54 protein-coding genes and 2 tRNA genes (2 of these 56 cut by a window edge) are annotated in these 57389 nt (G+C 60.4%); 21 read left to right on the forward strand and 35 right to left on the reverse strand.

The genetic code is table 11. The annotated features are described in order from the left end of the window. The 3 genes from HDE75_RS12750 to HDE75_RS12760 form a co-directional block, all read left to right on the forward strand. Positions 1-17, forward strand: partial view of a GNAT family N-acetyltransferase gene (locus HDE75_RS12750; RefSeq protein WP_183677307.1) — the final stretch only. Its footprint begins 526 nt before the window's first position; only the last 17 of its 543 coding nucleotides appear in the window; the start codon falls outside the window, past its left edge; it ends in the stop codon at positions 15-17. 120 nt (positions 18-137) lie between these two features. Next, the gene (locus tag HDE75_RS12755; RefSeq protein ID WP_183677306.1) at positions 138-572 is read left to right on the forward strand and encodes a glycine zipper 2TM domain-containing protein; all 435 of its coding nucleotides are present in this window, start codon (positions 138-140) and stop codon (positions 570-572) included. A 149-nt stretch (positions 573-721) separates the two neighbouring features. Then, positions 722-1666, forward strand: a complete 945-nt coding sequence (locus HDE75_RS12760; protein ID WP_183677305.1) for a PP2C family protein-serine/threonine phosphatase — start codon at positions 722-724, stop codon at positions 1664-1666. Between the two features lie 18 nt (positions 1667-1684). On the opposite strand, the gene HDE75_RS12765 is transcribed toward HDE75_RS12760, so the two are convergent. Beyond that, positions 1685-2125: a DUF2177 family protein gene (locus HDE75_RS12765; RefSeq protein WP_183677304.1), complete on the reverse strand. Its 441-nt coding sequence runs from the start codon at positions 2123-2125 to the stop codon at positions 1685-1687. A gap of 330 nt (positions 2126-2455) precedes the next feature. Here HDE75_RS12765 and HDE75_RS12770 point away from each other — a divergent pair, with 330 nt between their 5' ends. After that, positions 2456-3997 carry an FHA domain-containing protein gene (locus tag HDE75_RS12770; RefSeq protein ID WP_183678070.1) on the forward strand — a complete coding sequence of 514 codons (1542 nt, stop codon included), beginning with the start codon at positions 2456-2458 and terminating at the stop codon, positions 3995-3997. Between the two features lie 282 nt (positions 3998-4279). Here the strand turns inward: HDE75_RS12770 and HDE75_RS12775 are convergent, their stop codons facing one another. Beyond that, entirely contained in the window at positions 4280-4807 is a 528-nt protein-coding gene (locus HDE75_RS12775; RefSeq protein ID WP_183677303.1) for a porin family protein, read from the reverse strand. A gap of 418 nt (positions 4808-5225) precedes the next feature. Here HDE75_RS12775 and HDE75_RS12780 point away from each other — a divergent pair, with 418 nt between their 5' ends. From HDE75_RS12780 to HDE75_RS12795, 4 genes are all read left to right on the forward strand, one after another. Continuing rightward, complete coding sequence (locus HDE75_RS12780) at positions 5226-5819, forward strand: metal-dependent hydrolase (protein ID WP_183677302.1); 594 nt, start codon at positions 5226-5228, stop codon at positions 5817-5819. Between the two features lie 128 nt (positions 5820-5947). Then, positions 5948-6454, forward strand: a complete 507-nt coding sequence (locus HDE75_RS12785; protein WP_311735108.1) for a sigma-70 family RNA polymerase sigma factor — start codon at positions 5948-5950, stop codon at positions 6452-6454. Next, the gene (locus tag HDE75_RS12790) at positions 6454-7419 is read left to right on the forward strand and encodes a FecR domain-containing protein (RefSeq protein WP_183677301.1); all 966 of its coding nucleotides are present in this window, start codon (positions 6454-6456) and stop codon (positions 7417-7419) included. Before HDE75_RS12785 ends, HDE75_RS12790 begins: the two co-directional genes overlap by 1 nt. Before the next feature lie 126 nt (positions 7420-7545). Then, positions 7546-9966 (forward strand): TonB-dependent siderophore receptor, encoded by a 2421-nt coding sequence (locus HDE75_RS12795; protein WP_183677300.1) that lies wholly within the window; start codon positions 7546-7548, stop codon positions 9964-9966. 4 nt (positions 9967-9970) lie between these two features. On the opposite strand, the gene HDE75_RS12800 is transcribed toward HDE75_RS12795, so the two are convergent. The 4 genes from HDE75_RS12800 to HDE75_RS12815 form a co-directional block, all read right to left on the reverse strand. Beyond that, complete coding sequence (locus HDE75_RS12800; protein ID WP_183677299.1) at positions 9971-10858, reverse strand: pirin family protein; 888 nt, start codon at positions 10856-10858, stop codon at positions 9971-9973. Then, positions 10855-11253, reverse strand: coding sequence for an OsmC family protein (locus tag HDE75_RS12805; RefSeq protein WP_183677298.1), 399 nt, complete (start codon positions 11251-11253; stop codon positions 10855-10857). Before HDE75_RS12805 ends, HDE75_RS12800 begins: the two co-directional genes overlap by 4 nt. Before the next feature lie 90 nt (positions 11254-11343). Continuing rightward, positions 11344-13635 (reverse strand): SUMF1/EgtB/PvdO family nonheme iron enzyme, encoded by a 2292-nt coding sequence (locus HDE75_RS12810; protein ID WP_183677297.1) that lies wholly within the window; start codon positions 13633-13635, stop codon positions 11344-11346. A 19-nt stretch (positions 13636-13654) separates the two neighbouring features. Beyond that, positions 13655-15880 carry a coiled-coil domain-containing protein gene (locus HDE75_RS12815; RefSeq protein WP_183677296.1) on the reverse strand — a complete coding sequence of 742 codons (2226 nt, stop codon included), beginning with the start codon at positions 15878-15880 and terminating at the stop codon, positions 13655-13657. Positions 15881-16203: 323 nt separating this feature from the next. Between HDE75_RS12815 and HDE75_RS12820 the strand changes: the two genes are divergently transcribed. From HDE75_RS12820 to HDE75_RS12830, 3 genes are all read left to right on the forward strand, one after another. After that, complete coding sequence (locus HDE75_RS12820; RefSeq protein WP_183677295.1) at positions 16204-16443, forward strand: hypothetical protein; 240 nt, start codon at positions 16204-16206, stop codon at positions 16441-16443. Positions 16444-16577: 134 nt separating this feature from the next. After that, positions 16578-17159, forward strand: a complete 582-nt coding sequence (locus HDE75_RS26970; protein ID WP_311735109.1) for a YXWGXW repeat-containing protein — start codon at positions 16578-16580, stop codon at positions 17157-17159. Positions 17160-17405: 246 nt separating this feature from the next. Then, positions 17406-18428, forward strand: coding sequence for a transporter (locus tag HDE75_RS12830; protein ID WP_409254915.1), 1023 nt, complete (start codon positions 17406-17408; stop codon positions 18426-18428). A 41-nt stretch (positions 18429-18469) separates the two neighbouring features. On the opposite strand, the gene rnk is transcribed toward HDE75_RS12830, so the two are convergent. After that, positions 18470-18877 carry a nucleoside diphosphate kinase regulator gene (gene rnk, locus HDE75_RS12835; RefSeq protein ID WP_183677293.1) on the reverse strand — a complete coding sequence of 136 codons (408 nt, stop codon included), beginning with the start codon at positions 18875-18877 and terminating at the stop codon, positions 18470-18472. Between the two features lie 509 nt (positions 18878-19386). On the opposite strand from rnk, the gene HDE75_RS12840 reads away from it, so the two are divergent. Further along, positions 19387-21279 (forward strand): putative bifunctional diguanylate cyclase/phosphodiesterase, encoded by a 1893-nt coding sequence (locus HDE75_RS12840; protein WP_311735110.1) that lies wholly within the window; start codon positions 19387-19389, stop codon positions 21277-21279. 56 nt (positions 21280-21335) lie between these two features. Here the strand turns inward: HDE75_RS12840 and HDE75_RS12845 are convergent, their stop codons facing one another. Then, positions 21336-23024: a peptide chain release factor 3 gene (locus HDE75_RS12845; protein ID WP_409254912.1), complete on the reverse strand. Its 1689-nt coding sequence runs from the start codon at positions 23022-23024 to the stop codon at positions 21336-21338. Positions 23025-23207: 183 nt separating this feature from the next. Between HDE75_RS12845 and HDE75_RS12850 the strand changes: the two genes are divergently transcribed. After that, positions 23208-25253, forward strand: a complete 2046-nt coding sequence (locus HDE75_RS12850; protein ID WP_183677292.1) for a methyl-accepting chemotaxis protein — start codon at positions 23208-23210, stop codon at positions 25251-25253. Positions 25254-25465: 212 nt separating this feature from the next. Beyond that, entirely contained in the window at positions 25466-26275 is an 810-nt protein-coding gene (locus tag HDE75_RS12855; protein ID WP_260174007.1) for a Crp/Fnr family transcriptional regulator, read from the forward strand. Positions 26276-26351: 76 nt separating this feature from the next. Here HDE75_RS12855 and HDE75_RS12860 read toward each other — a convergent pair whose 3' ends face one another. From HDE75_RS12860 to HDE75_RS12915, 12 genes are all read right to left on the reverse strand, one after another. Beyond that, positions 26352-27785: a sensor histidine kinase gene (locus tag HDE75_RS12860; RefSeq protein WP_183677291.1), complete on the reverse strand. Its 1434-nt coding sequence runs from the start codon at positions 27783-27785 to the stop codon at positions 26352-26354. Positions 27786-27941: 156 nt separating this feature from the next. Then, on the reverse strand, positions 27942-28574 hold the full coding sequence (locus HDE75_RS12865) for a response regulator (RefSeq protein ID WP_183677290.1): 633 nt from the start codon (positions 28572-28574) through the stop codon (positions 27942-27944). A 207-nt stretch (positions 28575-28781) separates the two neighbouring features. Further along, positions 28782-29195 carry a MerR family transcriptional regulator gene (locus HDE75_RS12870; protein ID WP_183677289.1) on the reverse strand — a complete coding sequence of 138 codons (414 nt, stop codon included), beginning with the start codon at positions 29193-29195 and terminating at the stop codon, positions 28782-28784. Positions 29196-29205: 10 nt separating this feature from the next. Beyond that, the gene (locus tag HDE75_RS12875) at positions 29206-29553 is read right to left on the reverse strand and encodes an integration host factor subunit alpha (RefSeq protein ID WP_010399205.1); all 348 of its coding nucleotides are present in this window, start codon (positions 29551-29553) and stop codon (positions 29206-29208) included. Positions 29554-29730: 177 nt separating this feature from the next. Further along, the gene (gene pheT / locus HDE75_RS12880; protein WP_183677288.1) at positions 29731-32157 is read right to left on the reverse strand and encodes a phenylalanine--tRNA ligase subunit beta; all 2427 of its coding nucleotides are present in this window, start codon (positions 32155-32157) and stop codon (positions 29731-29733) included. Between the two features lie 74 nt (positions 32158-32231). Next, positions 32232-33248 (reverse strand): phenylalanine--tRNA ligase subunit alpha, encoded by a 1017-nt coding sequence (gene pheS / locus HDE75_RS12885; protein WP_183677287.1) that lies wholly within the window; start codon positions 33246-33248, stop codon positions 32232-32234. A gap of 150 nt (positions 33249-33398) precedes the next feature. Beyond that, positions 33399-33758: a 50S ribosomal protein L20 gene (rplT, locus tag HDE75_RS12890; protein WP_010399214.1), complete on the reverse strand. Its 360-nt coding sequence runs from the start codon at positions 33756-33758 to the stop codon at positions 33399-33401. Positions 33759-33784: 26 nt separating this feature from the next. Further along, entirely contained in the window at positions 33785-33982 is a 198-nt protein-coding gene (gene rpmI / locus HDE75_RS12895; RefSeq protein ID WP_183677286.1) for a 50S ribosomal protein L35, read from the reverse strand. Positions 33983-34210: 228 nt separating this feature from the next. Beyond that, the gene (infC, locus tag HDE75_RS12900) at positions 34211-34756 is read right to left on the reverse strand and encodes a translation initiation factor IF-3 (protein WP_254926743.1); all 546 of its coding nucleotides are present in this window, start codon (positions 34754-34756) and stop codon (positions 34211-34213) included. A 27-nt stretch (positions 34757-34783) separates the two neighbouring features. After that, complete coding sequence (thrS, locus tag HDE75_RS12905) at positions 34784-36691, reverse strand: threonine--tRNA ligase (protein WP_183677285.1); 1908 nt, start codon at positions 36689-36691, stop codon at positions 34784-34786. Positions 36692-36911: 220 nt separating this feature from the next. After that, positions 36912-36988 (reverse strand) — tRNA-Val (locus HDE75_RS12910). Positions 36989-37067: 79 nt separating this feature from the next. Beyond that, positions 37068-37144: transfer RNA gene (locus HDE75_RS12915), tRNA-Val, on the reverse strand. A gap of 137 nt (positions 37145-37281) precedes the next feature. Here HDE75_RS12915 and HDE75_RS12920 point away from each other — a divergent pair. Beyond that, a complete protein-coding gene (locus HDE75_RS12920) occupies positions 37282-37764 on the forward strand; it encodes a hypothetical protein (protein WP_183677284.1) in 483 nt (160 codons plus the stop codon). On the opposite strand, the gene HDE75_RS12925 is transcribed toward HDE75_RS12920, so the two are convergent. After that, positions 37761-38873, reverse strand: coding sequence for an acyltransferase family protein (locus tag HDE75_RS12925; RefSeq protein ID WP_183677283.1), 1113 nt, complete (start codon positions 38871-38873; stop codon positions 37761-37763). The two genes, HDE75_RS12920 and HDE75_RS12925, sit on opposite strands and share 4 nt — an antisense overlap. Positions 38874-39019: 146 nt before the next feature. Between HDE75_RS12925 and HDE75_RS12930 the strand changes: the two genes are divergently transcribed. Next, positions 39020-39973 carry a M14 family metallopeptidase gene (locus HDE75_RS12930; protein WP_183677282.1) on the forward strand — a complete coding sequence of 318 codons (954 nt, stop codon included), beginning with the start codon at positions 39020-39022 and terminating at the stop codon, positions 39971-39973. Here HDE75_RS12930 and HDE75_RS12935 read toward each other — a convergent pair whose 3' ends face one another. Then, complete coding sequence (locus tag HDE75_RS12935) at positions 39974-40303, reverse strand: SMR family transporter (protein ID WP_183677281.1); 330 nt, start codon at positions 40301-40303, stop codon at positions 39974-39976. 30 nt (positions 40304-40333) lie between these two features. Further along, a complete protein-coding gene (sugE, locus tag HDE75_RS12940) occupies positions 40334-40654 on the reverse strand; it encodes a quaternary ammonium compound efflux SMR transporter SugE (RefSeq protein ID WP_183677280.1) in 321 nt (106 codons plus the stop codon). A 220-nt stretch (positions 40655-40874) separates the two neighbouring features. On the opposite strand from sugE, the gene HDE75_RS12945 reads away from it, so the two are divergent. The 3 genes from HDE75_RS12945 (at position 40875) to HDE75_RS12955 (ending at position 42804) form a co-directional block, all read left to right on the forward strand. Beyond that, positions 40875-41234, forward strand: coding sequence for a DUF1304 domain-containing protein (locus tag HDE75_RS12945; protein WP_183677279.1), 360 nt, complete (start codon positions 40875-40877; stop codon positions 41232-41234). A gap of 159 nt (positions 41235-41393) precedes the next feature. Beyond that, entirely contained in the window at positions 41394-41690 is a 297-nt protein-coding gene (locus tag HDE75_RS12950) for an ArsR/SmtB family transcription factor (RefSeq protein WP_183677278.1), read from the forward strand. Positions 41691-41748: 58 nt separating this feature from the next. Then, positions 41749-42804 carry an alkene reductase gene (locus HDE75_RS12955; protein WP_183677277.1) on the forward strand — a complete coding sequence of 352 codons (1056 nt, stop codon included), beginning with the start codon at positions 41749-41751 and terminating at the stop codon, positions 42802-42804. A gap of 101 nt (positions 42805-42905) precedes the next feature. Here the strand turns inward: HDE75_RS12955 and HDE75_RS12960 are convergent, their stop codons facing one another. After that, complete coding sequence (locus HDE75_RS12960; RefSeq protein WP_183677276.1) at positions 42906-43124, reverse strand: hypothetical protein; 219 nt, start codon at positions 43122-43124, stop codon at positions 42906-42908. Between the two features lie 331 nt (positions 43125-43455). Here HDE75_RS12960 and HDE75_RS12965 point away from each other — a divergent pair, with 331 nt between their 5' ends. Further along, the gene (locus HDE75_RS12965; RefSeq protein WP_183677275.1) at positions 43456-44064 is read left to right on the forward strand and encodes a 1-acyl-sn-glycerol-3-phosphate acyltransferase; all 609 of its coding nucleotides are present in this window, start codon (positions 43456-43458) and stop codon (positions 44062-44064) included. On the opposite strand, the gene HDE75_RS12970 is transcribed toward HDE75_RS12965, so the two are convergent. The 11 genes from HDE75_RS12970 to tssK form a co-directional block, all read right to left on the reverse strand. Further along, positions 44061-44618 carry a HupE/UreJ family protein gene (locus HDE75_RS12970; RefSeq protein WP_183677274.1) on the reverse strand — a complete coding sequence of 186 codons (558 nt, stop codon included), beginning with the start codon at positions 44616-44618 and terminating at the stop codon, positions 44061-44063. The two genes, HDE75_RS12965 and HDE75_RS12970, sit on opposite strands and share 4 nt — an antisense overlap. After that, positions 44615-45253 (reverse strand): urease accessory protein UreG, encoded by a 639-nt coding sequence (gene ureG, locus HDE75_RS12975; protein ID WP_183677273.1) that lies wholly within the window; start codon positions 45251-45253, stop codon positions 44615-44617. The genes HDE75_RS12970 and ureG overlap by 4 nt, the downstream gene beginning before the upstream one ends. A 19-nt stretch (positions 45254-45272) precedes the next feature. Beyond that, the gene (locus HDE75_RS12980; RefSeq protein ID WP_183678059.1) at positions 45273-45953 is read right to left on the reverse strand and encodes an urease accessory protein UreF; all 681 of its coding nucleotides are present in this window, start codon (positions 45951-45953) and stop codon (positions 45273-45275) included. After that, positions 45953-46462 (reverse strand): urease accessory protein UreE, encoded by a 510-nt coding sequence (gene ureE / locus HDE75_RS12985; RefSeq protein WP_183677272.1) that lies wholly within the window; start codon positions 46460-46462, stop codon positions 45953-45955. Before ureE ends, HDE75_RS12980 begins: the two co-directional genes overlap by 1 nt. A 12-nt stretch (positions 46463-46474) precedes the next feature. Then, on the reverse strand, positions 46475-48175 hold the full coding sequence (gene ureC, locus HDE75_RS12990) for an urease subunit alpha (protein ID WP_183677271.1): 1701 nt from the start codon (positions 48173-48175) through the stop codon (positions 46475-46477). 1 nt (position 48176) lies between these two features. Further along, positions 48177-48506, reverse strand: a complete 330-nt coding sequence (locus HDE75_RS12995; RefSeq protein ID WP_183677270.1) for an urease subunit beta — start codon at positions 48504-48506, stop codon at positions 48177-48179. Between the two features lie 48 nt (positions 48507-48554). Continuing rightward, positions 48555-48857, reverse strand: a complete 303-nt coding sequence (locus tag HDE75_RS13000) for an urease subunit gamma (protein ID WP_183677269.1) — start codon at positions 48855-48857, stop codon at positions 48555-48557. A 17-nt stretch (positions 48858-48874) separates the two neighbouring features. Continuing rightward, a complete protein-coding gene (locus HDE75_RS13005; protein WP_183677268.1) occupies positions 48875-49759 on the reverse strand; it encodes an urease accessory protein UreD in 885 nt (294 codons plus the stop codon). Between the two features lie 188 nt (positions 49760-49947). Further along, positions 49948-52152: an EAL domain-containing response regulator gene (locus HDE75_RS13010; RefSeq protein ID WP_183677267.1), complete on the reverse strand. Its 2205-nt coding sequence runs from the start codon at positions 52150-52152 to the stop codon at positions 49948-49950. Positions 52153-52331: 179 nt separating this feature from the next. Continuing rightward, positions 52332-54494 (reverse strand): sensor histidine kinase, encoded by a 2163-nt coding sequence (locus tag HDE75_RS13015; RefSeq protein WP_260174023.1) that lies wholly within the window; start codon positions 54492-54494, stop codon positions 52332-52334. 141 nt (positions 54495-54635) lie between these two features. After that, on the reverse strand, positions 54636-55985 hold the full coding sequence (tssK, locus tag HDE75_RS13020; protein ID WP_183677265.1) for a type VI secretion system baseplate subunit TssK: 1350 nt from the start codon (positions 55983-55985) through the stop codon (positions 54636-54638). A gap of 235 nt (positions 55986-56220) precedes the next feature. On the opposite strand from tssK, the gene tssF reads away from it, so the two are divergent. After that, a protein-coding gene (tssF, locus tag HDE75_RS13025; protein ID WP_183677264.1) for a type VI secretion system baseplate subunit TssF crosses the window boundary here: on the forward strand, positions 56221-57389 show its 5' portion. It continues 637 nt past the right edge of the window; the window shows 1169 of its 1806 coding nt (coding positions 1-1169); it begins with the start codon at positions 56221-56223; its stop codon lies off the right edge, out of view.

Below are 57389 nucleotides of genomic sequence, written 5' to 3' on the forward strand. Positions count from 1 at the left end.
CTGTGGCTCAAAGATGAGTTGTTACAGCCTTGCCTAGTATGTAATAAGTTGTATTAGACGTGGAACAAGCACGAACGTGCGGATATAGTCCACCTCATGCAGATCATTGTGATCTCGCCGAAATGGAAGGAAATGCCATGTTGAACAAAACACTCCTGGGTGCGGTAATGGTAGCGTCAGTGGCTGTCTCATCGGCCGCAGTCGCCGGCGACCGCGACTTCAATACCGTTGCAGGCGCCGTAGTCGGAGCGGCCATCGGCCACAGCACTGGCGGCCGTGACGGCGCGATCGTGGGTGGCGTGATCGGTGCCGCCGTCGGCAGCAGCATCAGCACGAATGACCGCTATTACAATGGCGGCTACCGTGGCGGTTATTACCAATCGGCGCCGCAGCCCGTGTATTACCAGCCTGCGCCGCAACCGGTGTATTACCAGCCAGCGCCACAGCCCGTGTATTACGCGCCGCCTCCACGCTACTACGGCCCGCCTGCCGTGATTTACGTGCAGCCACGCGGCTACTACCACGACCGCGGCCGCTGGGAAGGCCGTGGCGGCTACGGCTGGCGCCGTTAATCAAGCCCCACCGCTTCAGCAAAAACCTGCGCAGCCTGGCTGCCGCAGGTTTTTTTTCATCTGGATACAGTTGCTTTTACTGTATCGCCAGCAGGCAATATCGGCTAAGCTGCTCCCATGATCAATAGTGATACCCATGCATTTCATTCATGTATTTAATTAAGGATGGCCTGGATTTCGGCGCCTGGCTCGATGCCGCCGCTGGCAGCTGCATCGGTGCAGGCCCTGCGCCGCGACGGGAAAACCAGGATAACTTCCTGCTGATCGACGGTAGCGGCAACGCCGTGTACCTGTCGCAGCAAGAACCGCTGCGCTGCCGGGTAGCGAACTGGCCAGCCGGCCACGTACGCGCAGCCGTGCTCGATGGCATGGGCGGCCATGGACATGGCCGTGAAGCGGCCGAGGCTGCCGTGCAAGGCTTGCTGCAACTACCCGCCTGCAGTGACGTGGCCACGCTGGCCGCCGGCCTCGATGCCTTGCACACACGCCTGCAAACCAGTTTCGAAAAGCCGCCACAGGCCGCAGCGCGCCCGCCCGGCACCACCCTGACCCTGCTGGAAATCGCGCCGGGCCAGGCGCCGCTGCTGTACCACGTGGGCGATTCGCGGCTATATGAAATCACGGATGACACGGTCGACACCCTTACGGTAGATCATGTGCCGGCCACCGTATATGCCATGCACGGCTTGCTCAACGAGGCGCAGTGGCGCTTGCGCGTGCATGGCGAACACCATCCGCAAATCTCGCAAGCCTTTGTATTAGGCAACGCCATCGGTGACACGCAGGAGCTCGAGAAACCGCTGCAAGCCCTAGATGCAGGCAATTTGCCGCCCTTCCTCGCGCATCTGGCCGACCGCCGTGTGCTGCAAGTGCGTGACGACGCAGTCTATTTGCTGGCCAGCGACGGTTTCTGGGCCTGCGCCGACCCGCTGGCAGTTGTGGCCCGCTGGCCAGCCTTGTGCGCAGGCAAGACAGCTACCCAGGCCCTGGCCAGCATATTCGACGACTTCCTGGCTCAGCCGCCGTATGGCTTGCATAGCGATAACCTGACCATGCTGGCCCTGCGCTTTACGCCACAGTGCTCAACTGTCTGATCAAAACTGCCTGATCAATTACCTGGGTGGCGCCGTCAACCGGCTAGCCGCCAGCCAGGCGGCGGCAGCGCTGGCGCCAGACAACACGGCACCCCAGGCGATATCGATGAAAGTCAGCGCTAACGGCCATCCTTGCAAGGTGGAGTAATTGCTCAAGTCGTAGGTACCATAGGCTACCAGTCCCAACAGTGCAGCCAGCCGGACCGCCATGCGCCAGTTGCGCGCGCGCAAACCCGGTAAAATGGCAAACACCAGCAGGCCAAACGCATACAGCAGGTAAAACAGGATCGCCGGCAACCAACGGGGCTGCTCCAGCAGCAGATCCCCCAGATAGCGCGCATACAGGGGTCCCATCAGCAAGCCCAGCCACAAACCGTCGATCAGCAGCAGCACGCATAGGGCGCTGCAATAAGCCAGGGCCAGCTGGGGCAAGCGGATGGCAGGCAGGACGTTCGGCATCGGTAAGGCTCCCGGAAAAGAGAGAAATCGGTATGGAGAAGTGAAGCCAGCATACACCGGCTTGCCCGCGCATGCCGTCTTGCTGGCGTTCTGCGGCACGTCGAGCAGACAAGAACGAAGTTGTTTAAAATAGGTATCTGTAAATCCACAATATATGATTTAGGGCAATAGTTTCCGGGAGGGTGGCAAGCATGGTGGCCCAGGCTGTCGTTTTTGGCAAAAAAACCGCGCGCAGCTTGCTGTGCCGGTTGCCAAGCGCGCCCAAAAGCGCGTAAGCTCTCAGGTATAACAGAGGGCGCCATGCCCCCACCCGGTTCGATCCAGAATGTCATGAAAAAATGCAGTAATCCGGAGCACCCGCACTGTACGTTCTGGGTCTTGCCTGGTGAAAGCGTCTGCGCGGGTAATCACCCGCAAACAGCCGCTCCCGCCAGCAGCTATGACTTGTTGAACGCAGCGCGCAGCGCCCGTTCCGAGCAATCGGCAACGGCGGATATCCGCGCGCCCATGCCAGACATGACATCGGCACAAACCTCGCTTGCTCCGTCTGCCACACCAGCCAAAGTTGCTTACCAGCCCGTGCAAGCCCATTTGCATATCAGCGGTTTCGACCCGCGCGCCGCTGGCGGGCGGCAAACGCTGAAAATGGAATTGCGCGGCATGGCGGCCAACTGCGTGCCGCAACTAACCTTGCGCCTGCGCTCTGACTTGATCCCGCGTGGTCAAGTGCAGCACGATTTCGTGCGCACCACGCGCGGCGACTGGCGCCCCGTGTTCGTCGAATTCAGCTCCCGCAACAAAGAGCACGGGCAATACCAGATCGAAGTGGAAGTGCAAAGCCACCTCGATGGCGCGGTGGCGCAAAAATGGGTCTGCACCTTCGTCATCCTGGTGCCGCGCCGCGACGCCACCCTGACGGAAATCCACCAGATCTTCCTCAGCACGCATAAAAATGTGCGCGTGATGGCCGACGATGCATCGATTGCCCGCGTGCGTGGTGGCGATGGCTACAACCTCGACGTAACTGCCCGCAATGCCGGCATCGCCCACGTGGACTTGTCCGCACCGCAGGGCAAGATCGACATGGGCTTTACCACCATCGCCTGGGACGAAGAACTGATCGAAGTCGACTTGCCCGCTGACAGCCATGTGCACCCTCATCCCACCGATGCGGCCTGCCTGGTCAACGCCGCGCCGGAAGCAGGCGCACAGCGCCAGATCCGTTTGTTTGCGCTGGCGGAATGCACCCTGGGCCGTTTTGAGCTGGTCGATCCGGAAGCCGATGTGCTGCTCAGCCATTTCAGCCTTGACGGCCAGGACAACAATGGCTTGACGCGCCGCCTGTCCGGGCGCCACGCCGTCATCCGGCGCAGCCAGCAAGGCTTTGAAATCGAAGATGTCTCGCGTTATGGCTTGCTGCTCGACGGCGTCTGGCCTGGCAAGCACAAACCTGTGCCCCTGCGCCTGGGCATGCGCATCGAAATGAGCGCCAGCATCAAGGGCATCGTCGTGCTGAGCGTAACAGCCTTGCTGCACCATGGCGTGATTTTGCACCGCATCGACCAAGGTGCGCATGCCGAATGTTTTTATCTGCTGACGCCGGAAACGCCGCCTGTCTCGCAGCCACAGGCCAATGCGTCCGCACCGAGCGCAGCCGCCCTGCCCGTGCTGTTCCACCGCGATGGCGGCTTCTGGCATCTGGCCCCTGCCAGCGGCAAGGAAACGCCTTTGGCGCCCGCCACGGTGCTCGACAAGCTCAGCGGTTTTGCACGGCATAACCGTTTCGCCAGCGAACCGTATCCTGAATGCTGGATCATCCGCACCGAAGGCGCCGGCCTGTGCGACAGCACCAGCGCACTGCTGACAGCATAAAGCTGCCCTCTTACTGGAGCGCAGCTAACGCGGCGCCAGTATCAAGAAGACCAGCGACAAGCCAATAATAAATACCGCCTCCAGCGAAAAAACGATGGCGGGTATTTGCAATTCACGCGGGATTTTCATGATGCCTCCTATCCTCAGACTAGTCTTTCAGTATAGGTCGCGGCACGGAAAATACCTGGATATATCCATCAATAACACCAGCACATGAAAAAAGTACAGTCCGTGTATCGGTGCTATCGATCATGAGCTTTATTAATCCAATTCTCGCGACGATTAAAAATCGTATTGCACACCCAGCAAATAGGTATTGACTTTCGTCTTGGTAAAACGCGTGGCTTCCAGATTAATGCTCCAGGCAGGGCTCAATGCATAGCGTACACCCAGGCCCAGCGACGGATCCGTCTCGTTATAATCCTTTTTCGATTTGCGGCCAGACTTCATCTCGGTGCGACCGACGCCCAGGCGGCCATAAAGGCTGAAGTCGTTGCCCAGCGGAATAGTTCCCAGGACGGCCACGCCTACATGGGAATCCGGATAATAGCTGCTATCACCGGCAAGATCATCGAACAGGCGGAAGCTCAGGCTACGCGCAAAAATTTCAGCAGAAAAATTCTGGTTAAAACGATAGCCTACATCCACATTCAGGGATGGATCATTATCGCTATCGACGGCATGCGACGAAACCGACGAGCTACCAACACCAACACCGACATAAACGCCACTGCTATTCTGCGCATAAGCGGCATGCATGCACAACAAGGAAAATCCAATACCAGCAATCAGTTTTTTATGCAAAGTCATCGTTAACTACTTTCAATTCTTAATTATTAAAATAGTGCGGTTTGATACTGCCAGAATTTATTAAGCATGACCAGAAAATATTTATTAATAACAATATTTTCACCATTGCTACAACAACCCACTGCCATTAAAAAATCGACAACAGTTTCTTGTCCCATCATTGGCATGGTGATCCGCTGCCCTCTACCCGGCGCGATCCCCCTTGCGGGCTCCCCTCGCGCTCCCGCGGATGACGGCTCCCACATCAAAAAACGGGGCGACAGCGCACCTTCCCGTGATACAAGCAGCCCATCCGCAAGACACATAATTTAACAATTCTCTTGCATATCCTATCGCATTATGCCCGGCGATACTGTATATTCATCCAGCTTATCTTACCGACGTTTCACAATGCACCCGCGTGGCGTTTTACATTTCTATGGCTTCCAATAAAGCGCATCACGCGACTGGCTGGGCTGCCGGCGTGATTGCCGCAGCAGTGGTCGCGCACGCTGGCGCTGGCGGCCCCTATCAAGTGCTCAGTGTGCTCGCTTTTCTGATGGGCGCGCTGGGTGGCACGGCGCCAGACTGGATGGAAGTGGCCTGGTGGGCGCGCACGCATAAACTGTGGATCACGCACCGCACGTGGACGCACTGGGGCCTGGCCTGGATCGCCCTGCTCGCCTACAGTTACCTGCAATTACCGCACCATGCGTGGGCGCCACCTCTGTTCGGCTTTGCCGCAGGCGGCATCATGCATTTGCTGGCCGACTGGCCAAACCCGCTGGGCGTGCCATGGATCTTCCGCCGCCATTCGCTGCGCTGGTGGAAAAGCGGCCGCCACGACCTGATCGTCATCATCGCCGCCTGGCTGGCCGCCACCGTGGTGGCCGACCACGTCTTTTTCGACGGCGTCCACCTGCACTACGCCAGCGGCGCACTGGACAGCCTGCTGCATGGCGCCAGGGCGGCGCTGCATGAGACCTGGGCATATATGCAACAGTGGCTGCTGGACTGGCGGCAAGGCGTTTGAGGTCAATTGACGCAGCGGCCTGGTCAATGTGATAATGAGTATCATTCTCACATATTATTTTAACCAGCCCAGCCAGCCGGCACAGTGTGTTCCGTCAGCCCAGCTTATCCACTTATCTGGAGAACGCAGTGAGCACCGCCAGCCACGTCCATGCCGCGCACCTGAAGACCTTGTACAGCGAACACCATGGCTGGCTGTATGGCTGGCTGCGCGGCAAGCTGGGTAATGCGGGTGACGCGGCCGACCTGGCGCAGGATACCTTTGTACGCCTGCTGGGCAAACGCGATATGGCACCCCTGCGCGAACCACGCGGCTATCTGGCGACCATCGCGCGCGGCTTGCTGGTCGACCGCTACCGCCGCCAGGCACTGGAACAAGCTTACCTGGAAGCGCTGGCGCAACAGGCGGAGCCGCAATCGATTTCCGCCGAAACGCACGCCATCATCATCGAAACCCTGCTGGCCATCGACCGCCTGCTCGACAGCCTCGGCGAGCGCACGCGCGCCATCTTCCTGCTGGCGCAAATCGAAGAACTGAGCTACGTGGACATCAGCGCCCGCCTCGGCGTGTCGCTGCCCACCGTCAAAAAACACCTGGTGCGCGCCTACACGGAATGCCTGGTGCTGGCCGCCTGATGTTTACCCAGCGCACCAACCTTCCCCGCATCGAGCGGGCCATACTGGCCGCCGCCGCACACTGGCATGTGGAGTGCAAAAGCGGCACAGCCGACCCGGCCGCCTTGCAAAACTGGCTGGCGGCCAGCGCTGAACATGCACGCGCCTGGGCACTGCTGCAGCGCATGGATGGGCAGCTGGGAGAAATTCCCGCCACCTTGGCCCTGCCCGCATTGCAGGCGGCCCTGGTACGCCGCCGCGCCGCCGCCAAGGTGCTGGCCCTGCTGGCGGCGGCCGGTGGCAGCATCTGGCTGGGCCAGGCCGGCCTGCATTCAACGTCATGGCAAAGCTGGAATGCAGGACTACGCACGGCCCCGGGCCAGCGCCGCCATGTGCGCCTGGCCGATGGCGGCAGCCTGGAACTCAATACCGGCAGCGCCGCCGACATCGAATATACGGCAAGTATTCGCCGCATCCGCCTGCACGAAGGCGAAATCATGCTGACGACGGCGCCCGACCCGCGCCCCTTCCTGGTCGAGACACAACACGGCGTGATCCGCGCACTGGGCACGCGCTTTGGCGTGCGCTGCGATACGCAAGCGACCACCGTCAGCGTGTTCGAACATGCGGTGGAAGTACGTTGCGCCGCCGCAAGCGATGCGGTGCGCCGCGTCGAAGCAGGCCAGCAACTGCGCTTCTTCGCCAGCGGCGCAGACGCAGCCACTACCATGGCAGCCCATCAGGACAGCTGGCTGCAAGGCATGCTGGTGGCCGTCGACTGGCCCTTGCAGCGCCTTCTCGATGAACTGTCGCGCTACCGGCGCGGCCACCTGGCTTGCGATCCCCTTATCGCGCGCCAGTTCGTTACGGGCACTTACCGCCTCGACGATATCGACGTCGCTTTGGCCAGCCTGTGTGCCTCGCATAGCCTGCAAGTGCAGTATTTCACGCGCTACTGGGCCACGGTATCTACCAGACGCACATAGTTTTTTGAGTTTTTTTGCATTCGGGGTTGGTGTTTCAGTGTCCTGCTTCGGCTTACCAATTAAGAAGCCGAAATCAGGAAAGCAAAATACTTCGCCATACCATCACCGAGAACAGAAAGACCGACCATGCACCTGAATCACCCTATCCTGTCCGCCATCGCCGTGGCTTGCGCCACGTTTACCGCCGCGCCCGTGATGGCACAAAGCCAAGCCACCTACACCATCAACGCCGGCCCGCTGGCAAGCGCCCTGAACGACTTCGCCGTTGCCGCCGGCGTCAGCCTGTCCACCGATCCTGCGCAAACGCGGGGCTTGCAGTCGAACGGCTTACACGGCAGCTACAAAGTGGCACAGGGATTTGCCCTGCTGCTGGCTGGCAGCGGCCTGGAAGCGCTGCAATTGCCGAACGGCGCTTATGTGCTGCGCCAGGCCAGCGTCACCGCGCCGCAAGCCAGCGGTGAAAAAGTCATGGCGCCCGTACTGGTTACCGCCAGCATGGAGCGCGACCCTGTCAGTGAACACAGCAACTCGTATGCGGCGCGCGCCGTCACCGTTGGCAAAGGCGTGCAAACCCTGCGCGAAATTCCGCAGTCGGTCAGCGTCATCACGCGCCAGAAGATGGACGATCAAAACCTCAACACCATCGACGCGGTGCTGGCCAACACCACCGGCATCACCATGTATGACAGCCCGATGGGCGGGCGCTATGTGTATTCGCGCGGCTTCATGGTCGACACTTACCAGTTCGACGGCGTCAACCGCGCCATGTACTACCCGCAGGCGAACAGCTTTACCAGCAATACGGCGATACTGGACCGGGTGGAAGTGGTGCGCGGCGCCACCGGCCTGCTGCAAGGCACCGGTGCGCCCGGCGCCGCCGTCAACATGGTGCGCAAGCGCCCGCTGGCGGAAAAGCAGCTGCTGCTGTCCGCCAGTGCCGGACGCTGGAACGACTTGCGCGGCGAGATCGATGTCAGCGGCCCCCTGAACGAAGCGGGCAGCATTCGTGGCCGCGCCGTGGCCGCACACGAGCAGCGCGATTATTTTTATGACGTGGCCGACAGCCGCACCGACGTGCTGTATGGCGTGCTGGAATTCGACCTGGCGCCAGGCAGCAAGCTGACGGCCGGCGCCAGCCATGAGAAACTGCAGTCGACGCCCTTCTTCTCGGGCCTGCCCCTGTACAGCGACGGCAGCGATCCGCACTTGCCACGCTCGACCTTCATCGGCGCCAACTGGAACCGCTGGAACAGCCGGCAGAGCGCCGTCTTTGCCGAATTCGAACACCGCTTCGACGCCGACTGGTCGCTGAAAGCCACGGCCAACTACACACACGAGCGGCATGACGTGAAATACATGTTCAACCTGGGCGCGATCAACCCCGTTACCCTGGCCGGCATGATGCGTTATGACGGCGTGTTCGATTACGGCACCACCAACAAGGGCATCGACATTTCGCTCGATGGTAAATTCGATGCCTTCGGCCGGCGCCATGGCTTCAGCGCAGGCGTCAACACCAACCGCATGGAAAGCGACAGCGATTTCAGCCTGGCCATGCTCAGGCAGGGTATCAATCCCTGGCAGCCCGACCACGACGTGGCCGAACCGAGCGACGCCTGGCTGCGCGAACACAGCTACCGTGGCGCCCCCAGCCTCACCAGCATGCGCCAGACGGGCGCCTATGGCGTGGCCCGCTTCAGCGTCAGCGACCCGCTCACGCTGGTGGCCGGTGCACGCGTCACGAATTACAAATCAAGCAGCATCTACCGCGACACGGGCGCGCCCTACAGCGATCCATATCGCGAAAACGGCGTGATCACACCATATGGCGGCCTGATTTACGCGCTGGACCAGCAGTGGTCTGCTTACGCCAGCGTGTCCGACATCTTCCAGCCGCAAAGCCAGCGCGACGCTGCTGGCGCCCTGATCGATCCACTGAAAGGCCGCAACCTGGAAACAGGGCTCAAGGGCGAACTGTTCGACGGCAAGGTCAACGCCTCGCTGGCGCTGTTCCGCATCGAGCAAAGCAACCGCGCGGAACTCGACATGGTGAACGTCTGCTCATCTGGTTCGGAGTGTTATATCTCGACGGGCAAAGTGCGCAGCGAGGGTATCGATGCGGAAATCAGCGGTGAAGTGGCGCGCGGCTGGCAGCTGTTCGCCGGCTACACTTTGAACAATTTCAAATACCTGGACCAGACCTCGAACGCGGGCGTACAGTTTGCCAGCACCTTTTCACCGCGCCACATGCTGCGCGCGTGGAGCGATTACCGATTGCCAGGCGCCTTGCAGGCGTGGAGCGTGGGCGGCGGCGTGAACTTCCAGACCGAAAGTTCACGCGTGACGCAAGCGATCACGGTGGCGCAAAAATCATACGCGCTGTGGACGGCGCGCGCCGCCTATCAGATCGACCGCAACTGGAGCGCATCGGTGAATGTGACAAATCTGTTCGACAAGCGCTACTACCAGACGGTGGGCGCGCCATCCTGGGGTAATTTTTATGGCGAGCCGCGCAAGGCCAGCATCAATCTGCGCGCCCGCTTCTAAGTGCCTAAGCCGAAGGACGCAGCGGCGCCTTCGGCAGTGGAATAAATTCCGTCTCGCCCGGTACTTGCCCCATGCGCTGTGCGCTCCAGTCGTCGGCCGCCTGCGACAGGCGCTCCTTGCTGGACGAGACGAAATTCCAGAACAGGAAACGGTGGCCATCGAGCGGCTCGCCACCGATCACCACGAACTGCGCCGGCCCGCTGCCCGCCGACACCACCGGCACGGTGCCCGCCTCCAGCAAGGCCATGGTGTGTGGCGCCAAGGCGACGCCATCGACCAGCACGTCCCCGCTGATGGGGTAAATCGCCGCTTCGGCTGGCAAGCCGTCCAGGCGCAGGGTGCTACCGGCCTGCAACGCCACGTCGAGGTAGAGCGTTTCCATATAGGTGCGCACGGGTGAAGTCTGGCCAAACGCCGTGCCGATCAACACTTTGACTACGGCGCCGTCGAGCGATACGACGGGAATATCGGCCTGCGGCGTGTGGGTAAAACTCGGCTCGTCCTCTTCATGCGCCTTCGGCAGCGCAGCCCACAGCTGCAAGCCGTGCGTGCGGTGCGGCTGGCCCACCAGGTCGGCGGGCGTGCGTTCGGAATGCACGATGCCGCGTCCGGCCGTCATCCAGTTGATGGCGCCCGGCGCGATACGCTGATACGAACCGATGCTGTCGCGGTGGTCGATCGCGCCTTCGAACAGATAGGTGACGGTAGCCAGGCCGATATGGGGATGGGGACGCACGTCGTGGTTGGCGTCGGGCGCCACGTCGATGGGGCCGAAATGGTCAAAGAAAATGAAGGGGCCGACGGCCTGCTTGACGGCCGATGGCAGCAAGCGCCGCACGACAAAGCCGCCGCCCAAGTCTTTTTCGTGGCTTTTCAGGATGGCCGCGCTCATGCCAGCACCGTCGTCACTTCGGTCGTCACACTGGTCATCAGTTTATGTAGCGGACATTTGCCGGCCGCCGCCAGTAACTCCTGGCGCTGCGCCTCGCTCAAGTCGCCCGTCAGATGCAGAGTGGCGGCCAAACGATACACGCCCTTGCGCTCGTCGCTGGCGTCGCGCTCGGTCGACACTTCCACGTGCTCCAGCGGAATGCCCTTGCGTTTCGCGTACCACAGCACCGTCAGCGCCTTGCAGGCCGACAGGGCTGCGTCATACAGGTCATGCGGCGAGGGGCCGGAATCGCCACCGCCCTCTTCGACCGAGGCATCAGCCGACAGGATGTGATCGCGGATGTGCACGATGTGGCGCATGGGCTGCGACTGGTCGCGGATGGCAGTAATGGTCATGGCATTTCCTGAGGTATTTGAAAAGCCACAATTTACACCGTTTGCGAACAGCACGTCGACCGATAGCAAGCCGAATCCGGCAATAAGAAACTAATCAAGCTTGCGCGCCACGCGAAAGCCGACGATATCATTCGACAGCACGATGGAAAAGCCATTGCGCAAGGCCGAGCGCAGATAGCGCGGGTGGTACAGCCATGAGCCGCCGCGCAAGATGCGCCGGCTGCTGTCGCCGCCCTCTTCCCAGGCACTGCCATCGACAGGCGCGCCCTCGTAATTGTCATGCACGATGTCCTGCACCCATTCCCATACGTTGCCATGCATGTCGTACAAGCCCCAGGCATTCGGCGCAAACGTGCCCTGCGGGCTGGTGCCGCCCCGGTAGCTGCCGCGCGGGCCGCCGTTGTAGATGTACAGGCCATCGTAATTGGCTTGCTCGGTGCTGATCGTGTCGCCCACATTGAAGGCCGTGCGCGTGCCGGCGCGGCAGGCATATTCCCATTCTGCTTCGCTGGGCAAACGATATACCTTGCCGGTTTTTTCCGTCAGCCAGGCGATATACAGCTGCGCATCCTTCCAGCTGACTCCCACCACCGGGTGCAGATCGGTTTGCACAAAGCCGGGATTGTCCCAGTCCGTCTCCGCGCCGCCTTCCCAGCCGGTCGCCTTGACGAATGAGCGCCATTCGCCCACGCTGACCGGATGGCGCGCCAGCGCGAACGGCTGCGTGATGCCCACCCAGTGCTGCGGCGTTTCTCGCTCCAGCCAGGTCTTTTGCGAACCCGCCTTGATCGCCACCTGGTGCTCAGTCTCGTGCGCGCCCATCTGGAAACGGCCGCTGGGTATGCTCACCAGTTCCGGCCCCTGGCCCGAGCCATCGAGGAAAGCGTCGCGCAGCAAACCCTCGGCATTGACCAGTGGCGCATCGGCAGCAGCTGCTTCTGCTGACTGTGGCTGCGGCGGCGCCTGTTCGCTGGAAGCGCGGCTGGCTTGCTCCTTGCGGGCCCGCTCCTGCTCGGCGCGGTAGGCCGCTTCGGCTTTCGCCTGGATCGCCTTGCGCTGCAATTCCTGGTGCGCCTGCAGGGCGGTGGCGGCATCGGCTTCGCGCCGTGCGCGCAACTGGCCACGCAGCGCTTCCTTGCGCAACTTGCGCGCTTCTTCCGCTTCCATCGCCCGCTGCGCTTCCTGTTCGCGGCGCAGCTTGTCCTGGCGCTGCTTTTCCACGGCCGCCGCCTGGGCCTCGACCTTGCGGCGCTGTTCCAGTTCCTCTTCACGCCGGCGCGCTTGCTTGCGTGCCTCTTCGGCTGCCAGCGCCGCCTGCTTTTGCTGTTCGACCAGGCGTGACTGCTCCTGGCGCGCCAGTTCGGCCAGTTCTTCGGGCGACGGTCCGGCGGCACGCTCCAGCGCTTCGAGCAAGGCTTGCACCGATTGCGGACGCAATTCCGGCGTCAGCGAAAAGCCGTTCTGCAGCACTTGCCATTGCGCTGCATTGAGTGCTTGCGGCGCGGACGGCAAATGGTCCGCGCTGCGCGCATCGTCAAACGGCATGCGCCCTTCGAGCATCTGGTAAATCATCACGGCCACCGCATACACGTCCAGGCGCGGGCTGGGCTGGCGCTGGTGCGTGCCCGCTTCGGGCGCGCGATAACCGTGCGTGCCCGCGTTCGGCGTTTCCAGTCCCAGGCTGCTGCCCGCATTGCGCACGCGCGAAGCGATGCCGTAATCGAGCAGCTTAACGTCGCCCTTGGCCGTCAGGAAGACATTGCCCGGCTTGATGTCGCGGTGTACCAGCTTGTGTTTTTCCCAGGCATACGACAGGGCTTCAGCCACCGGATGCAGCAATTGCTGCACGGTCGCCAGCGGCAGCCGTCCCTCGCGCGCCAGATAATGCTCGAGGTCTTCGCCATCGAGGCATTCCATAATGATGAAATAGCTGGCCGTGGCCGGATCCTGCGCCCATTCATACACGCGCACGATGTTTTCATGTGCGAGTTTTCTCGCCTGCGTGGCTTCCTCGATCAGCAGCCGGGCGTGCGTGGCGCTCTGCGTCAGCTGCGGTGGCAAAATCTTCAGGGCCACCATTTCGCTGCTGCCCAGCTCCGCATGCGTGGCCAGGTCGGTTGCCTGCCACACCTGGCCCATGCCGCCCGTGGCGATCAGCCTTTCAAGCCGGTAGCGGCGGTTTTGCGGGCCGATTTCCTGCCCGGTCATGAAGCCCAGCTCCGTGCCCTGGCGTACCGGCGCAGACGCGGCTACGCCGCCCGGCGGCGCGTACTCGGCGTCGAGGATGGCGTTCTTGCGGTGTTCAAATTCCTGCTCGCTGAGCAGCCCATCATCATGCAGGGCGCGCAGTTCTCGCAGTTTATCTCGTGCTTTTTGCATCATCTCAGGTGAAACACTTCCTTCAAGGCTGCAGGGCTACGCCGCAGGTGGCGCAAAATTTATCTTCTGGGTGACCGGTCCGCTGCGCATGGCCGTTCTGGCAGCAAGCCGTTTTCGGCGGCGCGCTCACCTCCGGCAACTGGCGCCGCTCGCGCTCGGCCTGGCCTTCCCTATCCCGATATGCGCGCTCCTGGGCCACACTCTCTTGCGCCATGCGCATGGCGTCCAGCGGCGCGACACTGTTTTCGGCCGCCGCCAGCGCCGCCAGCGCGTGTATCTGTTCGGCGCTCATGCCGGCCTGCAGCTGTGCCTTGAGCACTTGCGCCAGCGCGCCCGCATTCGGCCCGGCCGCCATCGCCACCTTGCCCGTATCGCTCAGGCTGCCGATCTTTTCGATGCGGTCGATGTCGATGCGCGCCAGCTCGGCGGCATGCGCCTGCCGTGCCAGCAACGCTTCGTATTCACCCTTCCAGCGCGCGTAATCGCTGTCGCGCTGCTGCGCCATGCCCAGCAGTTCACGCTGCCATTGCGCTTCGTGTTCCAGCTGGCGCAGCTGCTGGCGCTGTTCCTCCACGGCCAGCGCGTCGAGCTGCGCCAGGTGCGCCTGCTGCTGCAACTGGCGCGCATGCACGCCATCCGCCTCGATGGTGCGCAGCAGTTTTTCCTGCTGCGCGATGGCGTCCTCGCGCGCGCCGCCACGGCGCAGGGCAGCGACCTTTTCGGCCACTTCGGCCGCCTGCACCTGGGCGACTTCATCCTTGTGCGCTTCGGCCCGCAGCAATTCGCGCTGGCGCGCCAGCTGCATCTGGTCTTCCCATTCCTGTACCCGCTGCGCTTCACGCTCGCGCGCGGCGTTGGCCAGCACGGCTCCTTGCCAGACGGCCTTGTGCTGCTCCGCTTCCAGCTGCGCTTCGCGCTGGGCCGCATCCGCCTCTGCCTGGCGCAAGCGCGCCAGCTGCGCGCGGCGGCCCGCCTCGTCATCGATCAGCAGCGCGCTTTCCACCTGCTGCGCGATCGACTGCAAATGCACCTGGTGCGTAAAACGCTGCTGCGCCAGTTGGATCTGTTCGCGCCCGTTCAGCTGCGACAATTCCAGTTCGCTGCGCATCTTGATGGCCGCCAGCGCACGCACATGTTCCCAGTGTGCCGCTTCGTCGGCGCGCTGCGCACCTTTCTTTGCCAAAACCTGTTCCAACTCGCCCAGCGCCTCGGCCGCTCCGTGGTCGAGCGCCTGGCGCCGCGACTTTGATTCCAGGATGCGGCCATACAGGTCGATCTGGCGTCCGCGCAATGCTTGCAGGCGTTCCGCTTCCTGGTGCGCCAGCTCGGCCGCTTCCACCGTGGCATCCTGCCGCAGTTCGGCGCGGCGGTGTGCATGGCGCGCCTTTTGTTCTTCGCTGCGGATGCGCTGCCATTCCTGTTCATCGTATAGCTGGTCGGCCCGCTGCATCTCTTCCACGCCGTGCTCCGGTGCGCCACCCAGCCACAAGGTGCCGATAGTGGTATCGCCATCGCTGCTGCCAGCTTGTTTGTCATGGCGCAGGGTCAGCGTTTCCACGCGCGCCACGGCCAGGCCCGACTGGGCCAGGCGCTGTGTCAGCGACGACGACAGGCGCTCATTCAATTGCGGGCGCAGGTCGGCATTGGCGTCCATCTCGCGCAGCGCGCGGCTGCCCGTAAATTCCAGCGCAATCTGGCGTACCGACGGCAGCAGCAAGGCGTGCAGGTGGGCGCGCGTGACGGCGCCGGGAGCGCGCATGAACTGGCGCGCGAACGCGTCGGGCTGGCCCAGCGCGATATCGATGCGCAAGGTGGCGGCAATGCCCAGCAATTCCGTGCTGGCCAGGTCGGGCAAGTCGAACTCCAGCGCCAAGGCGTCGGCGCGCGCGATCAGCACTTCGGCCGGGCGCGCCGGCAACAGGGCCGGCAAGCGCGCAAAAAAGGCCGCGCTATCGTAGTCGCCGGCAGGTAGCAAGTTAAAAGCATCCGATTGCACGATCCAGGCACGCGACTCAAGCGGCACCTGCAAGCGCTTGGCCGCAGCACCGAACAGCGAAGTCAGTTCGCGCAGACCAAAAAACAGGGCCAGCTGATCGTCGGCCAGGCGCCACTGGTTGGCATGCAGCACAGTTTCGCTGCCGGGCGCGCCCAGCGACAGGCCGCATTGTCCGCAATAGCCGGCGGCGGCGCCGTTCTTGTGTTCGCAGCGCGGACAGCGGGCGCCGCCAAAACCAAACAGTTGGAACATGTGTGACTCCTGAAGATATTGTTGTGCCCACCCGACCAGGCCGCCATGCCGATTCTAGCAGGGTGGCTGGCCTGACACTGCCTTGCACCTTTGATATGCAGTTTTAAATAATGCCATACGGCAATTGCATTCATATCTGCGGATACAGGGCTATTTAGCCCTCAATTCAGACGGTGGCGCCAGTTGCCTGGCTTGCAAGCGTTTCAGCGCTGTTTTTTTGCAGGTCATCCCGCTAAAACCACGGCTGGTCGCAAGTCCATGGCGCCATGGGCGGCAGGTGGCTACAGTGCATCCATACCCACCCGCCCCCGAAAGGAACGATCATGAAAAATACCCTGAAAAACATGGAAATCATCTTCACCGTCGCTGCGGCCATCGCCTGTTCAGCCAGCTATGTCAGCTTTATGCAGCCGCCAGCGGCTAATACGGCCCAGGCCGCTTCCTCGGCCAGCATGCCCGTCGTCACCATCAGCGCCAAGCGCATGACAGCGGAAGAGAAACAAATTTCGCTGATGCAAGAGCGCCAGGCACTGCTGACCACCCCTGCCATCCATACGCTGTAAGGCTATCCTTGTATCGGAAACGGATACATCGCTTGCAAGCATTGTGTCAGATGTAATAAGTTGCTTCAAAGCCCAAATTACCACCGGCAAATCGCTATAGTCCATTCCATGCCACCACCGAAATGGAGTAGAACATGAACCGCCTCACGCAACCCCTCGCCGTCTACGCAGCAGCTGTACTCGCCGTCAGCGCATGCGCCTTCCTGCCTACGCAAGCCATGGCGCAAAGCCGGGTTGACGTGAGCATCGTTGTCAACAACGCCCCGCCTGCACCCCGCTTCGAAAGCGTGCCGCCGCCGCGCCGCGGTTATGTCTGGGCGCCGGGCTACTGGGACTGGGATGGCCACCACCATGTCTGGAACAGGGGCGTGTGGGTGCGCGAACAGGGCGGCAACCAATACCGCAGCGCCGTCTGGGTACAGCAAGGCAATGGCTGGCGCCTGGACCGTGGCGGCTGGGTGACGGTGCAGCCGCAACCCGTGGTCTACGAAGAAGTCGTCGTCGCCCCGCCGCCGCCGCGCTTTGAACGCGTGCCGCATCCGCGTTACGGCTACGTGTGGGCGCCCGGCCACTGGGAATGGCGCGCCCGCAGCTACGCCTGGTCGCCAGGCGTATGGATTGCCGAACGCCCCGGCTATGTGTATGCGGCGCCGGTCTGGAGCCAGCGCGGTGGCCGCTGGCACATGCAAGAAGGACGCTGGTCGCCCCGTGGTTGAGAACACCGAATAAAACCTGCTGCGCGTCGGCATAGGCGGCCTGCGATGCTCAACGTACCTTCGTACGGCTGCGCTTCTTAACCACCTCTTCCTTCCGCTCGCTACGGTTTTATTCGGTGTCGATGCGAAGTATTCATTAATTGTGACAAGGCCGCCACAGCGGGCGGCCTTTGTCATTTTCCTGTCATCTGGCTGTCATATACTAGCTGCAAGAATGCTTTGCGCAGAAAGTCAATCACGATGGCGATGGAAACTGCCGGTTTTACTTACGGCTCCGATACCTCAGGCCTGGTCTGGGGTTTTTTGTTTGGCCGGACGGCGCAGCCGCTGGCGCTCGATTCAAACGCGGCGCAAGCCTGGCTGGACAACAGCGCCACCCATCCGCCCCACGAATTCGTCTGGCTGCACTTCAACCTGTCGCATGCGGCGTGCGAACGCTGGCTGCAAACGCATACCAGCCTGGCCGCGGAATTTTATGAAACCCTGCACCAGGGGTCGCGCTCGACGCGCATCGAGCAGGCTGAAAACACCTTGATCGCCGTGGTCAACGATGTGGTGCACAATTTTTCCTTCGAGGCGTCCGATATCGCCACCATGTGGTCCAGCGTGGCGCAAAACCTGGTCATCACGGCCCGCCGCGCGCCGCTGCAATCGATAGAACGCCTGCGCCAGGCCGTGATCAAGAATCACGAGCCGATACGTTCGTCGGTGGAATTGCTGATCCATCTGCTGCGCGACCAGGCCGACGTGCTGGTCAACATCGTGCGCGACGCCGTAGCCCGCGTCGACGATATCGAAGACCATCTATTGTCCGGGCGCCTGACGCCCAAGCGCAGCGACCTGGGCGCCATGCGCCGTGTACTGGTGCGGCTGCAGCGCCTGCTGGCGCCGGAGCCGGCTGCCCTGTTCCGCCTGCTGCAGCGGCCGCCTTCATGGATTTCGGAACTCGACAGCCTGGAATTGCGCCAATCGACGGAAGAATTTTCGGTGGTGCTGAGCGATATGTCGTCGCTGCAGGAACGCATCAAGCTGCTGCAGGAAGAAATCGCCGCCAGCGTCAACGAGGGCAATAACCGCAGCCTGTTCGTGCTGACCATCGTCACGGTGCTGGCCCTGCCGATCAACATCATCGCCGGCATGCTGGGCATGAACGTGGGCGGCATCCCGCTGGCCCAGCATCCGCAGGGCTTCTGGATCATCGTCGCCCTGATCGTCACGTTCACGGTGGTGGCAGGCTGGATCGTGGCGCGCATACAAAGAAATAACTGACGCCAGGACGAGCGGCAAACACCGTTCGCCCCGTTTTCACCTTAACGGTGGAATTCGCCGGCGCGCTCGGGCTGGTAGACGATTTCCTCGATCTTCACCTTGACCACGCCACCCGGCATGGGCCAGGCGATGCTGTCGCCCACCGACAAGCCCAGCAGCGCGCTGCCGACTGGCGCCAGCACGGAAATGCGGTCAGCCTGGCCGTCGACGTCTTTCGGGTACACCAGGGTCAGGCAGAATTCTTCCCTGTTCTCGACCGTGAAGCGCACGGTCGAATTCATCGTCACCACGGTCGGCGGAATCTCTTGCGGCTCCAGCACATCGGCGCGGCCCAGCTCATCGAGCAAAGCGGCCTTATCGGGCGACAAGTTATTTCCCAAGGCATACAACAATGTTTCCAGTCGTTCCACGTCTTGTGATGACAAAATTATTTTTGGTTTCTTTTCCAAGATATCCTCACTGATCAATATTTACACCGCGATTCAAGCGGCGATACATGCGGCGATACAAGCAACGTCCTGTTTTGCGGGCGGCAAGGCGCACACGACAAAACAAACGACATTAGAACGCCCATCTTCGACGGATTATGGACGAACTCGGCGGGCAAGGCCATAGCGTTCGGCTGTTCCCCTCTAAAATTTATTAGAATCAATGACTTGCAAGATGCGATTTACAGCGGAAATTAAAATAAAGCAGAAATACCGCAGCAGAGCAGCATTTTCCTCGCGACAGCCATCGGCTTTATTTACTGAAAGCATGTCTTTACACAAGAAAAAACAGACGCTGAAAAAAAGATTAGAATCGCCTTTGAACATTATCCAAAAGACATGAGTGAAATTTTATATGCTGGCGCCTGACTTGAGGAGCTTACGATGGTTTTAACAGACGGAAATTAAGAGATGGCGGGGCAAGCCAACATCAAACAGGACGGCACGCTGTTCTGGCCAGGAGCCGCACCGTGAAGGCGCGGTTGACACTGCCATCGGCGCGCTGGCGCGGCGACCAGGTCGCCCGGCAAAACCTGCTGATCGCCGGCGCCACGCTGCTGGCCGCCAGCATGCTGCTGGTGCTATTCCAGGCGGTGGCGCTGCAGACAGAACTGCGGCGCAAGCTAACGGTGCAAGCCAACATGCTGGCGCCGGCCGCCAGCCAGGCGCTGCGCCAGTCCAGGCATCTGCTCGCCGAACAGGTATTGGCGCCCCTTTCGGCCGCCCCCGATATCGAACAGGCGCTGATTTACGGCCCGAATGGCCTGCCCTACGCCCGCTACGCGCGCAGCAGCGCCGAGGCCACACCCACCGTGCCGCAAGCCGGTACGCATACGGATTGGCTGGCTGGCAGCGCGAGCGTGTTAAAAGAGTTGCCAGGCGGCGGCGCGCTGCTGCTGCGGACCAGCCTGGCATCGTTGTACCGTAGCCTGGCGCAATTCGCCGCCTTCACCATGGCTATCGGCCTGTGCGCCTTCGGTATCACCATGCTGATGGTGCACCGCACGCGCGCCGCCGCCGAGCAGGCGGAAAACCATTTGCACTATCTGGCCCATGTCGACCCGGTCACCACCTTGCCGAACCGGCATGAATTCAACGATGCGCTGGCCTATGCGCTGATGCGTGCTGATCGCCAGGAAAGTAGCGTAGGCTTGCTGCTGCTGGACCTGGACAACTTCAAGGTCGTCAACGACACCCTGGGCCACCACCACGGCGACCAGTTGCTCAAACTCGTGGCGGAGCGCTTGAAACTGATACTGCGCACCACCGACATCATTTGCCGCATGGGTGGCGACGAATTCGTCGTCATCATCGAACCGGCCGACGATGCCCGGGAGATGGCCAGCGTGGCGCGCAAGATCCTGGCCGTGCTGGCCAAGCCGTTCGCGCTCGATGGCCATCAGTTGTACCTGGGCGCGAGTATCGGCGTGAGCCTGTATCCATTCGATGCGCGCGATGGAGCCACCCTGACGCGCAACGCCGACACGGCCATGTATCACGCCAAGCACCAGGGCAAGAACCGCTACGCCGCCTTCCAGTCCGACATGGCGCTGCGCGCCCAGCGACGCCTGCGCATCGAAGCAAACTTGCGCCAGGCGCTGCAAGATGGCGAGCTGTCCTTGCACTACCAGCCGCAGATCGACTTGCGCAGCGGCCGCATCGCCGGCGTGGAAGCGCTGGTACGCTGGCAATGCCGCGAGATGGGAGAACTCAGCCCCGGCGAATTCATCCCCGTCGCCGAGGAAAGCGGCGTCATCGTCGAACTGGGCCGCTGGGTGCTGCACAGCGCCTGCCGGCAGGCGGCCGCCTGGCACAAGGCGGGCTTGCTCGACACCCTGGAACACGTGGCCGTCAACCTGTCGGCCAGTCAGACGCGCGATGCAGGACTGATGGACGATATCCGCGCCATCCTGCACGAAACCCAGCTGCCGCATGGCTTGCTGGAGCTGGAAATCACCGAAGGCGTCATGATGGACAATGTGCAGACCAATGTGGAGCTGATGCAGCGGCTGCAGGAAACCGGCATCCACCTGTCGATCGACGATTTCGGCACCGGCTACTCCTCGATGTCCTACCTGCAGCGCCTGCCGATCGACCAGCTGAAGATCGACCGCAGCTTCGTGCACGACCTGCCCGGCGAAGGCGAAGCGATCGTCACGGCGATCATCGCCATGGCGCGCAGCCTGAAATTGAAAGTGGTGGCCGAAGGCGTGGAAACCTTGCGGCAAGTGGAGTTTTTAAGAAAGGCCGGCTGCGACAATGCCCAGGGCTTTTTCTTCGCCCGCCCGATGACGGCGGCACAGTTGACGGCGCTGCTGCTGGAGCGGCGCGACTGGAGCAGTCGGACGGTGATGTTGGCTTAGGCCAACTAGACGCAGATAAAAGCTGGGGTCAGACCCGGCGGGTCTGACCCCGGTATTTAAGCTAATTTAGCCGAATGTTCACGCGTGGCATGGAACTTCAGCTTCGGCCAGCGCTCTTCCGTCAAACGCAGGTTCACGCCCGACGTGGCCAGGTAAGCCATATTGCCAGCCGCATCGTAGGCCACGTTGTGGCCCAGCGCGTTTTCGAAGTCTTGCAGGATGCGCTTGTCATCGCAGCTGACCCAGCGGGCGCTGCTGATGCTGGTGCCTTCGAACACGGCGTCGACGCCGTATTCGTTCAGCAGACGGCTGGCGACCACTTCGAACTGCAGCACGCCGACGGCGCCCAGTACCAGCTCGCCGCCCTGCACCGGCTTGAAGACTTGCACTGCGCCCTCTTCGCCCAGCTGCTGCAAGCCCTTGTGCAACTGCTTGATTTTCAACGGGTTACGGATGCGCACCGAGCGGAAGAAGTCTGGCGCGAAGTACGGAATGCCGGTAAACGTCAGCATTTCGCCTTCGGAAAAACTGTCGCCGATCTGCATGTTGCCGTGGTTGGGCAAGCCGATGATGTCACCCGCGTACGCCTCTTCCACCTGTTCGCGCGAAGACGCCATGAAAGTCACCACGTTCGACACCTTGATCTCGCGGCCCAGGCGCAAATGCTTGACCTTCATGCCGCGCTCGAAACGTCCCGAACACACGCGCAGGAAGGCGATGCGGTCGCGGTGGGCCGGGTCCATGTTTGCCTGGATCTTGAACACGAAACCGGTGAACGGCTGCTCGGATGGCGCTACCGCACGCACGGTTGCATCGCGCTCGCGCGGCGCAGGCGCCCAGTCGACCAGCGCCGACAGGATTTCGCGCACGCCGAAGTTGTTGATGGCCGAACCGAAAAATACGGGCGTCTGCACGCCGGACAGGAATTCTTCCAGGTTGAACGGATGCGAAGCACCGTGCACCAGTTCGACTTCCATGCGCAGCTGGTCCATCTCCAGCGGGAACATCTCTTGCAGGCGCGGATTGTCGATGCCCTTGATGATTTCAAAGGCGCCGTCGGCTTTTTCTTCACCGGCCTTGAACAGCATGATCTCGTCATTCAAGAGGTGGTACACGCCACGGAAGTTTTTGCCCATGCCGATCGGCCAGGTGACGGGCGCGCACTGGATCTTCAGCACCGATTCGAGCTCGTCGAGCAGTTCCAGCGGATCGCGCGTCTCGCGGTCCATCTTGTTCATGAAGGTGACGATCGGCGTATTGCGCATGCGGCACACGGCCAGCAGCTTGATCGTCTGCGCTTCCACGCCCTTGGCTGCATCGATCACCATCAGCGCCGAATCGACCGCTGTCAGCACGCGGTAGGTATCTTCCGAAAAGTCCTGGTGGCCTGGCGTGTCGAGCAGGTTGACGACATGGTCGCGGAATTCGAACTGCATTACCGAGGAAGCGACGGAAATGCCGCGCTGCTTCTCGATCTCCATCCAGTCCGAGGTCGCGTGGCGGCCCGATTTGCGCGCCTTGACGGTACCGGCCATCTGGATCGCGCCCGAGAACAGCAGCAGTTTTTCCGTCAGGGTGGTCTTACCCGCATCCGGGTGGGAAATGATGCCGAAGGTGCGGCGGCGCTGTACTTCACGCGCGATCACGGCGGGCGCCTTGCTGCTGGGAGCCGCTGCTGCGGACTGCTCGATATCGATGGAATCGTCGGATGTCATGTCGTTCTCGTTGGCCATATTGGTGACCATGATATGGCCCTCGCAAAAAACCCTCGATTTTACAGACTCCCGGGCATTCCGTGTGAACTGTTCCACTCTTGCGCCCCAGTAGTTTTGCCTGTGAGACATTGTTAAATCAGTACTTCATCAAGGCGTCACAATTCACTGGCAACATTGCGATGCAGAAATACTGTGACCCTTCCTGGAAATCTGATGAAAATTCTCCTGACGCCCGCCATCCGACTCATGCAGCGCCTGCGCCTGCTGCCCAAATTCATGCTCGTCTGCCTGGTCTTCCTGCTGCCGCTGGCGCTGGTGACGACCTTGCTGATTGCCGAACTGGGCAAGTCCCTATCCCAGGCACAAGAGGCGCAAGGTGGCGTGCGCTATGTGCACCAGTTGCAGGAAAGCACGCGCTTGCTACAGCAGCGTCGTGGCGAAGAACATCTGCGCCTGAGCATGAAGCGCGCCGTCGATAGCGGCGCCACGGCGCTCAACGGCAAGATCAACACCGCCTTGCAAGCCCTGCAGGCGTCGCCATCGGGCGCCGGTTTGCCGCAAGTGGCAGAACTGTTGAAGCAATGGCAAGCGTTGCTGGCGGGCCAGGCCAGCCTGGCCGCCAAGGAGAGCTACACGGCGCACACGGCCCTGATACGCCAGGCCGGCAAGCTGGTGCAGCTGGTGGCCGACCGTTCGCACATGAACCTGGACGGCGAAGCAGGCGCCAGCCACCTGAGCAATGTCTATACCGGCTTTCTGCCCGACCTGGCCGAAAGCCTGTCCGACATCGCCGGCCGGGGCGGTGCGTATATCGATACGGGCTTGTTCGAAGCCAATGAAGACCAGCTGGTCAACGCCACCGCACAGATCGCCCGCCATGACCTGGAACGCCTGCCGGCCCGCTTTGATGAAATCATCAGCAGCCAGCCAGCCCTGAAAGCGCCGCTGGAACCGGCCTTGAAAGCCCTGCCGGCCGCGCTGGCCTTTTTGGACCGCACGAAAAATGAGGTGACCAATTCCTACGGGCAGACTTCGGGCGCAGCCTTTCACAAGGCGGGCATGCAGGCCATCGATGGCCTGTACGCGCTGGCAGCCACCTCCGGCAATGCGCTGCAGGCGGTGCTGGCCGAGCGCATCGCCCGCGACCAGGCGCGGCGCGCATTGATCCTGGCCGCCATGCTGCTGGTGCTGGCCATAGCAGCCTACCTGTGCGCCGGCTTCTACGCCTCGTTCTCGCGCGACGTGGCGCAATTGCGCCTGGCCGTGGGCGCGGCAGCGGCGGGCGATCTGTCGCACCGTATCGACAGCAGCGCACGCGATGAAATCGGCGACCTGGTGCGCGACTTTGGCGCCATGACGCGCGGCCTGGCCAAGCTGGTGCAGGAAATCCGCAGCGGCGCCGCCGTCATCGCGACAGCCGGCGCCGATATGGCGCAAGGCAACCAGGCGCTGTCCGGCCACACGGCTACCCAGTCCGAGGCGCTGGGCGCCACCGTGGACTCGATGCGCGAACTGACGGCCACGGTTGGCCGCAACGAAGCCCACGTCGCCCAAGGCAGCACCTTGGTCGCTTCGGCGGCCGACGTGGCGCGCCGCGGCGGCGAGACCGTCACCGCCGTGGTCGACACCATGGCTTCGATCAAGGCCAGCTCGCATAAAATCGTCGATATCATCGGCGTCATTAATGGCATCGCCTTCCAGACCAATATCCTGGCCTTGAATGCGGCCGTGGAAGCGGCGCGCGCCGGCGAACAGGGACGCGGTTTTGCGGTGGTGGCAGCCGAGGTACGCAGCCTGGCGCAGCGTTCGAACGAGGCGGCGCTGGAAATCAAGCGCCTGATCGGCGATTCGGTGGCGACGGTGGATGCGGGCGGCGAACTGGTCAACGCGGCCGGCAGCACCATGCGGCAAGTGGTCGAGGCAGTGCAGCAGGTGGCGGTAGTGATCGGACGCATCAGCAGCGCTGGCGCCGAACAGAATGGGGAAATTGCGCAAATCAATGGCGCGCTGGCGCAGATCGATGACATGACGCGCCAGAATGCCGCGCTGGTCGAAGAAGCGCGCATCGGCGCGCAGCGCCTGCATGAAGAGGGGGAAGCGCTGACGCAGGCAGTCAGCCGCTTCCGCCTGGAAGAAACAGCGCAGCTGGCCGCTGGTGCGCCTCGCCACGGCTTGCCCAGCGTGCGGCCGGCCGGTTCCTGGAGCGCCAACAAGCCGCGCGTCATAGCACAAAACCACGCGCAACGGCGCAAGGCTTGACACCTATCAGATCAAGCCTAATGCGATGTAGGACTGGGACTACAATTCCGCCTCAATAGAGACTACAAAATGGCGACTACTAATCTTATGTTCGCCAATGACATAAGCTTTTAAAGTAGCTACATCGTGATCTGCATGATAAAGCTGGTTAAAAACTACGACCAGCTACGCAGCCATCACACTCCGATGTAAAAAAGCCTGTGAGGAATTATATGAACCATACCCAACTTAGCACCCCGGTCCTGAAAAACCAGTTGCCGCCGCATGCCATACCTGCGGCAGGACGGGAAATCAAGCTTGCGTCGCGGATCAGCCTCAGTAGCGCACAACAAAATGAATTGCTGGCTGCCCTGCCCCGCGCCGCGCTCGAATCACTGTTTGAACACCTGGAGCTGGTAGAACTGCCTTTCGGCAAAGAACTCTACGCTTACGGCAACCACCTCGAATACAGCTACTTTCCCACCACTGCCATCGTCTCGCTGCTGTACGTGATGGAAGACGGCGCCACCACCGAAATCGCCGTCGTCGGCCATGAAGGCGTCGCTGGCGCTTCGCTGGTGGTCGGTGAACGGGCCATGTGCACGGCTGTCGTGCAAAGCGCTGGCTACGGCTACCGCCTGAAAACGCAATGCCTGCGCGACGCGTTCAACCAGGGTGGCGCACTGCCGCAACTGCTGATGCGCTACACCAATGCCCTGTTTGCGCAGATGGCGCAAAACGCCGTGGGCGGGCGCCACAGCTCGATCGAACAAAAACTGTGCCGCTGGCTGCTCGACCGCCTGGACCGCTCGCCATCGAATGAATTGAAAGTGACGCAGGAACTCATTTCCATCATGCTGGGCGTGCGCCGCGAAAGCATTACCGCCGCCGCCGGCAAGCTGCAGGAAGAAGGCTTGATCCACTACCGCCGCGGCAATATCACGGTACTCGACCGCCTGGGCCTGGAAGCCTATGCCGGCGAATGCTACAAGGTCGCGAAGACCGAATACGACCGCCTGCTGCGCGACGTGGCGCGCTGCTAAACCGTTAGTACTTAAAAAAATGGCCGGGCATGATGCCCGGCCATTCTTATTTCTGCCTATTTATTGCTGCTGCGATCTATGCGTCCAGTTTCTCGCCAGCATAGGCAGACTCCCCAGTCCCAGACTGCTCTGGCGCCAGGGCCATCGGGATCAGTGCTTCCACGCAAGTGCCTTTGCCATCCGGTCCGGGCCGCACCGTCAGGGTTCCACCCAGCAACAGGGCGCGCTCGCGCATGCCCAGCAAGCCATGCGACATCGGCTTTTGCAGCGCATCTTCGGCAATGCCGATGCCATCGTCGATCACGCGCAGCACCAGGCCCCGCTCATTGCGCTTCAGGGTCACGCTAACGGCGCCGGCGCGTGCATATTTCATGATATTGGTCAGCGATTCCTGCACGATACGGAATAGCGCAATCGTCAGGGTCGCTTCGCGGTTGTCGATATTGATAGCCACGTCCGTTTCACAGCGCACTTCGCTCATGCGCGAAAAGTCCTCGCAATAGCTTTCGATAGCGGCGCACAGGCCCAGGTTGTCGAGCAAGCTGGGGCGCAAATCTTCGACGATGCGGCGCTTCAGTTCCACCGTTTCCAGCAAGGTGGCCTTGGCGCGGCGCAGTTGCGCGGCCAATTCGGGCGCCGTATGCGTCAATTGCTGCGTGACGGCACCCAGATCCATGCTGATGGCCGTCAGGTTGGCGCCCAGCTCATCGTGCAGCTCGCGCGCCAGGCGCGCCTTCTCCACTTCATTGACGCTGATCAAATGCCGCGACAGCACGGATAATTGCTCGGTACGCTTGTTGACAGTCGACTCCAGGGTATCGTTGGCGTTTTGCAGCGCAAATTCCACCGCCGTGCGGTTTTGGAAACTGCGCCGCACCAGTTGGTAAAACATCACCAGCACCAGGATAGCCAGCGCATTGATGCCGATGCCCAGCATCACGGCCTTTTGATACTCCTGGTAAAAGGCCGCGCTGCCGGCCGCCAGCGCCTCGTTTTGCTCACGCGTCATAATCACCACCTGCAAGCGGATCTCGTCCATGGTGGAGCGCTCATCGGTCACGCGCGAGATATTGACGATATCGGCTAGCCCGCCCTGCCGGTAGACTTCGATCGATTGTTGCAGCATCGACATCTTGCGGCGGATCAAGGTCTTTAGCTGGGCCAGATTCCTGAGCTGGCTGGGACTGGACGCGAGCAAGGTTTGCAGCTCGTTGAATTCGTTTTCAATTTCGGCGCCGGCTGTCTTCGACGGCCCCAGATAGGTTTCCGAACCGGAAATGTAATAGCCGCGCAAGCTGCTTTCCGTATCGAGCACCAGAACATTGAGATATTCCAGGCGGTCGGCCACGCGCGCGCTCTTGGTGAGCAAGGCATTCGTGCCCTTCAAGGATTCCAGATTATGGTAAAGACTGAAACCATTGAGTATCAGCAGCAATGCACAGGTGACGCACAAGATCGTCTTGTACAGAGGCAAGGGCTGATTGGGGGCCGGTTCAACGGTGAAGTACATCCTGATGTGCATCCTTAGCTAGACCCGGCGCAGCAAGCAAGGCCAGCGCCGGCCAATGATAGTCCGCGCCACACACTGCAGCACCGCACAACATCAAGATTGTGCCTGACGTAACGCGCAGTTGGGCGATCATGCAAGCATGATCGCACCGCCCGGCTAGTCAAGCAAATTGTTTTTCATTGCGTAATAGGTCAAGTCGCTGTTCGATTGCAAGCCCATTTTTTCCATGATGCGCGTACGGTAAGTGCTGACCGTCTTGATGCTCAGCGACAAGGCCACACCGATATCGGACACGGTAGCGCCACGCGCCAGGCGCAGGAAGACCTGGAATTCGCGGTCCGACAACTCGGTATGCAGGGCCGCCGTCGTATCGCGGTCGAACGATTGGGCCAGCAACTCGCCCACGGTGGAGCTGACATAGCGCCGCCCCTGGAACACGGTGCGCACGGCCGTCATCAGCTCGTCCGCTTCACATTCCTTGTTCAAATAGCCGTTAGCGCCCATCTTGAACAGATTGAGCGCATATTGCTGGGCAGGATAGCCACTCAGTATCAGTACGGGCAATTCCGGCTGCCCCTGGCGGATGGTGCGCAAGGTATCGATGCCGCTCTGATCGGGCATGGCAATATCGAGCAACAGCACATCGCATATTTCGCGGCGGGCGATATCGAGCGCTTCGCGCCCCGTACCGGCTTCCGCCACGACACTAAAATCGCTTGAAGACGAAAAAATCTGTTTGAATCCAGCTCGTACTATTTGGTGGTCATCACAAATGGCAACGCGTATCATTGTTTCCCCTTATATTTTCCTGGCCTGGGAAAGACTACCGGTGCCTGAATACAGCACCAGCTCAGCGTCACTGACAAAAACGCAACATAAATATTATATTTAAAATACGGCGCGCCGTACGTACCGGCAATGCGTCATCGCATTTTAGTCAAAAAAACAGTACTACACGTAGATAAAAGCATCAGTACACCCATATTGGTGCAAATCTTATTTTAGCAAGTTCAGGATCGCGATTAATTCTTCGCGTATCCAGGCGCGGTCCAGTGGCGCCTCTTCCGGTACCGCCGCAATCACGGGCAAGGCGGGCAGCAACACATCGCCATCCAGTGGAGTATGCGCGGCGCCACGGCTATCGAGCTTGTTGCGTGCACCGCTAATGGTAAAACCTTGCTCATACAACAATTCACGGATACGCCGTATCAGCAGCACTTCATGGTGCTGATAATAACGGCGGTTACCTCGTCGTTTGACGGGTTTGAGCTGGGAAAATTCCTGCTCCCAGTAACGTAGCACATGCGGTTTGACGCCGCACAATTCGCTGACCTCGCCGATCGTGAAATAGCGCTTGGCCGGTATCGGTGGCAAAACGATCAACTCGGTTTTACTGATGCGCTCGTTCATCGCCACTCACTCAGGCAGCACGTGCCAGCGGGCTGGTCTCTTCGACCATGCTTTTCAGCTTTTGGCTGGCGTGAAAAGTCACCACCCGGCGCGCCGTGATGGGGATCTCTTCGCCTGTCTTCGGGTTGCGGCCAGGCCGCTGCGGCTTGTCGCGCAACTGGAAGTTGCCGAATCCCGATAGTTTGACGGCCTCGCCCCGCTCGAGCGCATTGCGGATTTCATCGAAAAAGGTTTCGACCATATCCTTCGCTTCGCGCTTGTTCAGGCCCACTTGCTCGAACAACAGTTCGGCCAGCTCTGCCTTGGTCAAGGTGGGTAAATCTTTTTCCGCTTCCTGGCGCACTTTGGCAACCAGCATGGCCCGATGCAAATCGGCAGCCAATGCGGACTGCAGTACGGCGGAATCAACGTCGCTATTATTAATTTTCCTGCCCTGCCTTTTCTGTGCGCCCGAACCCGCCACGTGAAGATGGCGGGTCCGTTCTCGGTTTTCGGCGGGCCTGGCACCACCCGCAAGCGGTGCCCGGTCCGACTGTTACGAACGCAATTTAGCGTCGTGGCCCTGCTTGGCCGCTTCGATCAGCACGGCCATCAGGCCATCGACCACATCGTCTTGCAGGGTATTTTGAGTATCTTGCAAGCTAATCCGGAAAGCAAGGCTTTTTTCATCCGTTTCCAGACCTTTGCCGCGATATTCATCAAATAAAACAATGGCTTGCACGATGCGTGCTGCCGGGCTGGCCTTGGCAGCCGCCTGGAAGGAATCGAGCACATCCTGCACCGCCACCGATTGCTTGACGACCACCGCCAGATCGCGGCTGGCGCCCGGGAATTTCGAAATTTCCGCGTACACCGGCAAAGGACGCTGCTCCAGTGCCACCGCATCGATTTCAAACAGCACTGGCGCTTGCGGCAAGTCATACTTTTGCATCCAGCGGGGATGCAATTCACCGATAAAGCCGATGACCTTGCCATCGAGCTCCACATTGGCCGAGCGGCCTGGATGCAGCGCTGGATGTTCAGCCTTGGTGAAACGCAATACCAGCGGCGAGAACAACGCTTCCAGGTCCGCCTTGACGTCGAAGAAATCGACGGTGCGGGCTGGCTGGCCCCATTGCTCATCAGCTACCGGACCGTAGGCCACGGCGCCAACGCGCTTCGGCTGATCGTAGCCGGCGACCGTCACGGCGCCGTTTTCCACGGACGCATCACGCTTGTAGATGGCGCCCACTTCAAAGATACGGATACGGTTGGTCTTGCGGTTCAGGTTATAGCGCACCACCGACAGCAAGCTGCCGATCAGCGAGGTACGCATCACGCTCATCTGGCTGGCAATCGGATTTTGCAAGGTGATCGGATTCGTGTTGCCCGAGAAATCACGCTCCCACGCAGCGTCGACAAAGCTCATGTTGACCACTTCCTGGTATGCCAGGTCAGCCAGTTCATGGCGCACGGCAAACAGCGAACGCGTGTTTTCTGGCGCGATCTGCATCACATTGGCAGCCACCGGTGGACGGGTCGGGATATTTTCAAAACCGTACACGCGCGCCACTTCTTCGATCAGGTCTTCCTCGATCTCGATGTCGAAACGGTAACTCGGCGACGTCACCGAGAACACGCCATCGGCCAGCGTGTATGGCAGGGCCAGGCGCGTGAAGATATCGGCGACCAGTTCATCCGTCAACGGCACGCCAATGACTTTTTGCGCGCGTGCCGTGCGCATGGTGACTGCTGCGCGTTGCGGCAAATTGGCTACCTGGTCATCGATCGGGCCGACGGTAGTGGCTTGCGTACCGCAAATTTCCACGATCAGGGCCGTGATGCGCTCGATGTGTTCCACATTGGTGGCGAAATCCACGCCGCGCTCGAAACGGTGCGCCGCGTCGGTCGAGAAATTGAAATGGCGGGCGCGGCCACGGATGGCGTCTGGCCACCAGAACGCTGCTTCCAGGTAAATGCTGTCGGTATCGTCCGATACCGAGCTGGCGTCGCCGCCCATGATGCCGGCCAGCGATTCGATTTCCTGGTCGTCGGCGATCACGCCGATCCACTCATTGACGGCGACCGTGTTGCCATTCAACAATTTGACAGTTTCACCAGCCTTGCCCCAACGCACATCCAGGCTGCCGTGGATCTTGGCCAGGTCAAATACGTGGCTAGGACGGCCCAGTTCCAGCATGACATAGTTGGAAATATCCACCAGCGCCGACAGCGGACGCTGGCCGCTGCGCTCAAGGCGCTGCTTCATCCAGTCCGGCGTGGCCGCCCTGGCGTTCAAGCCGCGAATCACGCGGCCCGTGAAACGGCCGCACAGGTCCGGCGCGCTGATCTTGACTGGCAGCACTTCATCGCTGCTGACAGGCACGGTACGGAATTGCGGTGCCAGCAATGGCACGCCCGTCAAGGCCGACACTTCACGCGCCACGCCCAGCACGGACAGGCAATCGGCCTTGTTCGGCGTCAGCTTGATCGTGAATTTCAGGTCGTTCAAGGCGTAGTAGTCGCGGAAGTTCTGGCCGATCGGTGCGTCGTCCGGCAACTCCATCAAGCCGGCGTTTTCTTCCGACAATTTCAATTCGCGCGCGGAGCACAGCATGCCTTGCGACTCGACGCCGCGCAGCTGGCCTACCTTGATTTCAAACGGCTTGCCATCGGCGCCAGGCGGCAGCACGGCGCCAGCCTTGGCGCACACCACTTTCAAGCCGGGGCGTACGTTCGGCGCACCGCAGACGATGTTGAGCATGGTGCCGGTGCCGACATCGACCGTGCACACGTTCAGGCGGTCGGCGTTCGGGTGTTTCTCCGTCGTCAAGACCAGACCCACCACCACGTTCGAGAATGGCGGAGCGACAGCTTCGACGTCCTCCACTTCCAGACCAGACATGGTCAGCAGGTGGGACAGTTCGTCCGAAGTCATCTTCGGATCGACCATGGTACGGAGCCAGTTTTCGGAAAATTGCATAATCAAGCCTTCAAAGGGTCAAAGCTCACCGCGCGAGCACATGCTCAAGCGCGGCAAATCATACGGAACAACGCTTAGTTGAATTGCTTCAGGAACCTTAAATCGCCTTCATAGAACAGGCGCAGGTCGCTGATGCCGTAACGCAGCATCGTCAGGCGCTCCAGGCCGGAGCCGAAAGCAAAGCCGATGAATTTCTCTGGGTCGAGGCCAAAGTTGCGCACCACGTTAGGGTGCACCTGACCCGCGCCCGATACTTCCAGCCAGCGGCCTTTCAGGGGACCGGAACCGAAGGCGATGTCGATCTCTGCCGAAGGCTCGGTGAACGGGAAATAGGACGGACGGAAACGCACTTGCAGGTCGTCCGTTTCAAAGAATGCCTTGATGAAGTTCAGGTACACGCCCTTCAGGTCGGCAAAGCTGATGTCTTCGGCGATCCACAGGCCTTCGACCTGATGGAACATCGGCGAATGGGTGGCGTCGCTGTCGACGCGGTAGGTGCGGCCTGGCGCGATCACCTTGATCGGCGGCGTATGCGTGCGCGCATAGCGCACCTGCATCGGGCTGGTGTGCGTGCGCAGCAGCAAAGGCTTGCCATCGCTGTCATTGCCATCGATGTAGAAAGTATCTTGCATGGAACGCGCCGGATGATTTTCCGGGCTATTCAGGGCCGAGAAGTTGGTCCAGTCAGTCTCGATTTCCGGGCCATCGGCCACGTCAAAACCGATCGAGCTGAAGATGGCTTCCACACGTTCCCAGGTACGCATCACCGGATGGATGCCGCCCGGCATGCGGCCACGGCCTGGCAGGGTCACGTCGATCGCCTCGGCGTTCAGACGGCCTTGCAACTGGGCATCGGCCAATGCATCACGGCGCGCTGTCAGCGCGTCTTCGATCTGCACCTTGACGGCGTTGATCAGGGCGCCCTGCGCCTTGCGCGCATCCGGGTCCAGTTTGCCCAGGCCCTTCATCATTTCAGTAATCTGGCCAGTCTTGCCCAGGTAGCGGGCTTTGGCGTTTTCAAGTGCGGCAGCGTCTGCGGCGGCGATAAAGTCAGCCTGGGCCGAGACGACGAGTTCTTCTAGGGAGTTCATGCGGCTTTTCCTGTTTTGGACAGCTATCCTGGAGTCAGTCGTCTAGACAGAGCCCAAGAATCAAAAACGGAAACGGGGCATAAGGTGTTAAGACCTCTGCCCCGCTCTTTATAACGTCACCCTACGGATGACGCTGTGCAATGACCGTGCTTACGCAGCGATTTTTGCTTTAACTGCGTTGACAATCGCAGCGAATGCTGGCTTGTCCATCACAGCCATATCGGCCAGGACTTTACGGTCCAGTTCGATATTTGCTTTTTTCAAGCCGTTCATGAATACGCTGTACGTTACGCCATGCTCACGGGAAGCGGCGTTGATACGGGCGATCCACAGGCGGCGGAAAACGCGTTTCTTGTTGCGGCGATCGCGGTAAGCGTATTGGCCAGCGCGCATAACTGCTTGCTTGGCAACACGGTATACACGGCTGCGGCGACCACGGTAGCCTTTAGCTTGAACAAGAATCTTCTTATGACGGGCACGAGCTGTAACCCCACGTTTTACTCTAGGCATAGTAACTCCTTAAATTGAGTGTGAGATTAAGCAGTCGGCATCATACGCAGCACGGACGTGACGTCCGAAGCGTTGATGTTACGTGTACCGCGCAACTGACGTTTGTTTTTGGTGGTTTTCTTGGTCAGGATGTGGCGTTTGAACGCGTGACCCGACTTGACTGTTCCACCTGGACGCACGCGAAAACGTTTTTTCGCGGAGCTTTTGGTCTTCATTTTAGGCATAGCAATCTGTCCTCTTACGGACAGCTCCATTTATAACAGGATTGCAGGTGGCAACACGACGCTGCGCTTAGATGCCTGCTTTCACATGTTGTGCAGCGGATGCGAGTCCGCTACAGTTTTGAGCGGCCCGGACATTACTACCCGGGCCGCTCAAATTCTGCCTGGGGTAGAGTGCCGCATCAAAGTTGATGCATGTCAGTTCCACCCACAGTAAAACGCTATTGTATCTTACTTTTTCTTCTTAGGCGAAAGGACCATGATCATCTGGCGGCCTTCCATCTTCGGAAACTGCTCGACCTGGCCAAATGGCTCCAGATCAGCCTTCAGACGCTCCAGCATGCGGAAGCCAATATCCTGATGCGCCATCTCACGGCCGCGGAAACGCAGCGTGATCTTGGTTTTATCGCCATCCTCGAGGAACTTGATGAGGTTACGCAACTTGATATTGTAGTCACCATCATCAGTCCCCGGACGGAATTTGACTTCCTTCACGAGGATGATCTTTTGCTTCAATTTGGCTTCGTGAGCTTTCTTTTGCTCCGAATACTTAAATTTGCCGTAGTCCATCAAACGGCATACCGGTGGCTGCGCAGTAGGCGCAATTTCCACCAGATCAACGTTTGCCTCTTCCGCCAGGCGGAAGGCTTCAGCCAAACTTACGATACCGAGTGGCTCGTTATCGACCCCACTTAAACGCATTTCAGGGGCAGTGATTTCGCCATTGATGCGATGTGACTTGTCAGTAGCTATTGTAATTTCCTTTAAAAATCTTATAAAACGGTCGTGCTGCGAGCTTCCTCGTCAGGCCTTGGTGTCGACTTCAAGTTTGAGTCGCTCTATCAGGGCATCGACGGACATGACGCCCAGATCGACATTGCCCCGCGCCCGCACGGCCACCGTATTTGCATCCCGCTCTTTATCGCCAATCACTAAGATATACGGCAATTTTTGTACGGAATGTTCACGTATTTTATAGGTAATCTTCTCGTTACGCAAATCAGCCTGTACGCGCAGCCCCGCTTTGCGCAGTTTTGTTGTAACTTCTTGTACGTAATCAGCTTGAGCGTCGGAGATGTTCAACACCGACACTTGCACTGGTGATAACCACAGTGGCATGGCGCCCGCATAGTGTTCGATCAGGATGCCGATAAAACGTTCCAGCGAACCGACAATCGCGCGGTGCAGCATGATGGGCACCTGGCGCGTATTGTCCACGGCCACATATTCGGCACCCAGACGGCCCGGCATCGACGGGTCGATCTGCACGGTACCTACTTGCCATGCGCGGCCCAGACTATCCTTCAGGTGGTACTCGATCTTCGGACCATAGAAAGCGCCCTCACCCGGCAATTCAGTCCACTCCACGCCGCAGGCGCGCAGGGCCGAACGCAGCGACTCTTCCGCCTTGTCCCACGATTCTTCCGTACCGATGCGGCTGTCCGGACGCAAGGCCAGCTTGACGTCGATATTGGTGAAGCCGAATGCCGTGTAGACATCCATCGCCTGCTGGTGGAAGGCCGTCACTTCTGCGGAAATCTGTTCTTCCGTGCAGAAAATATGGCCGTCATCTTGCGTAAAGCCGCGCACACGCATCATGCCGTGCAAGGCGCCCGATGGCTCATTGCGGTGGCATTGGCCGAACTCGCCGTAGCGCAGTGGCAGATCGCGGTAGCTGCGCATGCCGCTGTTGTAAATCTGCACGTGACCGGGGCAGTTCATCGGCTTCAAGGCGTAGGAACGGTTTTCCGATTCCGTGATGAACATGTTTTCACGGTAGTTATCCCAGTGGCCGGTTTTTTCCCACAGTCCACGATCGAGGATTTGCGGCGCCTTGACTTCCTGATAGCCATTGACCTGGTACACATTGCGCATGTATTGCTCAACTTGCTGCCAGATCGACCAGCCCTTCGGATGCCAGAAGATCAGGCCCGGCGCTTCTTCCTGGAAATGGAAGAAATCGAGCTGCTTGCCAAGCTTGCGGTGATCGCGCTTTTCCGCCTCTTCCAGGTTGTGCAGGTATTGCTCCTGATCTTCCTTCTTGGCCCAGGCCGTACCATAGATACGCTGCAGCATCTCGTTTTTCGAGTCGCCGCGCCAGTAGGCGCCCGCCAGCTTCATCAGCTTGAACACTTTCAGCTTGCCCGTCGATGGTACGTGCGGGCCGCGGCACAAGTCCGTGAACTTGCCTTCGGAATACAGCGACACTTCCTGATCGGCAGGAATCGCGCCGATCAGCTCAGCCTTGTAGGCTTCGCCGATACCCTTGAAATACTCGATCGCTTCATCGCGCGCGACGACCTTGCGCGTGACTTGCTCATCTTTCTTGGCCAGTTCGGCCATTTTCTTTTCGATCGCCACCAGATCTTCCGGCGTGAATGGGCGCTTGTAGGCGAAGTCGTAATAGAAACCGTTGTCGATCACAGGGCCGATGGTCACTTGCGCTTCAGGGAACAATTCCTTGACGGCATAGGCCAGCAAGTGGGCGGTCGAGTGGCGGATCACTTCCAGGCCATCGGCATCCTTGTCCGTGATAATCGCCAGTTCGGCGTCTTGCTCGATCAAATGAGAGGTATCGACCAGTTTGCCGTCGACCTTGCCGGCCAGCGCGGCCTTGGCCAGGCCGGTACCAATATTGGCCGCAACCTGGGCCACGGTGACCGGGCCGTCAAATTGACGGGCGGAACCATCGGGAAGTCGGATTGTAAGCATATTGATCTCCATGTCGGCGCTGGCGCCAGGTAAAACTGCAATGTGTGGAATGGACTGAAAAAACCGGGAGGAAAACGCAGACGCAAAAAAACGCGGACTAGCCGCGTTTTTCACTTTTTTGAGACAAAGGAAACCCGTTCGACTAGCGTCACTCCCAAAGCTTGGTAGTAGTTCGCGGTGTCATAACCGGTTTACCCTTTCTTTCTCTCTAACTGCATTCTGGTGGGCGGTGAGGAATTCGAATCCCCGACCCCTTGGATGTCGACCAAGTATTCTAACCAGCTGAACTAACCGCCCGTAAAACTGTGTTGATCATTTTATTTTAAATGACCGCTTGCGGCTTGCGCCAGCTTAAAAATCATCTACTGCCAAATTCTGGTGGGCGGTGAGGAATTCGAATCCCCGACCCCTTGGATGTCGACCAAGTATTCTAACCAGCTGAACTAACCGCCCCGAAGACCAGCATTATAGAGAGGCTTTCCTGTAAATACAAGGGCTGTTTTACAGGAAACTTTAATCATTTTCCCGGGCGTCAGCCCCTTTTATATAGGGAAGGTCCGCCCTGCATGGAATGGAGCTAGAATCGCAACATGAATTCAACCTTATTATCCACCTTGCTACGTTGGTTAAAGACCCTGAGCCGCATTTGCGGTTTCGAAACGGCAGACTCCTTCCCGCCGGGTCACCCGTATGCGCGCACGCGCTGGGAGCCGGCTTATTTCGATATTGCATCCGATGTGAAGCCGGACGAGATCGAACGGCGCCTCTGCGCGGCGATTTCCAACACGCCGACTGTGTTCGCCTATATCACCAATCCTACGCCGCGCATGCAGCGGGCGCTGCTCAATACCATCCACGAACGGCTGCGCCGCCAGCCAGGCGCCGGCGCCACCGATCTGGTGCTGCTATTAATTAACGCCTATCAAAGCCCACACATCAGCGAAGCCGTACCCGGCCTGCGCAACCTGATACGCGAGACGCAGCATGAAGACACCAATCTGCGCGTGCATGCCGTGCTGGAGTTGCTGATAGGCACGCCACGTGGGCTCGATGTGATCGATATGCCGGCTTAAGCATGGTTCGCGGGCACGTAACGTGCGCGCAGACGCATGAACGGTGTTTCCACCAGTACATATAAGAGCCAGCCCGCAGCGATGCTCACAACGATGCTGGCCAAAATGGCCGGCAGACTGTCCGCGCCATAACCCATGCCCTGCCAGACAGGCTTGAGCAAGATGCACAGCTGCTTGTGCAAGAGATAAATTGCATATGACCACAGCGCCAGGCTGGCCGCGCCCGGTACGCGCACTGTATAGAGCACGCTGCCGGGGCTGAGCGCGGCGATCAGCAGCAAGGTAAAACTGGCCGCCAGCGCGGGATAGCCGACCACCGTCACCCAGTAAGCATAGTGATTAGTAAAGAAAACAAACAGCATCAGCGCCGCGCCCGCCAGACCAGCTAACAGAGTGCGGTTGCCATATGCAGTGATGCGCGACCAGGCGGCAGGATGGAAATTCTTCAGCAGCGCCAGCGCCACGCCCAACACCAGCTCGTCAAAGCGGCACCACGAGGCGTAATAAATGTATTTGTAATAGCCGAGGCCGCCGTGCGGCACGTGCACGTATTCATTCCACAGATAGGCCCGCACCAGCATGCCGGCTATCACACTGGCGGCCACGGCTATCCACGCCCAGCGCAAGGATAGTCGGCAGGCGGCAATCAGCATCGCCACGGCGGGCAGCAACACATAAAATTGCTCTTCCACGCAGAGCGACCAGGCATGTGAAAAAGCCGTGCCCGGCGTCAGGTTGATGTTTTGCGTAAAAGTCAGAAACTTCCAGATGGGCAGCAAGGGATTGTCGCCACGAAACGCTGGCCACAGATAAAACAGCGCCAGCACCACATAGAAATTGGGCAAGGTACGCAAGAAACGCCGCGCATAAAAATGCCTGAGCGAAAAACCTTGCTCGCTTCGCAAGGCGGCAAAAATCTGGTTGCCGATCAGATAGCCGCTCAGCGCAAAGAACAGATCCACGCCGGTCCAGCCGATATCTCCCCAGAAAGCAAAAGCATGACCATCGCTGACGAACAGCAGATAATGGTTCATGAAGACCAGCACGATGGCCAGCGCGCGCAAGGTATCGAGGCCGTACAAACGGGAAGAAGGCGAATGGCTGGACATGAAAATCAAGAGGGAAAACAAGGCTGGCGCCGATCATGCCACGCCGGACCCTGCCATGGCCAGATTTTTACGGCAGGCACAAGGAATGCCGCTAAAATAGGCCGATCCCGCCTTCCCTTTACGACACAGCATAGGATAAAACCAGCATGAGCAGCGCACTTCAATTCAAATCCATCAACTACACGGGCCAGGGCAGCGGCCCGCGCCTGATCGTCACGGGCGCCGTACACGGCAATGAAACCTGCGGCACCAAGGGCATACAGCGCGTGATGGCAGAGATCGATAGCGGCGCCCTGCCCATCCTGGCCGGCAGCGTCACATTCGTGCCAATCACCAACCCGCTGGCCTACGCCAAGGGCGTGCGCAGCGGCGACCGCAACCTGAACCGCAACCTGTTCCCCAACGACAATCCGCAAGACTTTGAAGACCGCATCGCCAACTGGCTGTGCCCTTTGCTGGGCCAGCACGATGTGCTGCTGGACTTGCATTCGTTCAACGCCGACAGCCAACCGTTCGTGATGGTCGGCCCGCGCAACAACGATGGCCCGCTGCAAGCTTTTAAACATGAGGAAAAGGAACGCGCACTGGCGCGCCGCCTGGGCGTGCGCCGCTTCGTCGATGGCTGGCTGCAAACCTATGGCTCTGGCGTACAACGCCGCCTGGGCAGCAGCGACCAGGTCGGCATGGTCTTGCGTTATGGCGTGGGCACCACCGAATACATGCGCTCGACAGGCGGCTATGCCCTGACCCTGGAATGCGGCCAGCATGCAGACCCGGCCGCACCGGACGTGGCCTACCGCGCCATCATCAACACCCTGGCCTTTTTGGGTTTTATCGACGCACCACAACCGGAACCGATCGCGGACGCCGACATGGAAGCGTTAAATATGGTGGTGGTGCACGACAAACTGCACGCCGGCGACCGCTTCATCAAGACCTGGTCCAGCTTTGACAAACTCAAGCAAGGCGACCAGATCGGCGTACGTGCCGACGGCACGCCCGTCACAGCCGAATTCGACGCCTACATCCTGTTCCCGGACGTCAATGCAGCCGCCAATGCCGAGTGGTATTACCTGGCGCGGGTAAGCGCGAGTTTCTGATCAATGTCCGACGGACTTTGAAAAGAGATTAATCACCAGCACGCCGGCAATGATCAGGCCCAGGCCGATCAGCGCCGGCAGGTCCAGGCTTTGCTTGAACCAGAACCAGCCGACGGCGGAGATGAGCACGATGCCTACGCCGGACCAGATCGCATACACGATGCCAGTGGGTATCACCCTGATCGTCAGCGACAAGAACCAGAAGGCGATGCAATAACCAGCCACGGTCAGCAGGCTGGGCCACAACCGGCTGAAGCCGTCTGACGCCTTCAGCGCGCTGGTGGCGATCACTTCGGCAATGATGGCGATGGCCAGGTAGAGATAGGTCATGGCAAGACTCATAGATATCCTCTTTAGCGTTTATTGCGGACTCAGCAATTTCAAGCCCAGGATGCCGGCCACGATCAGCGCGATACAAACGATGCGTGCGGCGCTGGCCGGCTCGCCAAACATCATGATGCCGAAAATGGCCGTGCCCACCGTGCCGATGCCGGTCCAGATGGCGTACGCCGTTCCCAACGGCAAGTTGCGCAAGGCCATGCCCAGCAAGACCACGCTGCCCAGCATGGCAATCGCCGTCAGGACGGAAGGGATGGGACGGGTGAAGCCTGCACTATATTTGAGGCCAACGGCCCAGCCAACTTCCAGCAAACCGGCCAATACAAGGATGATCCAAGACATCGCTTCTCCTGATGGGCAGGGTCGTCCCCGCCTGCAGCCCCATCGATACTAGCGGGGTCGTCCCCACAGGAGCAAAAGGCGGCGAGTATAGCATTGGCCAAAAAATCTTGCCTGATACACACTAACTACTAGTGCGCCCGCTCTAATCAAAAAACTGCCAGAAGTAGCCGACTGGCCTGATAATTACTTTATCTATATCAACTATTTTCCAGGAGACACAATGCTTATTTTGGCCCAGGCGCTTACCGCGATCATCTTGCTGCTGCACGTATATATCGTTTTGCTTGAAACGGTGCTGTTCGACTCGCGCGGGCGCAAGGTATTTGGTCTCAGCCAGGAAAAAGCAGACATCGTGCGCCCCGCCATGTCCAACCAGGGTTGCTATAACGGTTTCCTGGTGGCAGCGCTCACCCTGGGCTTCTTTTACCCGGACGCGGCCATTGCCCATGCCTTCACGGTATTCGGCCTGGTATGCATCGCCGTGGCCGGCATCTGGGGCGCGGCCACGGTCATGACCCGTATCCTGTACCTGCAAACCGTACCTGCCGTGCTCGCCTTGCTGCTGTTTCACTTCGCCTGACTCTTTCCGGGCGGCCAGCCGGGCCGCCCTGCTTCCCCCTAACCTTCTGCAAAATACCAGCCCGCCAGCAGGCTTTTTATTTATATCGTATTATGACGATATTAGATTTCAAAAAACCCGATATATAGTTCGTCTGCAGGCGAACAACAAGGCAAAAACATGGACATCGACGCTATCCACAAGGCCCTGGCCAATCCGGTACGCCGGCAAATATTGCAATGGCTTAAAGAGCCAGAGCAGCATTTTATCGAGCAAGACCATCCGCTCGATTTCGGCGTGTGCGCCGGCTTGATCGGCGGACGCCTGGAATTGTCGCAGTCCACTGTGTCAGCCCACTTGGCCACCTTGCAAAAGGCGGACCTGATTTCTCCCAGAAAGGTCGGGCAATGGAGCTTCTTCAAGCGCAATGAAGCCACCATCCAGGCTTTTCTGGAACATATGCAGCAAGGTTTGTAATCGCAGTCTCCACAGCAAGCAGCACTCCCCCACACTCGACAGGAAAGACTTTTATATCATGGCAACATTATTCGACCCTATCACCATCGGCAGCCTGCAACTGAAAAACCGCATCATCATGGCCCCACTGACCCGTTCGCGCGCCACCAATCCCGGCCGCGTGCCGAACGAGCTGATGGCCCAGTACTACGCCCAGCGCGCTACGGCCGGCCTGATCATTTCGGAAGCCACCTCCGTGACGCCACAAGGCGTGGGCTACGCCGATACGCCAGGCATCTGGAGCGATGAGCAGGTGGAGGGCTGGAAACATGTGACCAAGGCCGTACACGACGCCGGCGGCAAGATCGTATTGCAACTGTGGCATGTGGGCCGCATTTCCGCGCCCATGTTCCTCAATGGCGACCTGCCTGTCGCGCCTAGCGCCATCAAGCCGGCCGGCCACGTCAGTCTGGTGCGTCCAGAGCAGGAATTCGTGACGCCACGCGCGCTCGATACGGAAGAAATCCCTGGCATCGTTGCCGCTTACCGCCTGGGCGCAGAAAACGCGAAAAAAGCCGGTTTTGATGGCGTGGAAATCCATGGCGCCAACGGTTATTTACTGGACCAGTTCCTGCAAGACAGCACCAACAAGCGCACCGACAACTATGGCGGCTCGATCGCAAACCGTACCCGTCTGATGCTGGAAGTCACCGACGCCTGTATCGCCGTATGGGGCGCAGACAAGGTCGGCATGCACCTTGCGCCGCGCCGCGATGCGCACGACATGGGTGATTCGACCCCGCGCGAAACCTTCGGCTACGTGGCGCGCGAACTGGGCAAGCGTAAAATTGCCTTCATCTTCGCACGCGAAGCGCAAGGCGAAGACAGCCTGAGCCCGTACCTGAAGCAGGAATTCGGCGGCGTGTATATCGCCAATGAAAAGATGGACCGTGCCGCCGCTGAAGCGCTGCTGGCCAGCGGCGCGGCCGACGCCATCGCCTTTGGCCTGTGGTTCATCGCCAATCCAGACTTGCCTAAGCGCTTGCACAGCGATGCAGAGCTGAATCCGCTGAACCCTGCGACGATTTACTCGCCTGACGCTACCGGCTATACAGATTACCCAGCCCTGGCATAAGCCTTTATCCACGCCCTACCGGCGGCGGGCGCAGCGACACCAATGCAGGCAACTGCCTGATCGCCGCGCCCGCCGCTTTTTTATGGCGCGTCTTTAGTTCATCAGCGCCATCGCCGCCGCGCCGGCCGGGCCGGGCGGCGTGCCTGCATGCCGCTGAACACGCGGTAAATCACTTCCGCTGGCACGGCGTTTTCACGCAGGTAGGCAGTCGCCACCGTCCTGCCCAGGGCATGATGAAATGCCACACCACGCTCCACCACATTGGCCATGGCCTGGTCCGCCCTGGCGTTATCACTGCCACACTCCCCACTGTTTTTCATGCCCCGCTCCCTGTCAGATACATCACGCCAGCTTTGCTACGCATATACAAGCCACTGTATCAACTCCCATACATGCAGATGCATCGTTTCATGCATATCAAGCTCCATACAGATAAGACAGCGGTAGCCATGATTAGTGCCCGCACACCGGCCTAGCATCGCTAAAATAACAATCAACCTCTTCCCGATCCCGCATGGATGGAGGCGCGGGTGGAAAAGTCTATGCTTGTCGCCACCGCCAGCCCCGTATAGAATGCCTGCGCATATTTTTTGCCGCATAAACAACACTGCGGCGCCATCAGAACAGAGTCAAGCACACGAGAGGGTATTCATGGACGATTTATTTGTACAGCCGCGCGACCTGCCGACCTGGCACCAGCGCAGCGCCATGCGCGTGCTGCATCTGTTTGGCTGGCGCATGCGCTTCCGCCCCCTGCCCGGTCCACGCGGCATCGCCGTCGTCTATCCACATACCTCAAACTGGGATTTCATGGTCGGCCTGTTCGGCAAATGGGCGCTGGCCCTGCCGTTCCGCTGGCTGGCCAAGGATTCGCTGTTCCGTGGCCCGCTGGGGAAAATCTTGCGCTACCTGGGCGGCGAACCGGTCGACCGCAGCACTACCTGCGGCACCATCCAACGCCAGGCCGAGCGCATGCTGGCTGCCGACTGGTACTGGCTGGCGATCACGCCCGAAGCCACGCGCAGCTACCGCCCCAACTGGAAGAGCGGCTTTTATCACCTGGCGCTGGAAGCCAAGGTTCCCTTGCTGCTGGTCTACATCGATTACCCGAACAAGGTGCTGGGCGTGGTCGACCATCTGTACCTGACGGGCGACAAGGAAGCCGACATGGCAGCCATCGCCGCCGCCTATGCGGGCCACCAGGGCTTGCACCCGGAAAATGCCGCGCCTATCGTGCTGTCCGACAGACGCCCCAATTAATTCATCCCCATCAAGACCAAGCCTACGGCCGTGATGGCCGCGCCAGCCACGCGCACGACCCGCTCGGCCAGCATCTGGCCGATAAAGCGGCCACTCAACAGCAAAATGGCCGAGGCCAGCATGAAACCGCAAGTGGCGGGCAAGGCCGACAATTCCTGGCCATGCGCATTGCCGTGCGCCAACGCAAACACGCCCACCAGGCCCATGGCCAGCCAGCCTGGCATGCTCAGGGCCAGCGCGATGGCCAGGCCAGTCAAGGCCACAGTGGCGGCAATCCCCATTTCCAGGCCCGGCAGCCCCAGGCCCGCCATGCCGGCCAGCGCGCCGATCAGCATCATGGCCAGGAAAGTCAAAGGCTGCTCCAGGCCACGGCGCTGCTGGGCGCCCCAGATGCCCACGCCCAGCATCGCCAGCAAATGATCGATGCCGGTAAAAGGATGGATGAAGCCGGCCAGGAAGCCCGTGCCATGGTCGTGGCCCGGATGGGCCATGGCCGGCAAGCTGACCAGCGCCAGTGCCGCCAGGGCGCCCAGGTGTTTCAATCGTACAGTCATGCCATCTCCTTGCTATGTTGATCGAGCAAACCCTGCTCGCGGATAAAATCGATCACGGCCTGCACGCCATCGCCGCTGCGCAGGTTGGTGAAGACAAACGGCCGTTGACCACGCATGCGCTTTGCGTCCTGCGCCATGATGTCCAGGTTGGCGCCCACATACGGCGCCAGGTCCGTCTTGTTGATGATCAGCAGGTCGGAGCGCGTGATGCCGGGCCCGCCCTTGCGCGGAATTTTCTCTCCGCCAGCCACGTCGATCACGTAGATCGTCAGGTCAGACAGTTCGGGACTGAAGGTGGCGGCCAGATTGTCGCCGCCCGACTCCACCAGGATCAGCTCCAGATCAGGGAAATCGGCCTGCATGCGGGCGATCGCTTCGAGGTTGATCGAGGCGTCTTCACGAATGGCCGTGTGCGGGCAGCCGCCCGTTTCCACGCCCATCAGGCGCTCGGCCGGCAAGGCGCCGGCGCGCAGCAGGATTTCCATGTCTTCCCGCGTATAGATGTCATTCGTGATGACGGCCATGTCATAGCGTTCGCGCATGCCCTTGCACAGCATTTCGCACAAGGCCGTCTTGCCCGAGCCTACCGGGCCGCCTATGCCCACCCGCAGTGGGTTCGATGTAATGGATGTCATGTCATGCCTCTTTCAAATGTCAGGAACGGTAAAGGCGGCTGTATTGCAGCTCGTGCCGCATCGACAGCAGTGACAAGCCCGGCGTCCAGTTGCCTATCTCTTCGTCGGCCAAAGTGCGTGCCAGCAGCGCCGCCGCTTCCAGCTCGGGGCGCAGCGACAGCAGCAGGCGCTGACCCGCCACCTGCCCCAGCGGCACCGATTTCACGCAGACCAGCACCTGGTTTTCAGCCCAGGCAAACAGCATCGCCAGCAACGCTTCTTCGTGCGGTATGGCCAGCGCCACCACAGCGCAGGCATACGCGGTCGGCAAAGCCACTTCCGGCTCGCCCTGCAGCATGTCCTGCAAGACGCCGTCGGCCACGCCCAGCTCGGCCAGCAGCTTGGTCAGGGAATAGCCCATCTGGATGGTCTCGGCGCGGAACTCCGCCGTGTCGCGCGAAGCGATGAAACGTTCGCTCCACAGCCGCACGGTTGATAAATCCTGCTGTTCAAACGCCTGCATCAAGCGCCAACACACGGGCGCCTCCCAGCGCGCCACCACTTCAAGCAAATGGCTGACGATCCAGCTGCGCGCCGTGGCCGCGTCGCGCACCAGCCCCTCTTCCAGCGCCGCTTCCAGTCCTTGCGAATAGCTGTAGGCGCCGATCGGCAAGGCCGGACTGGCGAACTGCAGCAGATGCAGCAGGGCCGCGGCCTGCATCATGCGGCGTCGCCGGGACGGTGAATTTTTTGCCGCAGCGGCACCGGCGCCAGCAAGTGCTGGCCATCGTGGTGTCCATGGCCGCCACCATAGGCGCCCGCCTCAGGCTCGAACGGCGCGCTTTCCCCGATGACGGTGGCGGACAAGCCTTCGAGCATGTCCTTCAATACCGGATCGCGGCGGATGCGCAGGTAGCCATCGCCCAGCTGCGCCTGCGTATGCCGGTTCCCCAGGTGAAAGGCGCAGCGTAATAAAGTATGGGCGTCGGAACAGCGCACTAAATAAGTCGGCTCAGGCGCGGCCACGATCTGCACTACCAGCCCATCGGGCCCGGTCATCAGGTCGCCATGACGCAGCACCGTGCCGCGCACGGTAAAGATGGCCGCTTCCTCGCCGGTGGACAGGGTGGCGCGCAGCCGGCATTTTTCACGCTGGTCGTAGGGCAGCACCAGTTGTGCGGCGACGGGACGGCTGTCGTCCGGCCCCAGTTTGGTATGCAGTGTCAGCACAGAGTCTCCTGCTTAAAATAGAAAATAGCGCTGCGCCATCGGCAGCACGGTGGCCGCCTCGCACACCAGCAACTGGCCGTCGGCACGCACGGCATAGGTTTCCGGGTCTACTTCCATATGCGGCGTGGCGCCGTTATGCACCATGTCGCGCTTGCGCAAGCCGCGCATCTGGCGCACCGGGATCAGGGTCTTGTTCAGCTTAAGCTGATGGCCGATATCGAGCTCGTAGGCCGCCTGCGAAACAAAGGTGAACGACTTTTTCAAGCCGCCGCCAAAGGCGCCGAACATCATGCGGTAATGCACGGGCTGCGGCGTGGGAATAGATGCGTTCGGGTCACCCATCTGCGCGGCGGCGATCATGCCGCCCTTTAAAATCAGCGAGGGCTTGACGCCGAAAAAGGCCGGTTTCCACAGCACCAGGTCGGCGATCTTGCCCGCCTCGATAGAACCGACCACATGCGAAATGCCATGCGTGATGGCCGGGTTGATCGTGTATTTGGCGATATAGCGCTTGGCGCGGAAGTTGTCGCTGCGGGCCGTGTCGGGCGCCAGCGGGCCACGCTGCACCTTCATCTTGTGGGCCGTCTGCCAGGTGCGCAATATCACTTCGCCCACCCGGCCCATCGCTTGCGAATCGGACGACATCATGGAAATGGCGCCGATATCGTGCAGGATATCTTCCGCGGCGATGGTTTCGCGGCGAATGCGCGATTCGGCAAAGGCCACGTCTTCGGCGATCGCCGGGTCCAGATGGTGGCAGACCATCAGCATGTCCAGGTGTTCATCCAGCGTATTGACGGTAAACGGGCGGGTAGGATTGGTCGACGACGGCAGCACATTCGATTGACCCACGGCCGCGATGATGTCGGGCGCATGGCCACCGCCCGCTCCTTCCGTATGAAAAGTGTGGATGGTGCGGTCCTTGAAGGCGGCCAGCGTGTGCTCCAGGAAGCCGCCCTCGTTGAGGGTATCGCTGTGCAGCGCCACCTGGATATCCATACGCTCGGCAACCGACAGGCAATTGTCGATGGCGGCCGGCGTGCTGCCCCAGTCCTCATGCAGCTTCAGGCCGATGGCGCCCGCGCGTATCTGTTCTTCCAGCGGTTCGGGAAGGCTGACATTGCCCTTGCCCATAAAGCCCAGGTTCATCGGAAACGCATCGGCCGCCGCCAGCATGGCGTGCAAATGCCAGGGTCCCGGCGTACAGGTGGTGGCGGCCGTGCCGGTGGCCGGCCCGGTGCCGCCGCCCAGCATGGTGGTCACCCCGCTCATCAAGGCTTCCTCGATCTGCTGCGGGCAAATGAAGTGGATGTGCGTATCGACGCCGCCGGCCGTGACGATCAAGCCTTCGCCGGCGATGATCTCGGTGGCGCCGCCGATAATCAGGGTCACGCCGGGCTGGATGTCCGGGTTGCCGGCCTTGCCGATACCGAAAATCAAGCCATTCTTCAAGCCGATATCGGCTTTCACGATGCCCCAGTGGTCAAGGATAACAGCATTGGTGATAACGGTATCCATCACTTCGGCGGCGCAGCGCTGCGACTGGCCCATGCCGTCGCGGATCACCTTGCCGCCGCCGAATTTCACTTCTTCGCCATAGATCGCGTAATCATGTTCTATCTCGATGAACAGTTCCGTATCGGCCAGGCGGATGCGGTCGCCGGTGGTGGGGCCGAACATTTCGGCATAGGCACTGCGCGGTATGCTGGCCATCTCAGCGCTTTCCTGCCGGTTTTTCCTTCAGCTTGCCCATCACCTGGCCATTGAAGCCGTACACCTTGCGCTCGCCGGCCAGCGCTACCAGTTCCACCGTGCGCTGCTGGCCCGGTTCGAAACGCACGGCGGTGCCGGACGCGATATTGAGGCGCATGCCATAGGCGCGCCAGCGCTCGAAGGACAGCGCCGGGTTGACTTCAAAAAAATGAAAATGCGAGCCGACCTGGATCGGCCGGTCGCCACGGTTGGCCACTACCACCGTGGCCGTCGCGCGCTCGCTATTGAGGCCGATTTCGCCTTCTTCCAATTGATATTCACCGGGGATCATGCTGGCTCCTTATTCTCGCTTCTATCGGGTCAAGACAAACGCAGTGCGTCACGGTATCGGCTGATGCACGGTCACCAGCTTGCTGCCATCGGGGAAGGTCGCCTCCACCTGGATGTCGGGGATCATTTCAGCCACGCCTTCCATCACGTCCTCGCGCGACAGCATTTGCGCGCCGTCCGACATCAGCCGCGCCACCGACTTGCCATCGCGCGCGCCTTCCATGATGGCTGCGCTGATGAAGGCCACCGCTTCCGGATAATTCAGTTTCAAGCCGCGCGCCAGGCGCCGCTCGGCCAGCAGCGCCGCCGTAAAAATGAGCAGCTTGTCTTTTTCGCGTGGACTCAGATCCATAGTTTGTCTCTCTCCTGTCAGGTATTCCAGATGCGTGGCACGACCGCCACACGTCCCATGATGGCCGGGCGCAGCAACTGCCAGGCAGCCAGCATGGCGCACCGCGCGGCCTCGCTGTCGGTTCCCAGCAGGCGCACGGCCACCAGTGTTTTCATTTGCGTCACGCCCAGGCGTGCGCCGTCAGGCACGGCGATGGCCCGCAGCGCCTCGATCACGCCAGCAGCTACCGGGCCACCCACGGCGATCAGGGTGGCGCACACGCGCAAGCCGTGCATGCCCAGCGGACTGGCCATCAGGGGACCATCCGCCGCCAGCAAACCCTGCTCCCACCACAGCAGCTTGCCGCCACGGCGTATCTGCGTGTGCTGGGCGATGCTGCCGCTATCGAACGATTCGCCCGAGGCGCTGCGGCCCAGGCAAATGATGTCGCAGCCGATATAGCAGGCGTCCGGCGCCAGCTCGACCTCATGGCGCAGGCGCACGCAAGCCTGGTCAAAGAAGATGCTCTCTTGCGGCATCCACTCGATGGCCGCGCCCGCGCCCGCGCGCAGCACGATGTGCTGGCCCGACACATGGCCATTGGCGCGGTACCACTTGGCCGCGCCAGGCGACGTCAGGAAAGCATGGGCGCCCTCGCCCACGGTAGCTTGCACAGCCAGCTGGTCGCCGCCCACCACGCCGCCCGGTGGGTGGACGATGATGGCGTGGCAGACGGCGCCGCCTTCCGGGTACAGCGCTTTTTGCACGCGCAAGGGACCGCTGTGACGCCGCTCGACCAGCCGGCTGACACCACCATCCTGCAGCGCAAAACCCAGGGTCAGGCGCGCCTGCCACGCGCTGTGGGCGCTGTGGGCGTTGGAGTCGGGCGGCGTCAAAAAACTGGGGCTGGAGCAATCGGGCATGAAGTCCATCGCAAAATGGCAAAGCAACAGACTATGCTAAGCAGGATGTATGCCAGAGAGAGAGGAGGCGTATCAGCGAAAAAGATGAGAATGATGCACCGTGGCGTGGCGAATGCACCAGCATGGTGCATACACGGACATCATGTCGTGGAATAGCGCTTGTCCGTGAAAACAGACAGTACGGCCGTTCATGCCACGGCCAGCATCCTTTTTTCGCGCAGCAGCGCCGTGAACGGTTCTGCCGCCAAGGGACGGCTGAAATAATAGCCTTGCATTTCATCGCAGCCATGGCCAGTTAAAAAGTCGACCTGGGCGCGCGTTTCCACGCCTTCGGCGATTACCCGCATATTCAGGTTGTGCGCCAGCGAGATGACCGAAAGGGCGATGGCCGCATCGCTGTTGCTGGTGGTGACGTCGTCCACAAACGACTTGTCGATCTTCAGCACGTCGATGGGAAAGCGCTTCAGGTAGCCCAGGCTGGAGTATCCCGTGCCAAAATCGTCGAGCGAAATGCTCACGCCGATAGCTTTCAGGCGCCGCAAGGCGGCCACCGCCTTGTCCGGGTCGCCCATCACCGTGCTTTCCGTGATTTCTATGCCCAGGCAGGAGGGTGGAATGCCATATTTGCGCAAGGTCGCTTCGACGAACGGCACCGTATGGTCTTGCGCGAACTGCTTGCCCGACAAATTGACGGCCACCTTGATGCGGCCCAGGCCCGCATCGTGCCAGCTGCGGATTTGCGCGCACACGCTTTCCAGCACCCATTCGCCGATGGCAGTGATCAGGCAATATTCTTCGGCAAGCGCAATGAACAGGCCAGGCGGCACTTTGCCCAGCACAGGGTTTTCCCAGCGCAGCAGAGCTTCCGCCCCCAGCATGGTCCCTGTGCGCAAGCAGATCTGCGGCTGGTAATGCACGTCGAACTCATCGCGCGCGACGGCGCCGCGCAGTTGCTGCTGCATGGCCAGCCTGGCGCGGATATCGCTGCCCATGCGCTCGGTAAAGAAGGCGTAATGGTCTCGCCCTGTTTCCTTGACGCGCACCAGGGCCGTATCGGCGTGGCGCAGCAAGTCGTCTAAGCTATCGCCATCGGCCGGGCACATGGCGATGCCGATGCTGGTGGTGAGCGCCAGGCGCTCGCCATTGACGCTGAGTTCACCGCGCAAGCCGGCCAGGACAGTTTGCGCCAGCGCCAGCGTGCGGCCCAGCAGCGCGTCGTCCTGCAGCAGTATCTGGAATTCGTCGCCGCCTTGGCGCGACACCGTATCGCCATCGCGCACGCAGCCCGAGAGGAAACGGGCCACTACCTGCAAGGCCTTGTCGCCCACGGCCTGGCCGTGCGAATCGTTGATATTCTTGAAGCGGTCCAGATCCAGGCACAGCAGCACCAGCTGCTGGCCATCGCGTCCTGCCTGCACGCGCGCCTGGTTAAAGCGCTCGGCCATCAGCGCGCGATTGGGCAGGCCGGTCAGTGCATCGTGATACGACAAAAAATCGATCAGGTGCTGTTCGGCCTTGCGCTCGCTGATGTCGAGGAAGACGCTCACATAGTTGATGACGGCGCCGCCATCGGCATCCGTACCGGCAGCGGGCCCCAATACCGTCGACACGCTGAGCAAACAGGGATAGGTGTCGCCGCTCTTGCGCCGCGTCTGCACCTCGCCCGACCAGCAGCCGCTGACGCGCAAGCCCTGGCGCATGGTATCGAGCACCGTGGACTGGGTGTCGTCGGCATGCAGCAGTACGATGTCCAGGCCGCGCACTTCCTGCGCCGTATAGCCGGTGATACGTGTAAAGGCGGGATTGGAGGCGACGATGATACCGGCCGGATCGGTGATCAGGATGGCGTCCTGGGTGGCTTCAAAGACTTGCGCCGACAGCCGCAGCAATTCCTCGTTGGCGCGGCGTATCTGCACTTCACGGGCCAGTTCCGCCGTGCGTTCCAGCACGCGCAGTTCCAGGCTGCTGCGCTCCTGCTCCAGTTGCTTCTGCGCCCGTCCCAGGCGCACGTGGGCATCGGTGCGGGCCAGGATTTCCTCGGCCTGGTAGGGTTTGGCGATAAAGTCGACGGCGCCCAGCGCGAAGCCGCGCACCTTGTCGTCCGTGTCATGCTGGGCCGACAGGAAGATCACGGGCACCTGGCGCAGCCCGGGCGACTCTTTCAGGCGCCGGCACACTTCAAAACCATCGATCCCGGGCATGCGCACGTCGAGCAGTATCAGTTCCGGCGGACGGGCCTGGGCCGTCCACAGCGCCAGTTCGCCGTTCGGCGCCTGCCGCACCGTATAACCGGCGCCGCCCAGCAAATCGCTGAGCAGCTTGAGCGACGCTGGCGTATCCTCAACGATCAGTACTTCGCCCTTCGTATTCGCTTCCGGGAAATCGCGGTGCATGTAGCAGTTCTCTCAGCTTTGGATGAGGCGCGGCGGCGGGGGAGCACCATCGGCCAGACTAGGCAGTACCTCACAGTAGACTACCGACTATCATCATAATCTTTATTGCAATAAAGCACCATCAGCGGCTTGCAATCCAGGCAGCTTTTCTGGCAATCCGATGTTGGCAGCCCACACTCTCAGGCAGGCTCGCCATCCATTTCAAGCAAGGCGCACAACTGGCGGTATTGATGCTGGTCCAGCATCGCTTGCAGTGGCGCCCGCAGCGGCTGCGCAGACGGTGGCAGATGTTCCAGCAGCAGCGCCAGCCGGCCCAGATTGAGCTCGCGCAGCGCCACCAGCAGCGCAGCCCGCTGGTCCGGCTCCAGCACGGCCAGCTCTTGCGAACGCAGCGGCTGCAGCGGCGGCGGGCTTGCCGGCAGCGCTGACACGGGCAACATCACCGGCACGTATGCCGCCGCTTCGGCCGCCTGCACGGGGATGCTGAAGCGGAAAGTGGCGCCTTGCCCCGGCGTGGACTCCAAAGTCAGCTGGCCCTTCATCAGTTGCACGAATTCGCGCGAAATGGCCAGGCCCAGACCCGTACCATCTTTCGATCCCGCGCTGTCGGCTTGCACGAACGGCTCGAAGATGCGCTGCTGGTCATCCATGGCGATGCCGATACCCGTATCAGCGACGGCAAAGTGCAAGCGCCACGCATCGCCACCAAGATGTTCGCCACGCACGCGCAAGGTAATGGCGCCGCTGCCGGCAAACTTGACGGCATTCGACATCAGGTTCAACAACACCTGGCGCAAGCGGGTGGCGTCCAGCCAGGCAGCCGGCGGCACATCCGCGCAGTCAAGGCGCAAAGCCAGGCCCTGCTGCTCGGCGCGCATGCCCAGCATGTCCATCATTTCCTGCAGCAGCGGCGCCAGCGCCGCCAGCTCGGCCTGCGTCGACAGCCGCCCCGCCTCGGCCTTGGACAAGTCGAGGATCTCGTTAATCAATGTCAGCAGATGCTTGCCCGAGCGGTGGATGATGTCGAGCTTGCGTTTTTCATCGGCCTGCATATGCGGCGAGGCCGCCATCAGGCCTGAAAAGCCAATCACGGAATTGAGCGGCGTGCGCAATTCATGGCTCATATTGGCCAGGAAAATACTCTTCGCACGGTTCGCCGCCTGCGCCTGGCTGACGGCTACCGACAACGCGCCCGTGCGCTCGGCCACCAGTTCTTCCAAGTGATGGCGATGGCGCAGCAGTTCCAGTTCCACCTCACGATGGGCCGTGATATCGTAATTCGATCCCACCACGCGCATCGCATGGCCAGCACCGTCGCGGAAAATCACGGCGTCAACCTTGATATAGCGGATGCTGGCGTCAGGCCACAAGATACGGTATTCATGCGAAAACGATGGGCCGGCGACCAGCGCGGCGCCGATGGCCTGCTCCGTGGCCAGCACATCCTCGGCTACCATGGTGGCGCGCCAGATCGCCGATGGCGGCATGCTGCTCGACGGGTCAGCCTTGAACTGCGCATACATCTGCTCGTCCCATTGCAGTTCGTCGGCCGTCACATTCCAGTCCCAGATACCGATGCTGGCCGCGCCGGTGGCCATTTGCACGCGCTCTTCGCTGCGCTGCAAGGCCCGGTAGCGGCTGTCGAGCAAGGCGACCATGTCGCGAATCGAGCGGTACAGGGTGCGCAGCTCGCCCAGGAACCAGGCCCTGGGCGGCGGACCGGCCGCATCTCCCTGCCCCGCCTTGACGCCTGCCGCGTACTGGCCGATCGCTTTCAATGGCTTGAGCACCAGCCGCCACATCAGCAGCCAGATGCTGGCCACCAGGATCATGTCGAGCGCCACGATCATGGCGGCGATGGCCAGCGCGCGCTGGCGCATCTGTGCGTGCAGCAGGACCGGCGACGCATACACGGCCACACCGCCGATCACCTGCCCGCCCAAGGTCACCATGCGCCGCTCGACCAGCAAGCCAGGCTCGTCAGGCAAAGCGCCCAGGTTATCGAAACCGCCGCCAGCATTACGGCGCAAGACCAGACTCTCCTTGCTGAAGGCGGGCGTGAGCGTGCTGGCGACCAGTTCGCGGTTGCCCAGGGTGCTGCGCATCACGGCCAGCATCTGCCTGTCGTCCAGGTTCCACAGCGGCAGTTCCACGGCCACCGCCAGCTGGTCGGCGCTCACCGACAGGCTCTGATACAACTGCTGCCAGCGCTGTTCGCGTTCAGACTGGTAAAACAGCACGGCAAACACCAGCAGCAGCACCGTGACGACAAACGTCAGCGCCACACTGACGGCCAGCACGATGGATACCCCACCGTAGCGCCCCGCTTTTTCCGCTGCCATACCCATGCTGTCCTTTGCCTGTTGCCCCGTCTGTTATCCATTCCACCGGCACCCGCATGCGCAAGCACCGATAATTATCAACATAATAATATCAATTGGACAGGCAAGTCTATGCTTGGGGCATTTTCCCAATTCAGATCATTACTGATCCGCAGTCGCACTGATACCAAACAATTCCAGCTTCAGGCCGTGTATGCCGGACGGCACATAGATTGCAATTGCCTGGGCCTTGATCATGGCATCGTAAATACTGCCCTTGTTTTCAATCGAAAAATAATAGGTATTGGGCCGAACCGGGACTTCGGCCGGGACTTGTGCCATATGGCGCAGCTCAACGCCGGGTAATGCTCGCGCCAGTAACAGTTCGATATTGTCTGGCGATGAAATCTTGAATTGCAACGGTACCGTGGCGACCAGTTCCAGTGCCGGCATATCGGCATTGACAGCCAGGCAAAGCTCAGTCTGCCTATCGATGCGGCTAGCCTCAAGAACGCCATGATAGTGGGTGTTCTTCTGCGTATCGTTGGACAGGGCGATCGGAAAATAGCGCGACAACAGTACGGTATCGATCAAGTCCCGGATGATGGCGTCGAGTTTGCCAAAACCTGGCCCCACATCTTCATGGCGATAGGCTGGCAGGTCGCTCAAAGTGTATTTTTTCGAAAAGGTCATCAAGCCACCAGCCAGCGCCATCAGTTGTTCGAACAAATGGACAGGGTGATGGCGCCGATAAGCCGCGCAATGGCTCAGTACGGCGCTGGCGGTACTCAATGTGTTCAGCATCCAGAACGAGGAAATGTCACCGCTATGAAATTCAACCGTGTTTTTACCGGGTTGCCGATGGCGGCTGTACAGCGCTTCTATTTTTGCGCTCATGCGCTCAAGCAAGGAATCGAGCATGGTCTGCAGCGCCGGTTCCGCACTGATGCTCAAACCGGGCGGGATGAAGGAAGTATCAATCTCAAAGCTGCCATTGCCGGCGCGGCGCAAGCGTATCAAGGGAATGGCAAGGTAATCATGCAGCGGATCGAGCTGCGACAACAGGTGCACACGTTTCTTCAGGTAGGCCACCTCGATGCTGACCGCTTCGCTGTACAGATCAGGTGTCTCGATATCAGCCTGAACGTAGCGCGCGCCAGAAGCGGACACATTGCCTCCATGCGCCTGCATGGCAGGCAAGGCCGCATAAAACGTAAAGCTATGTTCGCTTGATGGCAAGGTCGACAGGTCAACCGCGCTGGGCAGCACATCACCGAGCGGCGCCTCGTACATCTCGCCATCCTGGAATACCAGTGACATCGTATCGGCCCGCAAACTATTGTTGGCCAGGGCGTCCGAATTCCAGTTGATCGTTTGCACACCCCACAGATGGGGATTAATCAAGGAGGCCAGTCGTTGCAGACGCGCTTCATGATAGCGGTCCAATTGCTGGAATTGCTGGGGACCGATGGCCAGTCCTTCGGACCATAATAGTTTTGATGGCAAACTCATTGCACTCTCCGTTGTGGGCTGGGGTTTCGCTGCCTTGCCAGTCTGAAGTTGCCAGCTTGAAAGTCTTTGATGTTACGCAGCATCCCTATGCAATTATTTGCGCAACCGCAATTTAGCGTGGTGCAGACGCTCCGATACTGACCTCTTCGCAGCTTTGCCGCCAGGAGTAGACCATGTCCCATTATTACGCACCAGAAACACCTGTAGCCACGCAGCGTGATAGCCAGAACTAAGCATGGACGACTTGCTGCCGTATTTCGAGCGAGAACTGGTCATGCTGCGGCGACACTGCCGGGAATTCTCCGAACGCTATCCCAGGATTGCCGGCAAACTGCACATGTCCGGGGAGTCTTGCGAAGATCCGCATGTGGAGCACCTGATCGAATCAGTGGCCATGCTGGCGGCCCGTATTTCGAAACGGCTGGACGACGATTACCCGCAATTTACCGAAGCCTTGTTCGAAGCATTATTCCCGCATTATCTACGGCCCTTTCCCTCCTGCGCCATCGTGCACCAGGATATGCCAGCGCCTGGAACAGGCGCATTCCATCTCCCGGCCAGTAGCGAACTGGACTCGGCTCCGGTGCGCGGCGTACGCTGCCGCTTCAAGACGGTCTACGACATTGCAACAGGAACATCCATCCTCGAGCATGCGAGTTTCGACGCCATGATCAAGGCGCCTGCTGGCGTGCGCCTGCCAACGGCGGTCAGTTCCTCGCTAAGTATTGTCATCCGGCATCTTGATGCGCCAACAGCGCCCCTGCGCGTTTTCATCAATGGCGAACCATCATTTGCCGCCGCCCTGCGTGACGCCTTGTTCATGCGCACCACCTGCGCCTTTATACAAGCTGAAGCTGAAGCAGGAGCCTGGATTGCCCTGCCATCTGTACCGTTGAAGCCAGTGGGTTTTGCCGAAACAGAGGCATTGATGCCGTTCGGCGCGCGTTCCCAGCCCGCCTACCGCATCCTCGGCGAATACTTTGCCTACCCGGAAAAATTCAACTTCTTTGATATCGATATCGCTGCGCTCAGCGCTTTTCTGCCGGCTGGCTGCCAGTGCTTCACATTGCATCTGGGCATGGCGGGCTTGCGCCCGGATTCCGATATTGCACGCATGCTGTCTGTTATTTCCGAGGCAAATCTGCTACTCGGCTGCAGCCCGGTGGTAAACCTCTTCCGCCAAAGTGGCGTGCCGATTGCCGTCACCCGCCAAAAAACCGACTACACCGTGTTGGCCCATGCCACCCACCCGCATGGCTACGAAGTGCTAGGCATCGATGCCGTCCATCTGCTGCGCCAACGCGAAGGCGATAGCACGCTGACCGAGTTTCGCCCGCTGTACAGCTTGCGCCATGGCGAAGGGGCGGCGCACCACTACTGGGTATTACGCCACGACGGACATCT

The organism is Janthinobacterium silvisoli (genome assembly GCF_014200725.1).
Taxonomy (GTDB): Bacteria; Pseudomonadota; Gammaproteobacteria; order Burkholderiales; family Burkholderiaceae_D; genus Janthinobacterium.

Coding starts and splice junctions, on each gene's coding strand:
- HDE75_RS12755 (WP_183677306.1), top strand. CDS start 138: ATGTTGAACAAAACACTCCTGGGTGCGGTAATGGTAGCGTCAGTGGCT.
- HDE75_RS12760 (WP_183677305.1), top strand. CDS start 722: ATGTATTTAATTAAGGATGGCCTGGATTTCGGCGCCTGGCTCGATGCC.
- HDE75_RS12765 (WP_183677304.1), bottom strand. CDS start 2,125: ATGCCGAACGTCCTGCCTGCCATCCGCTTGCCCCAGCTGGCCCTGGCT.
- HDE75_RS12770 (WP_183678070.1), top strand. CDS start 2,456: ATGAAAAAATGCAGTAATCCGGAGCACCCGCACTGTACGTTCTGGGTC.
- HDE75_RS12775 (WP_183677303.1), bottom strand. CDS start 4,807: ATGACTTTGCATAAAAAACTGATTGCTGGTATTGGATTTTCCTTGTTG.
- HDE75_RS12780 (WP_183677302.1), top strand. CDS start 5,226: ATGGCTTCCAATAAAGCGCATCACGCGACTGGCTGGGCTGCCGGCGTG.
- HDE75_RS12790 (WP_183677301.1), top strand. CDS start 6,454: ATGTTTACCCAGCGCACCAACCTTCCCCGCATCGAGCGGGCCATACTG.
- HDE75_RS12795 (WP_183677300.1), top strand. CDS start 7,546: ATGCACCTGAATCACCCTATCCTGTCCGCCATCGCCGTGGCTTGCGCC.
- HDE75_RS12800 (WP_183677299.1), bottom strand. CDS start 10,858: ATGAGCGCGGCCATCCTGAAAAGCCACGAAAAAGACTTGGGCGGCGGC.
- HDE75_RS12805 (WP_183677298.1), bottom strand. CDS start 11,253: ATGACCATTACTGCCATCCGCGACCAGTCGCAGCCCATGCGCCACATC.
- HDE75_RS12810 (WP_183677297.1), bottom strand. CDS start 13,635: ATGATGCAAAAAGCACGAGATAAACTGCGAGAACTGCGCGCCCTGCAT.
- HDE75_RS12815 (WP_183677296.1), bottom strand. CDS start 15,880: ATGTTCCAACTGTTTGGTTTTGGCGGCGCCCGCTGTCCGCGCTGCGAA.
- HDE75_RS12820 (WP_183677295.1), top strand. CDS start 16,204: ATGAAAAATACCCTGAAAAACATGGAAATCATCTTCACCGTCGCTGCG.
- HDE75_RS26970 (WP_311735109.1), top strand. CDS start 16,578: ATGAACCGCCTCACGCAACCCCTCGCCGTCTACGCAGCAGCTGTACTC.
- HDE75_RS12830 (WP_409254915.1), top strand. CDS start 17,406: ATGGAAACTGCCGGTTTTACTTACGGCTCCGATACCTCAGGCCTGGTC.
- HDE75_RS12845 (WP_409254912.1), bottom strand. CDS start 23,024: ATGGTCACCAATATGGCCAACGAGAACGACATGACATCCGACGATTCC.
- HDE75_RS12850 (WP_183677292.1), top strand. CDS start 23,208: ATGAAAATTCTCCTGACGCCCGCCATCCGACTCATGCAGCGCCTGCGC.
- HDE75_RS12855 (WP_260174007.1), top strand. CDS start 25,466: ATGAACCATACCCAACTTAGCACCCCGGTCCTGAAAAACCAGTTGCCG.
- HDE75_RS12860 (WP_183677291.1), bottom strand. CDS start 27,785: ATGTACTTCACCGTTGAACCGGCCCCCAATCAGCCCTTGCCTCTGTAC.
- HDE75_RS12865 (WP_183677290.1), bottom strand. CDS start 28,574: ATGATACGCGTTGCCATTTGTGATGACCACCAAATAGTACGAGCTGGA.
- HDE75_RS12870 (WP_183677289.1), bottom strand. CDS start 29,195: ATGAACGAGCGCATCAGTAAAACCGAGTTGATCGTTTTGCCACCGATA.
- HDE75_RS12875 (WP_010399205.1), bottom strand. CDS start 29,553: ATGCTGGTTGCCAAAGTGCGCCAGGAAGCGGAAAAAGATTTACCCACC.
- pheT (WP_183677288.1), bottom strand. CDS start 32,157: ATGCAATTTTCCGAAAACTGGCTCCGTACCATGGTCGATCCGAAGATG.
- pheS (WP_183677287.1), bottom strand. CDS start 33,248: ATGAACTCCCTAGAAGAACTCGTCGTCTCGGCCCAGGCTGACTTTATC.
- rplT (WP_010399214.1), bottom strand. CDS start 33,758: ATGCCTAGAGTAAAACGTGGGGTTACAGCTCGTGCCCGTCATAAGAAG.
- rpmI (WP_183677286.1), bottom strand. CDS start 33,982: ATGCCTAAAATGAAGACCAAAAGCTCCGCGAAAAAACGTTTTCGCGTG.
- thrS (WP_183677285.1), bottom strand. CDS start 36,691: ATGCTTACAATCCGACTTCCCGATGGTTCCGCCCGTCAATTTGACGGC.
- HDE75_RS12920 (WP_183677284.1), top strand. CDS start 37,282: ATGAATTCAACCTTATTATCCACCTTGCTACGTTGGTTAAAGACCCTG.
- HDE75_RS12925 (WP_183677283.1), bottom strand. CDS start 38,873: ATGTCCAGCCATTCGCCTTCTTCCCGTTTGTACGGCCTCGATACCTTG.
- HDE75_RS12930 (WP_183677282.1), top strand. CDS start 39,020: ATGAGCAGCGCACTTCAATTCAAATCCATCAACTACACGGGCCAGGGC.
- HDE75_RS12935 (WP_183677281.1), bottom strand. CDS start 40,303: ATGACCTATCTCTACCTGGCCATCGCCATCATTGCCGAAGTGATCGCC.
- sugE (WP_183677280.1), bottom strand. CDS start 40,654: ATGTCTTGGATCATCCTTGTATTGGCCGGTTTGCTGGAAGTTGGCTGG.
- HDE75_RS12945 (WP_183677279.1), top strand. CDS start 40,875: ATGCTTATTTTGGCCCAGGCGCTTACCGCGATCATCTTGCTGCTGCAC.
- HDE75_RS12950 (WP_183677278.1), top strand. CDS start 41,394: ATGGACATCGACGCTATCCACAAGGCCCTGGCCAATCCGGTACGCCGG.
- HDE75_RS12955 (WP_183677277.1), top strand. CDS start 41,749: ATGGCAACATTATTCGACCCTATCACCATCGGCAGCCTGCAACTGAAA.
- HDE75_RS12960 (WP_183677276.1), bottom strand. CDS start 43,124: ATGAAAAACAGTGGGGAGTGTGGCAGTGATAACGCCAGGGCGGACCAG.
- HDE75_RS12965 (WP_183677275.1), top strand. CDS start 43,456: ATGGACGATTTATTTGTACAGCCGCGCGACCTGCCGACCTGGCACCAG.
- HDE75_RS12970 (WP_183677274.1), bottom strand. CDS start 44,618: ATGACTGTACGATTGAAACACCTGGGCGCCCTGGCGGCACTGGCGCTG.
- ureG (WP_183677273.1), bottom strand. CDS start 45,253: ATGACATCCATTACATCGAACCCACTGCGGGTGGGCATAGGCGGCCCG.
- HDE75_RS12980 (WP_183678059.1), bottom strand. CDS start 45,953: ATGCAGGCCGCGGCCCTGCTGCATCTGCTGCAGTTCGCCAGTCCGGCC.
- ureC (WP_183677271.1), bottom strand. CDS start 48,175: ATGGCCAGCATACCGCGCAGTGCCTATGCCGAAATGTTCGGCCCCACC.
- HDE75_RS12995 (WP_183677270.1), bottom strand. CDS start 48,506: ATGATCCCCGGTGAATATCAATTGGAAGAAGGCGAAATCGGCCTCAAT.
- HDE75_RS13000 (WP_183677269.1), bottom strand. CDS start 48,857: ATGGATCTGAGTCCACGCGAAAAAGACAAGCTGCTCATTTTTACGGCG.
- HDE75_RS13005 (WP_183677268.1), bottom strand. CDS start 49,759: ATGCCCGATTGCTCCAGCCCCAGTTTTTTGACGCCGCCCGACTCCAAC.
- HDE75_RS13010 (WP_183677267.1), bottom strand. CDS start 52,152: ATGCACCGCGATTTCCCGGAAGCGAATACGAAGGGCGAAGTACTGATC.
- HDE75_RS13015 (WP_260174023.1), bottom strand. CDS start 54,494: ATGGCAGCGGAAAAAGCGGGGCGCTACGGTGGGGTATCCATCGTGCTG.
- tssK (WP_183677265.1), bottom strand. CDS start 55,985: ATGAGTTTGCCATCAAAACTATTATGGTCCGAAGGACTGGCCATCGGT.